This is a genomic window from Photobacterium sp. R1 (assembly GCF_054600795.1).
This window is the reverse complement of record NZ_BAAHZP010000021.1, coordinates 1-56,565: the sequence shown is the minus strand read 5'-3', so window position 1 is coordinate 56,565 and position 56,565 is coordinate 1. Positions and strand designations below refer to the sequence as shown.

Genomic DNA, 56,565 nt, shown 5'->3' with positions numbered 1-56,565 from the left:
AGTTGAGTGAAAATATTCATAACGCACCTCTTACACCATTAGAAATCGCAGAAACGTTGTTTTGTTTACAAACGGTATATAAGTTAGACCGGACTGAACTTCAGAAGGCTGTGAATAAGAGTTCTTCATACATTAGCCAACATTTGGGACTGATGAAATTGCCAGAGTGCGTTCGTCAGCTGTCAGAGCGAGCAGTTGTCAATGATGCAGATACACTAAACACATTACGAAAAGCCTATGAGGTTAATGCGGCAAAAACAACTGATTTCATTCAATCCATTTCAAAAGATGGTATTAGCCGGGGTGATGCTCGTTCTTTTCATGTCAGCTTGAAAGCACCCGTTAAGTCAAAACCACTGAATCAAGATCCAATGGTGGAAAACAAAAACGAGCCTGTAACTGAAAACGAGCCACGAACTTTAGAACAAGAGCAACATCAAGCGCCTACTCCTCAGCGGAAAGAGGTTGAGAGTAGAAGCAGTACTGAAATGATTCAGAACAAGCAAAATCAATATGAAGCGATTGAAACTCATAACGAGCATGAGCCTGGTGAAATAGAAAAAAAACTAGAGTTGCGCATTGAAGTCGCGATTGATGGGGATATTGGCTTCCTCTTAGCAGATAGAATTGACCCGAACGGCGAGACAGTATCAGTACAAATGACTTATGGAGTGCTTGAACTGCCAATTGAAGATTGTAAGGTCATGGGAGTTAAGTATGCGGGATCTTGAGTATTCTCAGACGGTTGCGTCATATCGCTCATTGATTGTAAAAAAATGGTCATTCTTATCTGAAATGAGCCCAGCAAATGCGGCTTATGAACTTACTCAATATGCAATACGAAAATCTATTGTGAAACCACGCTCTCCCGTTAAGGGGGAGCTTATGACAGGTTGGTGCAAAAATAACACGGCCCCTTTGTGGGCCTGTAAATCTGCATTATGTCTTTGTATTGAATCAGGATGGCTGCCCTCAAATCCTATTGAGTGGGCAGTTTTTTCGTATTTGTATATTCGGACTTTTCCGAATCTGAGTTTTGAAAAGTACATAGCATTATTACCGGCACAATTTGATGAGACAAGTGAAACAGAAATGTGGTTAAAAAAAGCTTTAAACGAGCAGGTGTCAAATAGGAAATAACTAAGCTAATGAAATTATTAGATTTATTCTCTCAACTTGAACAGTCACCTCGACCACAGTTAGCATTAAAAATAATCCTGGCCTTGGTGGATAATGCCGATCTGAAGCATGCAAATACGTGGTTGTTGAAAACAGAGATCTCTGAGCTTACTTTAGCTGAAGGATGTTCTTTAAAAGGTCACAACTCGAACGTTAGCAAAGTCGGCAAGGAACTAGAAAAGATGCGCTTAATCAAGGTTGGTTATCGAGATAAAAATGGAAATTGGAGTGAAGAATCAACATTGCGCAAAGGTTGGTTAGCATTTTATTTACTCGAAAGTCGTGTTTTGCAAGCCTTTGGCAGAACATGGCCGCAGCAAGAATCATAAATCATTCTAGGTAACTTTATGGCAATTCGTCAGGAGTGTTTTACTCGTGCAAGAGAATGGGTAAGACCAACTGTTTCAGAAGTAGCTGAAATTTTAGCTGACTTTGCACATCGACACAGCATCCACGACGATGACATTGGTAAGAAAATTGGTGTGAATCAGAGGTCTGTTAAACGCTGGCGAGAACACTACACAGTGACAACAGAAAAGCAATCGAACATTCCGTATGCTGTGTGGGCGTTTTTAGTATTACTGACATATGAAAAAATGATTGTCGGTCATATTATCAATGCTGACTTAAGTGATGTCCCTAAAAAATACATCTGCGAAGCAAAAGATTTTAGTGTTCCGCCCCCATGGTTACTGTGTTCATTCATCGGTAAACATTCACATACTGGGCTAACTAGAATTCAAATTGCGTCGATCTTTAAGCTAAATTCAGAGTCTTTTGGTAATACTATCATTGCTGGAAGTGTGAACTATGTTACCTGGTCCTGGCTGCTAATTTTATGCGGCCAGAAGCCAAGTTTTGTCCTGAACTCAAACTACCATTGTTAATCCCAATTGCTGACCTGGGCGATTACGGGCCTTTCGGTGCTTCGCCCCTCCTGCCGCTAACCTGAGCCACTTTAAGCGAGCAAGCTCGCTGTGGCTCTAGGTTCCAGGCAGCCAGTCCTTCCCTCACTACGTTCGGCTATCGCTTGCCTATTTCTCTAAATTACGATTTAGAGAGTATCTACTCAAGATTATGTGAATAGGAATGAGAAAGCGAAGTGAAGATTGAGCTGTACCTGGTAAATAACCAAATAATAGTCTTCAGTTAAAAAAAACATTATGCATACATATTCAGTATGGTGAATGATAAATCTTTATTCAAGTTCGCTGATTCTTCCTTTTGTCTTCGACAGTCATGTTACTGACAACACGCAGAGATTGCATGCCTGCGGCGCTGGCTTAACAGGATGGGGGGGGGACACCATCAAAATCATCTTGTATCGTTACTATATGCGACCAGTTGAATTTAATCGCACAGTCGCTGCGCTCCGCCTTCTATGGCTCGCACTGCTCGCCATAGAAGGCATTTGCATTTATATAAATCATACCGCTCGTTGCTCCTTGTTCAAACGATACGAACATTTACTTTTTAGTTGATGAAGAAAATAGAGGTTATGATTAACGTACTTCATTTGCATATTTTTCACTAAATATTTGAATTTTTTCAAATATAAGGTTAATTACTCATCGACAACAAATATTGAAAAACTAATTTTATTGAGATATTCATTGAATATATAAGTGTTAATGTTGTTTGTAAAAACTAGTACTAAAAAACCAAAAGGTGTATAATATACACCATCGGGAGTGCTTAAACGAAATCATAGGATTTTTATTTGTTTCAACAATCCTTCAGTTCAAATTTATGTTTATCAAACTATATCTGATTAACGGGCAAAAAAAATCATTTTTACATGGGTGATTTAACCTGTAGAGATTTAATGATGAATATAGTGACATAAATTCTTGTGCTCCCTGATATTGAATCAGGAAATAAAACCGTTGCTAATGCATTAGTTCGGTTAGATACAAGCTCAAAATTAAATAGAGACATTGGATTGTCTATTAAATACTTGAGCTAGATTTTTGATGCATTCTATCAATATCAAATTCAAACTATAAGCCCATCTGGGCATGACCCGAAAGGATGAAAAATGAACGTAACAGAAGCCATGAATGTCTTAAATTTATCAGGGACCGTAACTCAAGCGGAGATAAAAAAGGCTTATAAAATTGCATCTATCAAGTATCACCCAGATCGAAATCTTGCTGGAGCTGAGATGATGGTAGTAATAAATGCAGCTTATGATCATCTAAAATCATTAGGTGATACTGTTACAATGGCGAGTGATGCACATGCGTATGATTACGGAAATGAATTCCATCAGATCTTGAATGAATTAATCAAATTGGATGGTTTGAATATTGAAGTATGTGGAAACTGGATTTGGGTTACAGGTGAAACAAAAAGACATAAAGACAAATTAGGTAGAAATTCTGGAATCGGCCTTTTCTATTCAGGTAAAAAAAAGGCATGGTATTATCGACCTGAGGAATACAGATCAAGAAATCGATTGTCAATGGATATGACAGAAATAAGAGATAAACATGGTTCTCAAAAAATTAAAAGCCGACAAGTTTTTCGTGTGGAAGGTTTATAGCTTAATTTTATATAGGGACGGCCAAACCGTCCCTTTCGAGTTTTCTATACAAAGATGTGTAAGAATGTAAAACAAATTCCATACTTGAAAATCTATCAATTTTATGAGCACATATTATTTATTTGCCAAGCATAAAAAAGTTATGGGTAAAATGAAAATTTAAAATGTTACCTGAAAAAATTCTGTGTAGACAAAAAGGATCTGAAGTTAAAGATAGTGGTTTTTACTATGTAAAATGGTAAATGAACGAAGACTGAGCTCAAGGATAAAATTTGACTCGTGTATTCAGAACAAAAATAAAATTTCTCTTTCAGTACGGAATGAGAGTAAAGAGATATTCGAAGCTATGTCCAATTTATTCCCACAATCAAAAGGTTTAATTGGTTCATCAAAGAGAAATAGGTCTCGGTCTTAAGGGTAACTTAAATAATCAACAGTAAATAAAAAATGAATGAAAATTTATAATCTAAAAAGCCGCCTTATGTTAAGGCGGCTTTTTTTATTTTTTGTAAAACTTAAATCCTTTTTGATGCAGTTTTTATGTTAGAAAAATAGCCGTTCTATAACGGTCTGGTTCTGCCGTACAAACACCTTCAGAGCGTAATTCATAAATAACAATCAGAACGCCACAGCACTATGTAGAGTTCGATTTCATGCGGCAATCGAACTGCCTTCACATGAGTTACCGGTTCATGGCCATCATAGAGCCCAAAATTATTAACCCCTGGATCTGCGGCTGATTCTGCCACTACTTTTGATTACACCCCACGCTATCTCGGCAAGCCGAGATGGTTTATGTTTGTGCGTCTTAACCTATTGTTTTTTAAGGATTAGTTCATTTGTTCCTGTAGTGAAATTTCAATTTTCAAATTTTATAAATTTGTAACTCTGTTCATCTAAAAACGTACTACATGAGTACTAATTTTGTACTAAATAAGTACTATTTATATATTTTTCAATGGTTTAAAGTAATGTGGGTACATTCCCCGTGCTATGTACTACAAATTTAAATCATTGATTTTTAATAAATAATTTTTTATATGTAGTACGCGTGTACTTCTGTTTTGATAGGCTTCATGTATAATGTGTGTCTTTAGTTAGATCTTTTAAGAGAGAGAATGGCTATGGGCCGTCCAGATGTTTTGCAGATTAGCGGGATAGATTCAAAGCTATTGAAACGGATCGATAACTACAAAGAAGATGAGAATTTGAAGTCGAGATCAGAGGCTGGCAGAGCACTGATTGAGTTTGCCTTGCGTGTGATTGATCATGCTGAGGCTAATGAAGGTGTTACAACCAGGGAGCTCATGGAGGAAATTTTGAGGGTTAGCTCATTGAATTCAAAAATGCTAGATAATATATATTTTCAAACATTTGATGAGTTTAGTTATAAGCGTGTTGAGCCAGTAGCAATAGAAAGGAAAAAGATTGCGAAAGATCGAGCAGAACATGAAGTAGAGGATTTTTTATCAGGAAATAAAAGTGGGGCATAAAGCCCCAGTTATTTATCTTGTTTTTTCACCTCTATCATATGACGGTGTATTGTGTAAGGTGTCCTTTTCAATGCTCTTGTCATCAAAAGTAACTGAGGACATATCCTGAATCAATGTCTTGTCGTTATGAATAATGTCAGTGGCACTATCAATCAAACCTTTTCCTATGTTGTTTGTGCTGATTCCATGGGTTATTTGGATATCATCGTTCAATGCGTCATAGAATCGTGAATTAAATTCACCTTGATGTGCCATACTGTCTATTGTTGATTTTATGGCTTCACTGAGAGTACGTTGAGAATTATTTAAATCGCCACTATCAATAATGCTTAGAGTTTTACCATCCCTTTCAATGCGGCTTGTAATGTGATCAATCAGATTTTCGTTTATAGGTGTGTTCTCCTGGTTAAGTATAAGGATAACATTCTCACGTAATAATTCTGTATCAATGGTTCTACAGTCATTGTTAGTCGGTACAGAAATTATATCAACTTGATCTTTGTTGCCATCTTGCACCTGCAGGGCATTTTCAATGCCAACAGCAATTACTGAATAATCAGCATTTGTTCCTTCATAAATTGGTATATGATTGCTAGATTTTGTTCCAAGAACACGTTTTTGTATATCTAGTTCTGCCAGGCCACCTGTTTCTGAATTGAGATATGTTATCTCAATGCCTTTTATTTCATTGTTACTGTTTAGTAGAGGAGCCAGAACAGCAGGATAGGTTTTACGTGTTTCAGATGAATAGACGTGATTATGAAACCTTAGATTTGACTCATCTATTGTTTTAGCCGTGACAACATCTGATAAGTATGTTTCTGCTAAAGTTCCTTTGATACTACTTCCGGCATTAAAGTATTGAATAGCTTTTGCTTCTAGCTGGCCTTGTTTGTATGGAGTTACATTTTTTAGATCATCGTGGATTGGGTTCGCTTGTAAATTGAATAATTCTGGATCAGCAATGATTTTATCAGCCTTGAAAAGTGCTTCTTTGTAACTTAAGTTCTCTTTGTTCATCATCAAAGTAACGAGGCTTCCGTGCTCACCAGTTCCCCAGTCTCTGTATTGGCCTCTATATTGTCCTGTAAGATTTACCTGAACATTGCCTTTGTCACCTTGGAAAATGAGCATATCCCGGTTTGATTTTGTCTGATCATACTGTCCTAAAAGCTGTACAGAAAGTGATTCAGTATAAGCTGCAAGTTCATTGTTTATCACCTGTCCCATCTGACGTAGATTGAGGATACCATTGATGTCTTGGTATTTTGGGTTATCAGCAGCGGATGGCTTATCGTTGAAGAAAATTTGATGCTCAGGATAAATTTTATCTCTTGTTTCTATTGCTGATGGCTTGTTGGTTTCATTGTTTATCCATGATCGAATTAAGTTTTTGGGGTTATCTGTAAATATTTTTACGTGGTTACTTGCTCGTGATATATCAATCAAACCACGTCTAATATTTGTCAATATTGCTTTTCCTTTGATAGAAGTGATGACATTGTTATACGTCGCACCCTGAGACATGTCCGCTGTTCTGGTGTATGCGTAGTCCCAATGTGAATCCTTAATATTATTAGTTGACAAGCTCAGTCTCTTACCGTTGCTATCACTCAGTATTACTTTCTGAGTATCGATTGATTGAACCTGGTATTCTTTATTTCCTTCCCAACCTCTGTCCTTATCAGTCTGCCGGAGCATGATTTTGTCCTGGCTTGATAGAGGTTGTTCCGTGCGTGTCCATAGTTGAGTAAACCGATGGTCATGATTCAGAGGGTAGAACGGGCGTTCTTTACCTGTGCTGAGGTCAGCTATTGTTACAATTTTATTATCTTTATCAACATGCGATATTGATGCATAATTATTCTTATCAGTTCTCAGGATTAATCCAGGCTTATATGGCATCATGGTTGCCATTTTTGTCTTTTCAACCCCAATGCTTCGTAATCGAGGTACCATGATATTTTCTGTTCCTTGGCATCCTTGTTGCTGTAATCCTTGCCTAATTCTGTAAGAAATTTGATCACGTTCTTGGTTAGTATAAGCAATGATAAGTGTGTTTTCGCGTGAAGCTGGAGTCCTTGCCAGGTATTCCAGGGCTACAGCTTCAGATAGTGACTCAGCAGCATTCACTTTGTCTTGAGCGGGGTTTCCCGTTTCTTTGAGTGTTGAAACAATATTGAAAGTTTGGTCATGTTCTGCTTGCTTGAAAAGTTGCGCTTGTTGCTGATTTTTTGGTTCACCGAGAGATTGATACTCTCTAAACTCCGATTGATTGGTAATTTTTTCGATAGCACTTTCTGCTTGACGATCGATCACGTTATGAACAGCGCTTAGTAGGGTCGGTGCACTTTTTTGGCGAAGGATATCTTTCATTACAACACTATCAATGTGACCGTAACGGATTGCCAACTCGAACGGCTTACCAGCTTCTTGGGACAATAGCTGATAGATATCACCAATGTTGACGGCTCTCGCATCGGTTTTTTCCACCAATTCGGTAAATTGATCCATTTGCTTATTACTTGTCATAGAGCTTTCATCGAGCAAAAAAACTGTATTTTTGAATGCGCCGGCATCAAGGTTTCCGCTTTGATAATTGCTAAGTAAAGATTGTGCTGTCTGGCTTTCCACACCTTTTTCCCTCAACTCGTTTACAGCCGTGTGAGTTGGGGCTAAACCAATGAACTTGGTATTGAAATTGTTTGCTTGGCTGAACTCTGTAAGAGCGATAGCTGTTGAGAGCATGGTTGATTTACCGGTGCCAGGAAAACCTTGAATCCCTATAAATCTATCTTTAGTTGTAGTGATTAAGTGAATGGCATCCTTCTGGCCATCTGTTAATTGGGTTTGAGTATCAAGAAACTGTGTTGCATGTTCAGGGAGTGCAAGGGGGACTTGTGTGTTTTTTCCAGCCTTTAGTCTGTCAATGATCCTTTCTTCAGTTTCAATAGCAGTAGCAGTCGTCCAACGCGTGCCATCGTGATATTCAGCTGAAAGTGATTGACCATTATTCTCAGATAGTTTCAGCTGTTTAATGATTTCATCTTTAGTAATGGACTGGCCCTTTTCCTCAAAAGCAAATTCGATGGCAGATGTGATCAAATCCTTTTGAGTAAATCCAGCTTCTTTTTCAGAAACCTTACTGATTGCATATTGTACAGCGCTTGCTATAAGTCCCTTATCGTAAGAGTTATTTTTCAAAGTTGATAGAGTCACGTTGACATCATTCAGTAATGCATCATAGGTTTGATGATTGATGAATTTTTCTGTGTTCTGTGTAGCCTGCATAACGCGATGAATTGCGCTCGGTCGTATATCACTTTTTTCTAATTGTTTATCAAGTTTTTCACCGCTATCAGTGAAAATATCAATACGTTTGGAATCACTATGATTCAAATCATGTATTAACTCTTTTGAAGCAACGTAAGACTTCATTCCGATGATAGTGTGGTTTTTTGTGTTATCAGCCTTACTAAAAATTCTGGCATAATCGTAACTTAAGGGGGCATTTTCGAGATTTGATGGATTAATTATATACCTTTCCCCTTTAGTGTCTTTTAAGATAATCATCATAGAAGTAGCGCTGGATACACTTAATGATTGATTTTGTTGAAGTTTTGTTTTGAAGTGATTGCTGTTCATGCGAAGCTGATCACCTTTGGAAATTTCAATTGATCCTGGTTGATTGATTGAAAAATTACGTTGTTTTACAGCACGTTCATTAGGATTAATAAATTGTTCTTTTCCTTGGCTATCTGATATTGTCAGCAAGTTATCTTTGCGGTTGATATTAGTTACAATGAAGTCTCGTTTAACATTTCGACCACTTTCTATAATCCATTCACTCAGTACCATACCCTTCTTGTAGTGATTTACTGTTTCACGTTGAGCATCAGTAAGAAAAACTGGGTTGAGTGTTTTAATAGTGACACCTTGACGGCTAACATCGCCATTTCTCTGGAGTGTTTGACGTATAGTTGAATTGAGTTCAGAAACATCTTTATTAGTCGCGGCTAGAACTTGAGCAGTTGATTTGTCCGATAGGTTGCATAAGGTATCTGCTATCGCTTGGTTTCTATCAAGATCGCTTTTCTCATAGATATAAAGTTCCGCAGTTTTTTGCTTTGTATCAACCCAACTAATTTCGTTCACGTTACCTTTCTTCAGGGTTTCCATAACATTGCCAGCTTTCATTCCTTGTTTGCTATTGGCATGGTTTAGAAAAATTAGTTTACTTTTGCTGGATTGAGCTTTTTCGATAAGAGCTTGAGTGTCTTTCACACCAAGTTTATTGGCAGCTTCAATTACAAATAAATCACGTTGAGAGTAAGGCGTTGTGTCATCTCGTACCAGGTTGTTGATTGAGTGAGTATGCTCTGGACGAAAAATGTTTTTAAACCACTGTAATGGTGTAAAAGCCTGCCTGGTTACATTTGCTGCAGTCTGCTGTTTAGAGTAGTTATCAGGCGTAATGATATGAACACGTAGACCACTATCAGTACCAACGTGCAGCAGAGAACGAGCAATTTGCTGACTATTTCCAAATACATTAATGACATTCGTCTGCTTGCGGCTCTCAAAAACGCTGACAATTTTATCCTGGTTATCCTTACTAAGTTCCAACTGTTCCAAACTTTTGTCATTCACTATTGTCTTTAAATTACGAACCTGCCCCTGGGTACTAGCGATGAGGAGCTTTTCGTTGTCAATCATGGTTTGAGTCGTGAACATTGAACGGCTTTCATTAACCGGGAGCAATTGTCCATCTTTGATTGCCTGGTCAGCAGCCAACTTGATATCGATGAGATCAAGTTTTTCACCGCGTGTAAATTCTGATGTTGCAGACTCAATGAGCTTTTCATAACTTAGTTGGTTTTTGGTTTCGCTATGGTGCTCAATGGCACGCTGTAATGATTCGATTGCTGCAGCTTTGAGTTCAGGTTTATCTGATAGAGATCGAGCATTCTTATAGCTTGAAGCAACAAACGCCTGGATATCAAAATTGTGTGCGTGTGCATCAGATTGCCATTTTTGGATTAGTACATTTTCACTGGTATATGTCTTGCTTTTACGAGTACCTTTTGCTGCAATATCACGCGCTGCTTGAGAGTTAATACCCAACTCGTGAGTGTGTTCATTGATTTGTTTACTGCGTGTTGATTGGCTTTCCAGATAGTCCTTAGGAACACCTTCTATTTCGAACTGATTATGACCGATCGACTCAATTGAATATCCTAAATTAACTGATTTTCGAGAAAGGGAGCTTTGATAAAGCGCAGTGTAGTACTTTTGGTGATTATATATTCTTTCACTTGTACCGTTGATGACACCACCTTTTTGTTTGATACAGGAAGCTAAAGCTCTGAGTGTTCCATTTTCGTCTTCGGTCATGTTTGCCATCAAAGAGTGGGTATGAACTTGTGGGTCATCATTCCTACTAGTTTTATGACCAATAAGAGCGAACAACAATTTTTCACTATTAACAAATTCAGTTTGGCCGTCTTTTCCGGTGCTCTTAAGTTGAGCAACATCTTTTTCTAGTTGTGAAAGCGTTTCTTTGACAGCATCAATGTGAGCATCCATCAAGCGTTTATCACCACCTACTAGGATGAGAGTACTGACGGATTTAGGTGCAGAGAAAGTAAGATCAAAGCCACTACGATGATTTTCACGTTTTCCGTGGACAGTACGTTGATTTAAGATACCAGAAAGAACTTCCTCTAATTGTTTCTCCTCAACGGGTTTACCTAACAACCCTTCGCGTTCTGCAATTTTCCCAAACCATTGTGAATTTGGCTGACTACTCTGTTCCTTTAAATAATAGTTATTGCTCTTATTTGGTTCTACTTGTAAAGATACGTCAGGCAGGTTATGTTGCTTTTCTTCGTTCAAATAGTATGCAGCTGCATCACCTGCACTTTGCGATATAGGACTAAGAGATAGCATAATATATTTTCCATTTATATTCTAAAGTTTAGAAAGCCCTCAATTTGAACATTGAGGGCTTTGTATTAATTGTATATGTCAAAATCAATTAAATTTTCTTCTTCTCTAAGAACACTTTCAGATAAATTGTGACTTGTATTATTTTTGTTTTCATTTTGATTGCTTGATTGCTTAGCTGAATCACTATTTTGAGATGAAATATCCATCGAAGTAGACGTATCCTCATCAGATTTTATAAGCTGAGAATTGATCTTATCATTAAGGTCTGTGATTGATCCTTTCATTCTTGATTCTTCTGCATCCCGTTCTTCATCAGATTCAAACATTGCTTGATGTAAGCCAAGTAATTTCTTCTGTTCTGATTCATCTAATTGATTTATAGCGCTAATTTGAAAATATGTAAGCATTTGTTCAATTGCCTTCATACGTTCAGAATTCGAAAACTCACGCTTTATGAAAGGAGCACACAAAGATGTCATTTTATCAAATTGAAGATTGAGTTTTGTAATAGGGTAGTTCCCTGGTGTTCTAAGCCAGCATTCCAAATCATCTAGTTGCATAATTTCGGAAGCTGTTACAGCAGGACGTGTTTTAGTTTCATGTCCTAGGGATATACCATCACGCATAGAGTGAGCACCGTAGCTGTAGTTTTCGCGTGAAACATCAATTTCTTGTTCACCAAGATCTTGTGATGAAATTTTAGCCATTTCATTCGAAGGAGAGCGAAAGAAAAACCGTGTATTTAATAAATCAAAAATTTCTTGTGCTGCATTTATTCCATAGACTTTCTTTAACTGAGCATATGATTGAATTCCAATTACATAGCAACCTCCAAACTTTCGTACTTCAGCAATCGTTTCTGCTAACTCTGGAAGCTTATGTAAACTAGGTGCTTCATCCATAATGACCCAAATTCGTCTATCGGGGTCTTCAGATTGTTCTAGAATGGCTGTTGAAGCAATAGAAAGCCACATTGAAATCAGGGGTCTTAGCGACGCATGCTGTTGAGCATTGCTTGAAAGAAATAGAAAGCCTTTCTCTTCATCATCTCTAACCCAGTCCCGAATAGAAAATCTTTTACGTACAAGATTATTACATTCATCTTTTTGGTCGAGCCCTTCCAAAAAGCGTAAAGATTTAACGTATGCAGCAAGAACAGATTTTATTGAAATTGCCGTTTTTTGGATTTTATCCGAAACCAGAGACGCAGATTCAGTTCCTTTAAGAAACTCACTTAGAGACTCAAGTTCAGAAGTAAGCATAAGCTCTAATAACCGTTCTGTTGTACGATTTGGCTCGCTAACCATTTTATAGGCTGTACTGGTGAAAATCGTTCGTGCCGATTGAACCCAAAATGGATCGCCATCACCATGCATAGGAATTAATGCCGAAGCCATATTTTCGAAATCTGAAGGTTCTAGGGCATCACACCATGTATCCCAATAAGCGCAGCGTTCATCAAATGGATTTAATATAACATCGGTATCAGAATTGTAGAATTTACTAACAAAAGTGCATCCTTTATCATAGATGATAGCCTTATCTCCACGTTTACGAATCCACCTAACAAGCTTTCTTAATGCAACTGATTTCCCTGCGCCGGTAGTCCCCTCTAACAAAACATGTTGAACTTCAAAATTTAATTTAAGTATATGCAAATTATCTAAGGCAAAGTCAGATTGTTTTTTTGATTTCTTTAGTATTTTTTCAAGTTCCTGAGGTGTGGTTATCTGAATGCCTCGAATAAATTGTTCTTCAGTATGTTCATCACCTTTTCGTTGAAAATATCTCATCGCAAAATGAAATAATATAATACCTATAATTAGGCTGATGGCAAAATTAAATTGAATAGAGAACACTAATTTAGAAAATGCCTCACTAAATACTGGGTTTTGCAACTGTACGCCAAGTGTGCTTTGATATGTCACACCATCCCAAACAGTATAAACAATATGGTCGCTGGTTTGTATTGTTGAAATGAACTTGTATTTCAAAAAGTAAATACTTCCTATAACAGTAGATTGATCTAGAGAAAAATATGTGATTCCTATAGTGAGGGCAGCTATCAAAAACATCATCCATTTGATGAGGCGGCTGTTAATTTGAAAGAACATGGTTAAGTTGTGAAAGGTAATTTGTCCTCCACGTGTATAACTATTACCTTGTCTTCTTTTTTTCATTTTTTATACTCTCCATCACAAGGGTAATTTTTGATTAATCCAATAACTGCTATCATAGCTGTGTTCATATGAGGTGATTTTTCATCAAACTTTATATCATTTTTATAGGTTTCTTTTATTAATTTTCCCAATGTTCTTGCGTTTAACTTTTGATTATCAGGCATACAGAAGAGATTTATATTATATTGATTTTTTAATGCTGCATTAAAATAGATGCTAGTGTCTACTAAACCATTTAAATATGCACTCGCTGATTGCCGTATATCAGGGTCATCATTATTAATAGAATTGAAATGTGTATTGATGCTGACTGCATTAGTAATAGTTGAGACTGTTAGGAAAAACAGAGAAATAGATGTTGTAAGGATTTTTTTCATGATTTGCATTTCCTTAGAAATAAGTGAGTAAAAATGGGTCATGTAGTACTTGTGTACTACCTACATATGCTATACTATTCATAGAGGATAAACAATAAGGAAGAGTTTCAGATGGATAATTCATCTAACAATAATGCGATAATGGCTATGGTTATGGCCATGAAAAAGATAAATTTGCAAAATGAAAATTTATCTCTTTCACAAACCATACAACAGCTAAAAAATTCAGGTTTCTCTGACGAAGAAGTTGTTAAGATTTTAGGTGCATGCAGTCCTGAACAGCCTCAGTCTAGTGTTGGTAGTGAAGATTACAATGAGCAAGTTGATCATGTTATATCATTTGCAAAAAAAGATGTGTTTTACAAAGTTATTTCATTGGTGATATTTTTTTGCATCATTTTATTGCCAGCAAGGCCGGATAATATAATTCCATTTGCTATGTCATGGGCAGTTTTTTGCGTGGTCACACTTGCGATTAGGAGCTACTTCTTCTCCTTTAAAAATGCAAACTATTTTCTAAAAAAATAAGTAAGCCCCAATAGGGGCTTGAGTAAATTGAATTGATGTTTTAGAAGATTTTAACTATATCGTCCGTGCGGCAAGTATTTTCCAATCTCATCTAAATGGTTTTTTGTGTTTCCTTGAGTATCGTCATCTTGATGCCGACTATCTTTTGATAAATCAGGTACTTCATTTGTAGATAGAGATGCATCTATAACTTTTTGTTTAGTTTCTTTCATGGCGTCATCATGATCATTTCTAAGTTGGTCAAAATCTTCTTGTTTGAAATAATCACTTGATCCTACTTCTTGATTAAGAATTAATGAATTACCCCAATGTTGTCTGTCAAATTCATCTTTTGCTAAGTCAACTGCGTCATTTTGAGATGACGTTAAACCCATATTAGGAACATTTCTTTCATATTCAGAAAGAATTTCATTCTTACTTTGAGGTAGTGAAGGATCTGAGTATTTTTCAAGCTTAGCTAATACTTCTGGGTCTTCCAAAAACTGTGAAATATAACCTGCTCTCTGCTCTCTGAACTCTTCAGTTGAACCATACATTATACCCTGATAATGGTCTGGATTTTGCTCCATAACATATTTTTGAAAATCAGGCATTAGATTGAAATTAACGCTGTTACTGGCATCCTGAACATTATCTGCTGCACGGTCAAAAGTACGTGCTTGATTTAAGTCACTTGATACTGAAGCTGACAAAGATCTAGTATTTCTGAAATTATCACTGATTGACATCAAAGCAGAATCGTTTTTAGAGCTAGTGTCGGAACTTGAATCAGTAGTATCATAATTTTCTATAATGCTAGCGGATTTGTTGAATTGATTTTGGAGTTGAATAGATTGTTTTTCTTGTTCAGATGAACTTTCACTTTCAGATGTCTTTAAATCATGAGATTGTTTTATACCGCCTTCTAAGCCAATTTTGCCTGAAGCACCAAAAAGGCCAAAATTTACTCCTACACCTCCCGATGCACCATAGTAAACAGAACTTAACTTACTGTAAGCTTCTTCTTCAGAAATACTATGCAATTTCGCATAATCCTTTACTGTACTATTCATGGTACTTGCAGCTTGAGACGCTTGTGCACTTTCTCTATTAGATGTTGTATCACCGTAACTGAGGTTTTTACTTTCGTTGTTACTAAACTGAGTGAGTTGGTCAAAACCATTATCAAGACTTTGATTGAAGGCAGTTCTATGATTTTCAGCTTGAGAAACACTATCTCTAGCTGCTGTCCTGAGACTTTTTGTTATCCCTTCTTTACTATTTAAATCAAATCCAAGACCCCTTGATATAGCTGCACTACCATCCATAACTTGATGTCCATTATTGAACGTAGTTGTCAGGCCGCCGGTTTCATTTTGAATTGAGACACCCTTATCTCTCATTAATGCAGATGTGTCCATTTTATTCCCATTCATATTATTGAATGAGAAGTTATCAACTTGTCCATTTCCTAAATTTACATCACCACTGGCGACAGATGCGGAAGTACGACTGTTTACACTATTCATCATACCAGCAAATTGATGATAAGCACTGCCCATAAGAGTTGAAACACCTTTAACAAATATTCCAACAATTACAGGTACACTCATCATCAAAAATCCGGTCATAGTCGCAGTGCGTGAATGCATTTCAGCTACGGGATCAATATTACTAAGCGTAATTCCTCCATAAATGTCTGTTAGACCATTAGTGCTTAAAGATAAGCGGGTTGTCATAATGAAATTTATTAAAGAGAATAAAATTGGCCATGTGCCTAAATAAATGAATCCTTTAAAAAAGTTTGCTAAGACGATTTTCGTCATACTCGGTATCATAGCAAGTGGTATAACTAAAACGGACATACACAAAAGTAAGAGAAATAAAATAGATTGCATCATAGGCAGGAATTCACGTGCCTGTAACGCCATTCCTGCCCACATCGATGTTGTCTGCATTTTGTTTTGAGTATAAGCGTAATTGATTGCAGCTGCCGTATTGTTATTTAATGCAGCACCATCAGATAATCCATTTCTTAAGGCATTTATTGCCATATTTTGTGAAGTTATATCTGATGCGGATTTACTGATTCCATAATAAGTTTTATAACTATCATGCAAGCCTGATTGAATCTTAGTACTATCATCAGGAGAAACATTTGAAAATGTCATTCGTGCAATTAATCTAATCGCATTACTAGCTTTTTTGGTAAATTCACTTTCTATCTTTGGAAGGGCATCCTTGCAGGTAACAAAATTTTCTGGCCCCATTTCAATGCTTCGTAGTGGGGAAGGGCTATGATCCTTTAAAAATTGGAATATGTTTGGTGAATCAGATAGTTGTTGCCAAGTATATTTACCATTTAACTGTATATCATCAATTATGCAACTTTGCATATAATGTAGCCATTGACCTCTTAATGAGGAATCATCGATCTGACTTTGACGTGAAAGTTGATATAGTTTTGAACCAAACAACATCCCTGATTTTCCATATGCTTGGTCATTTGGTGAATGAAAAATATCTTCGATAGTTTTAGTAACACCATACATATACGTTGTTCCAATATGAGCTGGTACTGCTAACACTGCAGGAACATTTGCAACCTGGTAATTACCGGATGGATCTGTTAAATCAATGATTTGTACACCGACTTTTGTACTAACACAAAAAAGAGGAACTCCAACATATACAGCGGCCCATTTTGGTATCGAATTAACATCTTTTTTGATATAGAAATGACAGCATGTAGCCAAAACACCAAACATTGCACTGATTTGAATCAAGCTTGAGAAACTTTCAGTATAAAAGAATGTTGCAATTGCATTTAAAATAACTTGAGCAACATCACCATTAGTATAATTATAAATATCCAAAGTCATTATTAACCTCCAAACTGTAAGTTTGAACGTGCTTGAGTTGAGAACATGCCTTCCAATTGACGTCGTAATTCAATATGCCTTTTAACTAACTCTTGTTGAGAAATTATTGCGTCAACGGCCTTTTTCTCTAAACCGTCAATATATCTAAACGAATCAATGATACCAGTTTCTATTTTGTGAATATCTTTAGGATCGTTTGTTGTGTTAGACAATGCAGTTTGGACAACTTTTAACATACCTCGAAGATAAGTCGATATATGTTCTACACTAATAGCAGCTGCATATGCTGAAATATTAGGTGATTGCCCAGCCTTCAGTGTATCTCGTATATAAGCCAAAATTGGCATTTGTGTATATTCAAGGAACGATTTTTCTTCATCATTCAATTCTTGATCATTTATTAATTTTTCAGCAATAGATTGAATCAGTTTATATACTCTGTTTTGTAATGCTTTTTCTGGTTGGATAACAATTTCTTTAACAAAAACTTTTATACATTGTTCAGGAGAATCGTTGGAACAATTGTATACATTTGCTTTGCCACCAACTAATAAAGATTGTACAAGGTTATTATTATGGGCTAACAATGAAGAATAATATTGAGGGTTCCCAGATGCGTCATAGACAATAGTTCCTGATATTGCCATTAAGAACTTTGCCAGGTCTTTATCTGTAGATAAATAACTATCTTTCATTATGTTAGACCAAACAATATTGAGATTATTCTTAACCATAGGTTTTAACGTACTGTTAGATTTAGCTTTTTTTAATTGAGATGCGCCTTGACCCCCGGCTCCGCATTCATGTTGTCCCGCGACCCAATCAGCAAAGGCATTGTTTTGTGTCCCCATAGTCGAACAAATGTACTTTTGGCTGCCGACATCGGCAAAACCGGCAAGTCCGGAAACACTGGCCTGAGCAACTTCACACGAACTGATTGATTGATTAAGGTATTTATCAGCAATCGATTGTAAATGGTCTCGAATTTGCTTAATACTTGGAGCCCAAGTTTGAAGGGCTAGATCCACTGCAAATGGTAAAGCATTAGAAACAACGGACTTACCAAATTGAACCAATTGGTCAGAATTAATATGTGAAAATGCACCTAAAAAAAGGTCAATACCACCACATCCCACCCCCATACTCGGAAGTTCTACGCTTAATGGCTGAATAGTCATACTCTTTGTTCTTAAGAACAAATTACCGGCTGTATAGTAGTTTGCTGACTGACCTTTATATGCTGAAGGATAGGTAACATTTGAATATCCCATACCATCCCAGAAACTACCTAATGACCCATTTACATCAGCTTTTACGGATATTGATGTAACAAGTAATGTAATTGCTATGAATTGTTTTTTCATGGTAGCAATGCCCTTATGACTTCAGGATCGTTTCTAATATGATCATATGTTTGCTGTAAGCCACTCGCTGTAACATTACCAACTGTCATCTTGGCAGACTTACGGCTATTAACATTGATGAAAAACGTTGCAGGTAAGACTGCTTTACGTGGATTGTCAAAAAAACTACTAGCAATTTCTGGAGTAATAGGAATTGGAACCTCAAAGCCAGGTATCCCTTCACCTGTGTAAGAAAATGCATAGACGGTTAAACCATTTTTTTGTGCAAACGATTTAAGTGTTGGTGCAAATAGATGACAATATGAACAAGAAGGTGTAAAGAAAAAAACAACTGCATATTCACTAGGATTATAAATGGGATAGGAGTTTGTTGTAGAACCTTGTACTGTGTTACTAACTAACATAATGTACAAAATCAAAATTTTAATTAATTTGTGCATTTATAATTGCCTCAAAAGTTTGGTTTAAAGTCAGTTGCTACATATAAGAATCTTGTTAATAGATCCTCTTGAGCGATAAAGCCATAAGCGAGTGGTTTCATTTCGTTTGTACTTGGCTTAACCAAGAATAGAGCAGGAGTAAATGGTACTGTAAATCTATTGTCATTAATTCGATTTTGACGAATACTTGGTAATTCAATACCATCACCTGTAATTCCTAAAAGCTCTATACCGTGTGTGTCAGAAAACATTTGTAATGAAGGCGCAAGTTTGTTTGCCATTTCGGATTTACCATCATAAAAGAACATGATCCCCCAACCGGTATCAGCCAACTCTCTGACTACTCTAATTTTCTTTTCTCGTTCAATATCATGGTAAGTTGACCGTGCTGCATGTTCTGTTGGTCTATCCTTGATATAAGACAAAGATGGATTTTGTAAAAGTGTTTTTTGAAATGTCATCCCAAATTCGGATGACTTATTGTAAGAAAACTGATTAAGCAACATAAGTTTTTCAACTTTTTCAACATCCTTACTGTTAATAAAAGCATCGTTTGAAACATCTTTATAGTAGCTGTGAAACCATTCCATTTGCTCACTAGGTGACATTGTTCTCGTCACAGTAACTGAAGATTGAGACTGAGATTGTGTAGTAGGAGACATTCTTTCAATTTTCTTGATAGGTTCATTATACCATCGCCATCCTGGTGGGCGTTCAGCTTGAGCTTGAGATAAAAAAATAAGAATGGTCATTGCACTAAGTAACCGCATGAATAATTTTGGCTGCATCATTTCTTCTCCTGCATTGATTCTTTTAATCTCTTTTGAATCTGATTAGGATCTGGAATAGCTGTGTTACTGTTTAAATCCTTGTAAAATTCTCCAAAGTCAATTTTACTAAAATTCATTTTTTGCATTTGTTCCGGTGTTATAGCACCACAATCTGGATGCTTTGCAGAGCCAAAATCAAGGCCAATTTGAGGTCTACCTTGTTCTTGTATAATCCTGGCTAGTTTATTTTCAAAAACACAATATGATTTTTTTTTGCGAATACATACGCCAAGTACTTTTTCTGCGCAATATTCACCTAAATCGATAGTGAGCTTTTTCTCTTTCGCTTTTGCCAGCCCTTTTTCTTCATCAGAGCATTGAGCTAAACCAGTATCAGTTCCCCACCCACCATCTTTACAACAATCACTAAAACCAACTGGCTTTTTAGAACATCGTTGAACCTGTCCTGTGAAAATTAATGGTGGGTCTCCTAGACCTTTACCAGCTTCACTGACCGCCGCTAAATTTGATGCTGCCTGATTGAATTCTGTATTTTGTGTCGCATCAGGTAAATAGCAGTCACCATCTAGACAAAATGATGTTTCACCACAAACAAGACTACTATCTACACATGTTTTAATCTCACAACTCTTTTTTATTTTATTTTTTACACATACCCCATATTGAGACATCTCACATGCAGTAGATATTTCAGTACACTCGTTTAATACATTACATGTATCTTCAAATTCACACAAATATTTATCCGAATACTTCCAGCATGGTAAATAAACTTTTTCTCCACTGATCCATTTTGTACCACCTGGTTCAGTACAAGTTTGATTTATTTTTTTGCACTCAGGTAAATGATTTGTACAGCTACTTTGCCATGCCATTGTATGTTTCGTTACTGACCAATATACCTTTACTCCACCTTTTATTTCACGTGGACCAAATGCGTCATAATTGCCTTTGTTTTTGAAAATTATCTTAATGTTTAAGGTTTTAGCTCTAATTCTTAAATTAAGTGTTTTTGGATATGTTTTAGTTTCGCAATATTTGATACTTCCAGATACACATCCAGTTCCTAACTTTTTCGACCTTAGGTTGCTGATATGCTTACCATTAACGTTAGCAGTTGGGTCTACCCACCATTTATCTGTCAGTGTTTGAGGTAGATCAATTCTTGTTACGATACCTTCATCCGGTAATGTAATTGAGAATCCTGTACCTGTTGGTGAAGGATAAAATGTTTTCGAATGTGAAGTGGTTTTAGAGCTTGATACATAAGGAGTTAAATCACAATCGTAAGGTGTGTCGGTAGGTCTGCTGCATTGTTTTTCAGCTAATTTATAGTCACAGCTTTGGCCTGTTTTACAATCATGATACTTTGAAACACCACCATGAGTTATAGTATATGCATCATCAATATAACCTATGGCCCGACTATATATTGGATCATTGGGGTCAATACTTGGACGGCCTTTGTTAAAATTATCTGTTATTATTTTCCCTTGGTCATCAATTGCTAATTTGGAAACACTATCAAGTTCCATCTGCTTAGAATCATTTCTATAACGAGTTTGTTCAGGGTTTTTGATTTGATTTATACAAGCCTTATCTGAACATAACTGACTTACCTCAAAATTCTTATATCTATCATTGTTTTGTACATTGGACACAGTCCCTTTTGCCCAATTCACATTATCATTATATCGTTGTTCGGTACTGGCCATGATGTTTGAACTTATGGCTAGAAGCACCGCAGACATTATCATGACCTGACGGCTCATATCATTTCCTTCTGGCTAATACATTTTTTGCTACATCAGGAACCTCACCATCACGAGCGAGTATGTTCAACGCTTCATATAGTGAAAGGTTTCCATATACAATATCAAAATCATGTTCTGCACATGGTTTACCAGGTATACATTTACCTGGACGAATTACAGCAAAGGCTGGAACATGTTTAATACCAAGTTGTTTAAACCAAAGAGGATTAATAGCCATCCCACTATTTATTGCTTCGTTTTTGTTAGGCTGTACAAGCCGATGTATTTCACCGACGGTTGCTGCAAAACCTGTTGGTAAAACACCTCGAATAACTATAGGAACATCAAGCTCAGCACTTTGAATCAACAGTTGTTTGAGTGCATGATTTGGCATTCCGAGTGATGCAAATATCAAGACACCCTTTGCTTTACTGTTAGGGTTTTGTTCGATTTTTGCTTGTTGTAAAATTGGCGAAAATGCTTCTTCTTGCATGTTCATTATTTGTTGTTCAAATGATTTTGCTTTATCCCAAAGTTCATCCATATTCAAAACGGGTTTGTTTTTTTCCAGCTGTGATTCTAGTTGTATCCTATCTAATTCATTCAGTTCTGATTTGCTGTATCCGCTTATTTGACTTTTATCAAATGTGGCAATTTGTTCCCTCTGCTTAAGTCCGACTAGTTCTTCCTCACTGTATCCAATGACTTCGGCGTTCAGTGTTTGACTTAAAAGACTTAAAGAAATTATAAAGTAGAAGTAAAGTTTATGTCTCGAAGTTTTTTCTAACTTATTAGCGTAATTATTCATTCTATCCTCTATATATCTAAACGGATACAGTCATGAAATTTATTCAAATTTTATTTAATGCTGTTTTTTAAAAGCACCCTCCGCTACGCTCGGGGGGTCTGTATCTATCACGCTTCGTTCACTCGCAAGGCGAGTTCCTTGAACCGTAACAAACACAGACCTTATATTTTTATGCCTACAACTATTTAGCATGCTAAATTTACTCTTTATTGTCCCTATCTCCACTATAGGAAGACGCAATTTCTCTTTCTGAAGTTTATGTAACCAAAATTATCTCCAGTCACCGGGTTATCTCGCCCCATTTCCCAGATTGCAGTTGTTGTGGTGTATGGATGGCACCAAGCAGCGTCAGGAATACTATTGGTCATCTGATACCGGTATCGAGACTTTGGTAAAATTGGTTCAGGCCATTGATAACAAATTGCACCATCTGAGCCACGTGTTTCCCATACAATACCTTGACGATGTAACTTGAAATTCAAACGTTGCAAAATAAGTGTTCCGGCTTGAACGGGTGTGTCTCTGTAGTTTGTATTACCAGTTAATGGATATACAGAACCTTGTGAACCTAAGCACCAAAACAATGCGTCAAATGGTAAAACGACGTTGGTAGAAGTCGCCATTGCCTCAGGTATACAAGCAAGTTGTGCAATTGGATTACCAAACAAGATAGCTTCAGGATTTAAAATGAAAGCAAGTTCATCATCATCCCAAAGAGGATCAATCTCTGTCAGATATGCGATATCAAAATTATCTGTGGCCATGCAGGCTGCGCTCTGCATTATTTGTAACCAATAGATAACTGGATACTTATACCAATGAGCGTGATAAAACCCTCCGTCAGAAGAATCATTGTCACGTGCCGTTGATCTTCCGCCTACTTTATGGCCAGACCCTAGCTGCATTCCCATGTTGACCATACAGTAGGGGGTACGTGTCACATCAACCAAGGAATAAGGTTCCCAGTAACCAATATTCAAACCTATTTGCATAAAAATAGGAGGTGGTTTTGGACAAAAGGAAACGGGGCTACTAGGATTCATCGTATCAGGATATTGAGATGGAAAAATGGGTACTTTTCCAATTGTCATTGGAAATATACATGACCAACAGATATCTGATATAGGATTCACAAATCGACCAGTACATGCAGGCCCACCCGCTACAGAAGGGAATGCAGAAATTATAATAAAAAGTAACAAGAAATTTTTAAATATATTAATCATTTCTATTCTTCCTTAAAAATGGACACATCAACCTCTTTGACTTTCCACCGTGTACCTTCTTGGCTAATCACAACCGGAATGTGTTTCAGCTCAAAGTAACGACTGATGTTGCCGCCTTGGTCAAAATAGACCTTATTATCAAGCAAGTGAGCCATTTTTCCTGGCTCTCCTTGTGTAAGTATCCATTTGACAGATTTTTCGGTGCGATATGACATTGCCCAAAGACGTTGTTTCGTGTCATCTGCATCAAATAGGATCAATTCTTTTGAGAAATGAAACTGTGGTATATGTTTTTTTTCTAGTTGGGGCCAGGTTCGGCTATCCATAGCATTAATCGCCGTACCGGCTTTATAGAGAACTCTTCCCTGATTATCTTTGATATCTTTCGCTAACGTTAACGTTGGATCGATAAAGAATGTTTTCGGGTTATTGGTCGGGGTTAAACCCTGAACCGGAGGCGGTCGCTCAACGCTTTCTTTAACCTGAATCTGCATCTGATTCTTCATGACATCCAGTTCACCATTCTGCTCAAAGGTACGTAACCGGTTGTCGATCCAATCCAGCATATCGATCTCACTTATCGGGAACACATGCCCCATGACACCGAGGTTCTTTGCTTGCAGAATTGGAGGGCAAATAGAAAGTATGATCCCTACAACAATAGGTCTAATCATTCAGTTTCTCCGTATTGGATGGCTCCGACTTGTTAGGGCAGAGGGCCGAATCAATTATTTCGTTGAACTTTGTAAATCCCATAGGCAAACCAAGCGACACAGGCACAGTAACGGCTTTACTTCCTAACTCTGTAAATCCTATAGGTAAACCCAACATGTCGGGAGGTGGGACTGCATCTATTAACTTGTTGAACTCTGCAAATCCTATAGGTAAGTAGTCGGATTTGTCAGAATTAACCATATCACTCCCGAGTTATCGACTACTTTTGTTTTTCATTAATTCAAAAGTCTGCCGCTGGATTTCGTATGTTATATCTGGAGCTCCAGAGACAATTGCTGGACTTACGACGATTACAACGTCATGTTTCTCGCTATATTCTTTTAGTGCAGTTTCTAACGAAGAAGTAAATCGTTTAACTTGCAATTTTAATTTTTCCGGTTCCAGGTTATGGCTGGCGATATCATTTTTAAATGAATCAACAGCGGATTTCATATCCATTTGAACTACATTTTTTTGAGGAGAAGAGAAGATATAACTTGTTATGATGAACAGTAGAACTGTTAAGCATAAAGAATAAATAATTATCCGAAAATGAGTCATGCAGCTTTCTCCTGATGTTGTTCCACCAAGCTTGCAAATTCTTGCATAGCCTTGCCGTTAAATTTCATTGCTGTTTGATGAATAGCTGTATCAATAGCCATACCACTATTGATCAACTGTTCACAATATTCATATTCACGTGGTTCGGTTGATAGCATCGATCTAGACCAAGGGTCTGCAAAAATTCGGTGAAATGAAGTATACGAACCGGCCTTTATCATTGCGCAGGAATATCCTGCTTGACTGGCGCGGGGGAAGCTTTTGATCATGGTTTGCTCAAACGGTGTGAAGTGTTTTGGATTATCTTTCAGGAACCGCTCAAAACCTTCACCCTGTCTCAACGTTATATGAATATCAGAGTTATTGAACGCGGCTAGCGCTTCTTCATTTTGGAAGAAGTCCTCTATACCTTGCGTCACAGTACAAAAACTACCGCCAAATTTACGAACAGTTCGATAGCCGGTGTTAATAAAATCTCGGGTTTGCGCATTTGCACCACTCATAAGTGACCAAGCTTCTTCAATGATGCACATTTTTGGAGTTGATCGGCTACCAGAAAGGTACATTTGCTGATTTATGGATACTAACAGTGCAAAGATAACCGGCCTTAGTACTACATCTGGAAAACCGTCTAATTCAAGAGTAGTCATATGAATATCAGGGTTCAGTTGTGATGGTTTGTTAAACACATCACCGTATATTCCGTTGCTGCAATATTTATTCAGCTGAGCTGCTATATCACTTATACGCTGGTCATCATTTCTCTTTTTAGCTAACTCATATAAAGCCTCTTGTACATCATCAATTAATGCCTTGGTCCTTTTTTTCTCCCATGCGTTAAGAATTGCATCACCTAACAATGAATATTGGTATGGAGTTAATTCCTCCTTAGGTGAAGCCATGGAGGCTATCAGTCCAGTAATATTGTCTATCACAAGTTTCATCGGATCGACTTTTTTACCATCATCACCAAAGACATCAAATTGACCGCTGTCTCTGACAGTTTCCAACTTATCAAGGTGTGTGAACGGATTTAGGAAGATGTTTTCATGGGTCATATAAACTCCACCAAGCATCATTGTAAGTTTTTTGTAACTTGAACCTTTATCCAGTATCCAAACTTTGCCAGATCGAGCAAATATTGATTGTGCTAACTGTTGCGTAAAGAAGCTTTTTCCGGCCCCTGAGCCGCCTGTAATTGCTATGTTGTAGTTATCACTACCACAGTTAAAGGGGTCAAAATAACTGATTTGGTGGCGCATCGTAGGCATCATGACACCACCAGTGAATGACTTAAAATCAGCTACAATCGGAAAAAAATTCACTACGTTTGAAGTTTTCATAACCCTGGCCCAGCCAGCTTTTTTGCAATCCTCAAAATAACCTTCGCACATCATGAACGGTAAAGTACTTAGTAAGCTTTGGGCTTGTAGGGTGTTTGATCTTATAATTGATAAGCCTGCTTCACGAAATGTCGAGGTTGCAACCGCACAGTGAGAACGCTCTTGTTCTTGTGTGCTATACAAACTAAGCGTAAACACCATAGATGCAATTTTATACTCATGGCTTAAAAGATCCTTTTGAATCTCTTCTCGTTCTTTGAGCTCTGCTTCAGCAGTCGGAATAAGCAATCGCATAGGCGAAGTGATGATCTGAGTCAAAGACTGAATACGAGCGTCGTTTTTGGTAGTTTCTTCCCCCGTTGGATTAACTCTAAAGTTGACACTTATACGATGAGGACATTGCAGACTGTTCGCAGCACGGCGCAATGATGCCAGGCAATTTGAAAAACCATATAAACGAAAATCACTCGGGGATTTTGACAAACCAAAGTTTATAATCCGTGTTCTTACAGGTGAACCACTATCTTCCGGTGTATGCCGGGTATCTACATAACTCCGGTTGACAAGAAATTCACTATCCAAACTAAGAATTTGGCTGTTAAGAAACTCATATTCGTTATAGGAAGATGGAATTGGTCTATCTTGATAGCGATTGAAGTTTAAATGTTCCCTAACATGGGTCATCAAATCAATAGGATTAACCGGGGTATGCACTAATCCACATTGAGTTAACTCGACTTCAAGTGTTTCCCTAATTTCGATTAGGGTTTCGGCACTTTCTTGAGTAGAAACAAAAAAACAAGCGTTATAGTCTTTCAGATCATAATGATATGTTTTGTTCTGCAATGTACTAAAACCTTGCCTTGCACTGTGTTTAGCATAAATGGATTGGTTGTCTGCAAATTGTTTACAAACGCCACCACGTTTACCCATCAACTCTTGATTTTTTTCGATTACATCAGCGATTTGGTTATTGCCTACCAGGACAAACTGATAATCCCATTTTGCCCCTTCAGGCAAGTTACAGACAATAGCATTTAGTGATGCTACCAGGTCATCATTTGCCCCACCTAAGACTGATAGCGATAGACCGAAACCTCTAGTATTCAGATTATGAAAAATTCCAGTAGTTTCATCATAAAGTCTATAAGGAAGTTCTTGATGCATATGGTTCTGCTTCTTACGACTTGACTCCACTAAAGCCGAAAAATCTTTAAATTTCTGTTTCATAGTTAATCCTGACGAATACTTTGTACTGGTCTACCTGTCCATGAACTGTCGTATAAGACAATGTAAACATCTGTGGTATCTACGTAGAAATTTTCAGGAGTGACGTATGGAAAAATAGTCACTTTTTGCAAACGTTCTGATGTACGTTGTGGACTGCCGTAACGGTCACGACGAGGAAGTGGAATAAAGTCTGAATCAGGTGCTGAGACAGATTCAGCTTTAACCATAGTTTGGCCGGTGTCAGAAAATTGCCCATTCATCATCCCTTGACGAATTTCGCCCATTGTGTGGCAGCCTTCTAAACCACCAATTTTGTCACAAGTAAAATCGCCTTTAAGCCCTGCCGTACAACCTGACAGCAGCATGGGAACTAACAAAAATGATACTAAACGCATGTGTCTATCCTATTTTGGAATACCAAAAGCACTTGGTGAATTTAACGGCTGCTGTGAGGGTGAATCTGACTTCATTCCAGGACGAGCACCAGAAGGTAATTGATTAATTAATGGATTTGTTATGTTTTCGATTATTTGAGCTGTTGGTGTTGGTAAGTTACTTTGCTGTTGAGCCAGTTGCTGTTCATATTCAGCGATTCCTACAGCATCAAGAGGAAACCCCTTCAAAAAGATTATGTTGACCACATTGCCTGGATTCAGCTCGATAAATGGATGGTATTGATCAGCAAGTTTAACGTAGTAATCTGATAGAGTTTTACCCACACTGTCTGCTGATTGTCCAAGAATATTTAATAGTGCATCTTCACCTTTAACAGTGCTCGTGGAACCAAGAGCAGATGTAGACGTAGTAGTAGTAAATAAATTTGCAGCCTCACCTGTTCCTTTCAAAATACTGGCAAGACCTGCCATTTGAACAATGTCGCCATTTCTTATAACTGTATTCCCACGTATACCGTTACGGCCAAAGTTAAAAACTGTACCTTCGACTGGTATATCAATAATTTCATCATCCTTGAAAATACAGCTCAACCGGTGTGTTCTGACTATACCACGGCTTGATGAAACTTCACCATATACAGCTCCAGTGACAGTACAATTGTTTAACTTAGATGCTTTACCATTTGGCAATAAGCCATCATTCATTGTTTGAAATATGATTGGAGAAGTATCACTTTGCCCGTTAACACCAGCATTCGCATCTGCACCTCCCGTGATTATTGCTGTAACCATTGTGCCAGCTGGAACATAGTTTTCAATATTACGTTTTCGTTCTTCATCTGGACTGTCCCACGTCAAAGCAATATGATCAATGCCACTTTTTTGGCCTGGTATACCCATTGGCCTCTCATGAACATATAGGTCATCATTTTTTGATGATCCATATAATGGATCTCGATAACCAGTTTGATTTTCCCCAAAATACCTACCTGATTTTGTTTGACTGTAGGCTCCGGTTTGAGATTCATCTAACTCAACTTGTTCAGCCTTCATTGAATCAATTTTTTCTCGCCAAGTTTCCTCTAAACCAATTATTTGTTGACGATACTGACTTTCAAGTTGATCCATTTGTTCCTTAAATGACTCCTTTTGTTCTTCATTATTTTTGAGTTGGGATTGTACTGTTTTATTCAAATCTGAAACGATTTTTTCTAAATTTGAAATTGTAAGTTGCTGGGCTGATAATGCCGATTGATTATCTTTAGCTGTAAAATCAGGTTCAATCACTGCACCGAAATCAATCGGAGACTGGCCTATATTTTGTTCTTCAGAGGCAACAGACGGCTGTTTAATGTAGAAAATTACAGCAGCAATAATAATAAAAACTACGCATAAAGCAGTAGTAAAGACAGTTGCATTTCTCTTCGTATTTTCATCATTTAATAAATCACCATTCTCGAAGTCACCTACTGGATCAGAACGTAGATTTTGAAGTTTTTTTTCAAACCATTCCTTCATTAAGGACGTCCTCCGGTAACAATATATAACCAGCAACTTTCACCTGGTTGCAATACTTCTTGAGAGAGTGCTGCACTGCGTGATGAGGCTGAGTAGAACTGTGCCGTTTTCAGTTCTTTGGTGAAATTGGTGTTATTAATGAGCTTATAGCGTATGCCTGAGAAATCTTTCCCAACAAAAATCGTATCAGGTACAATTGCCAATGGGTCATTCAAAGTATCTTTTACAGTTTTAGGATCTACAGGATGAAGGCGAAAACCACTCATCATTGATTTAGTTTCAGTCCATCGAATCATTTGTGCAGTAAATTCGGCTAATTGAGCCTGGTATGGAGCATCATTATCAAAAACAGATGGTTGAGAAATTGTATTTTGAACACCAATAAATTCAGATGTTACAGCCGGTATCGGCCTTGGATTGATTAAAATCCCAAATTGACGCCCGTTTACAGTTGAAACATACGCTACAAAACGCGCTTGAATATTAAGCTTTAATTTCGCTGAACCGCTTTTGTCTGATTTAGTTCCAGTAACCACACAGAATCCAGCAGGGCAGTCTATACTTGAGATTTTATCATCTTTAACAATAAGTCTATTAACATCTACACTTGATAATGTGACTGCCAATGTTTCGTTGTCATTAAATGTATATGTGGTTGCTGGCACATTTTTAACCTGTGATAAAGCAGGAAAGCTAATAAATGCTAAAGCCAACAGAGTTTTTACGTTCATTATTTCTCCTTCACTTTTCGTATTGACAATAATGACAACGCACCATGATTATATGCGAGATCGACAATATAACTTAATTCTTCTGGTTCAAGTTGGCGGCTCCCAACAGACTTTTTCAGTGTGCCATTAACTTTTACTTTCATCGAGTCTAACGAAACTTGAATACTCCTTACATCAAAAGTACTACTTACATTTTCTTTGATTACTTGTAACGCATCATTAGCCAATAATTCTTGCATAACAGCCCATGATCCCTCATCAATATAGTCCATCAAAGTGCTGTATTTTCTTTCAACTGAATGTGGTGTTACATTGAGCTTTAGATACATAAAGTAATCAGCCATCTGACTTAAATAGGACTCATCAACATTTGAGTCAGAAACTGTAAATGATTTACTTATAGTGGGTGGGATTAGTGTCCTCGATATATTGTTTATTGTCTTGTTTAGTGTAATGCCTAAACTAATGCAAAGAACTAATAGCCCCATAGAGGCTATTAGTAAAAATGCATTTAGACCCTTAACAATCGTAATTAAATTTAGGTTGTTCTCTGTTTTCATCTGTTTGCCACTAATGTATCCAGTATCGCTTGACTGGGCTTGGAGTTTTATTAAACAAATTTTTACTGAGTTTAGAGGGCGCATACCAAAATAACGTTAATCGAACAACGTTATCACCGTGTTTTTTTTTCATGCTATGCAAGCCCAAATACCATGATGCGGCCAGGAAAAACCCAACCGCTTCATGACGCCCAGCAAAGAAAACCAAGAATATAATTAACGGAGGTACTACTTCATCCATTGGGAATCCAAGAAATGTTTTTCCTCTCGATAACTGTTTAGGTATTCTATAAAATCGGGCGGGATCTTCCATTTTACAAACCGACAATCGTCATCGCAATATTAGTGAACACAATGCCAGTAAGGAAGCCACCTATAGCACCAACCCAGTTTTTTGTCATATATCCACCTATAGCTGACACTGATAATCCGGCAACTGTCATTGCCATATAAGATGCTGAATTACTATCTGTATTGTCTTTGATAGTTGCTTTAGCACCAGCAAAAATGTCAGCTGCAAAAGCTGGTTCCAAGGCTAATAAAGTGCCAACCAGAACCAGCAGAAAAGCAGAGTATTTAGACATTGTTTTTTTCCTTAGTTAAGTTTTAATGTTATCTCTATATCACTTTAAGGCTTACTAGAGAGTTACAGCCACCTTAGCCTCAGATTAACTGATAAGGCGTGTTTAACGAGTATTTTCAGGCACTCGTTCAGCCATGGCCATATTTTTAAAGAACGGTGAAAGTAAAAATGCAAAACTGTTTAACGTTTAAAAAAACTGTTACGAAACGTATTCATTCAAAGTGATTAGCGTGTCCAACTTCAGAAATTGTTTTATATCGTTTCAAACTATCCCGAAGCCTGAGTTCAACTTCCTTTTTCTTGCTTCTTCCAGACAATGCACAAGCTGCATCTAAAAGATCGTTAAATTCATTATTAAGACTACATGTAACATATGCTCCATGTGCTGCTGAATCAGTATCCGATTTTGATTTACTCACGGTTATTAAAATCCTTCATTTCCACATACAAGATAATATTAACAGTCATTTTTATGTCGCTATATCCTCCTAAAAGGAGAGTATTTAAATGCTGAGTAAAATGTGATAAGCGAATGAATTGTTTTATATGTCCAAAAATCAATGATTTACAAAATAATGATTGATCTTGGCCAGAGGTTGAGGTCCAAAATAAATGGAAGCAAGGTCACAGAAAAGGCGAATATTTGTGAAGTGAGTCGCATATGTTTCGTGTATATTTATATGCAAAAAAATGATGTTCGATTGGTTTTGTTAGCGTGAGGATATAGCTTCAGTGCTGGGTTTTATGGAACCAGCACTGAAAGGATAATATTAATGTTTGTTAATCATAAGGCTGAGTGAAAAATTCATCATGCGACAGTGATATACTGCTCGCAATGCATTGGATGTACTTATATTTAGCTTTTTTTTGCAGTTGTTAGTGTATGTTTTAACCGATGTGGTTGTAATTTTCATCATGTCAGCTATTTCTGCTTGTTGTAGTCCAATTGAGTTCCAGTACATAAGTTCTGCTTCCCTGGGTGCTAGTTCGGTAAAACATTTCATTACGACGTCGAACATCGTCAATGAAGGTGAAATATGATTGAATTCATTGGATTTTTCATTAGGATCACTTGTAGCCATTACATCCTCCGTATAGGGTGTTTGGTTAGCTAGTTGTGGGAGGGCCGAATCTTCCACAACTAGCGCTGATAACAAATATGTCAACAATATGACGCTATCCAATCAGGTAAAAGTAGTTTAATTGGTTTCGGGTCAGGTCGATTCAATTTCCCATTTTCTAGATAAACACCTAAATTTAGCCATCGATTTACTTGTTGCGAGCTAACACCTTGGTCACGTGCAAAATCAGACTTAGCACCCCATTCTTTGCCGTACCAAAAGCTTATATATTCAACAAGTGGAACCCGCTCATGTTGCATCCTTCGAGCAAATTCAATCTGTTCAGCTATTGTTCGTTCAACATCCTTCTTAGACTGTTTCATAAGCTCCCTGGCTCTATAATACTGATTTACTATACACCTGTTGCGTATAAAAAAAAGTGGTTTTTTAATCCCTTAGGGTTTAAAAATCTAAAACGAATCTAATTTGGATTTAAAAGGAGAATTTTCTTGCAGTATGAACAGGATTGGTTAAAATGCTTATAGGTTTTGAGAGCATACAACCTAGTTTCGAGTAGTGAACTAAGTCATATGCTCACTGAACACAGAATGTGTCAGACCTCTCAATCTGATGATAAAGCATTCGCATAAGAAGCTAAGTCTCCGCAAGGGCTTAGCTTTTTTTGTATCTGCAGAACAAGCATTTGATCTTTTTCAAAAATGAAACTATTCTAGTGCGTATTGTTTGGATTGAGACCCCAAACGTTTTCATCAACTTGCGGAAATCAATATGATCTTTATACTTTTTGAATCGGGCTTTCCAGGCCCAGAACAACCTCACGAACTGCGTCCAAGCTCAGATGAATCTGTGACGAGATGGCAGACGGGGTTGTATCATGAATATCAATGATCACTCATCCCTATCAAACAATTCGATTTTAGAATCACTTTTCGATGATCTTGATGTGTCTACCCACTATGGGTGCACAACTAAATCTGAACGTGAAGCAAGTTTTCGAGCAAAAAGGAAATTGCGCAAACAGGCATTGATCAAAATGCATCATGAGATCTGCCTGTTGGAAAACGAGCGAGAAAGAAAAACTAAATTTGAGTTTGGCTTCAAAGCTCGTCGGTTACTGCAAAATGGTGAATGGGTAACATTACCACAAGAATTTGGCCGGATTCTCGCAGCATGTCAGGAATTTATAGAGCATCCCAATCGTTTTCCATCACTTTATGCTTGGGGTGGTGAGGCCATAAACAATGTCCAGTGCCGAATTTTAGTGGCACGTGTACTTGCGTGCATTTTACCTCATACTGATTTGATCGGTGGCCGGGTTGGATTTCCGACTGAAGCCGGTATGAAAACAATCAGTTATGATAAGCTTCAAGAAGAATATGCTTTGAGATTTGGTGAGTTCATAGCACCCAAATCGTTTGACAAAGCAATTAAATACTTAAAAAGAGCTGGTTATTTTCATTCTGAGCGCATTAATGTGAGCGTTGATGATGTCGAAGGGACAGTTAGAAGTGCACCGGCCTATAAACAATTTACTGAGAAATTTTTTTCTGACCTAAAAGTTGTCCGGTATTCCAATATTTGTCAGCTAATTCTAGAAACACGCAATAGACAACTCAAACAAGGCAAACGTTTTGAATGGGTAAATTTCCGCACCATTGCTGCCGGAATTCAATCAATTTTCAATGCTCAAAAATTGAACGGTTTTTCACAAACCATCACGGACGTTTTCAACGCATATAGCCTGCCGAACATGAATCCACATTAACCTACCAGGTCTAATCCGCGAGAGCGGAGGTTTTCGCACATCTGCAACAAACTATCGCTTGTTTTTTAATCAAATTTCATCTTCCCGATTAGAGTTATCTCCCTGGAACAGAGGTCAGAAGTTCATTTTTTAGATATTCTTAAGTTATTCACACAAAAAGTAGTGCAACAAAATATCACAACAAAATGATGCATTCATGCCATGTAAAACTATGCGGTGCTTATTAGATAAATAGTTAGATAAATAGTTAGATAAATAGTTAAATAAATAAAAAATAAATAATTAAAAAACAGTCGCTTCGCTCCAAAGTACCTCCCATTGCATTGAACAAATCCAACGATCAACGTTACATCACAGAACAATGCAACGGGCCCCAGTTCTCTGAACCTAAAATACCTGCACCTTATTCAATAAATCTTTCATTAATACTTCCTGTACACGCTGAAAGGTTCTTTTGTCATCCGACAGGAACCTCAATACCAACACGATAATTTTGCATGCCTGCGGCGCTGGCTTGACAGGAAGGGGGGGGAAGGCCCCTTTAATTATCTTCTTAGATGCAGCTAAATCGGCCTATTTTAGCTTCATCGTTCTCTCGCTACGCTCGGGCCATATATGGCTCGCACGGCTCACCATGTTGCTGAAGGAAGTCACACCATAACTAAAACAAATGCATATCAAACTTGATCAATAGGCCATATTGGCCTATTGTTATTGGTAATAGGTTTCTCTAGAAATTGATTAGTATTGGATATTGTGATGAAAACTGAGCGGGTTACGGCCCAGCAACATTGGATTGCACAACAAACACAAGCAGCAATAGAACAGATATCCAAAAATGGAGAAGCACCGGTCATTCCGCCTCAAACAGAAATTGATGAAACCAAATACAGCGGCACTCATTTACTTGAACAACCACATTATGAGCCCCCACATCCGGAACTGGTGACTGCGTATTTCAAGCATTTTCAGGCCCATTTCCTGGCATACAATACAGATGCCAAATTAGCCTCGTTATTGGGTGAATCTAGTAACCGACGTATCAGGGGATTTAAAAAAGGAGACATTAAAGTGCCTTTCCAAGTATGGCGACGGTTTTTGATCATGACCGGACGAGTGCCGCAGAACATTATTTCTGTGCTCGCTTATATGGGGTAACTTTCGGAACTGCTGACGATGCAACAAAATGAGTTGAAAATTAAAGGATTCGTTTTTACGAGGAACAATAACGGTTCAATTTCAATCCTCACCGGGGATGTGGTCTTGAATTGCCAAGTCCATGAACTGATTCTGACCCACGTTGACGAAACGATGTTGACTCTGGGTCATATTAAAGGGGTGTTTGTACTGAATTTGGCCGCTTGGCATCAGGAGCAATTGTGTGATTTTTTAAAGCCGGTCTTGCACTAAGGCCAGAGGAATAACCTGCGCGACAGCCGTCAAACTAGACGCGCAGGGCTGGCAGCGAACATGTTTCTGCCAGCGTTTTAAGCCTACCACAAAAAAGGAACATGCGTGATATGTCAAATAAACCGCTTCAGATGAGTGAAGAGGAAATGGCGCGCGTTGGCGCTATCTTCTTCAAAGCTCAGGGATGGGAATTATTCCCGGAAGTCGATATTCCAATTTTTCCCGGTCGCCCGGACCATGTTGGGTTACGGGGTGAAATGGTTTCCGTCATCGAATATAAAAAATCTCTTACCTATGAGGTTTTAGAGCAGTTAACTCGCTGGCATCATCATTTTGAAGATGCCAGTGAGCGGCATGAAAATCAGCGTGGCGTGCCCCATCTGTTGATCGCCGTGTCACAGCGTCTCCTGCGGCCTCGACCGTTTTCCCGTCTGAAACGGGATCTGATGACACGATACCGGTTGGGTTACTACGAAATCGAAAAGCGCCTGGATATTCGCCACGGCAGGCGGGCCGAATTCCCAGAGGGAGTGGTCTACAAAGATCATGGCCACAACTACGTTTTTTTCAATGAGCACCGTTATGAGCTCTTTGAAAACATTCCCCCGCGATTGCAGCAACATTCCCGCGCTACGGCCAACCGAATCAAACAGCATCTGAACCAGGACATGAAAATGGGCACGCCAGGTGTTACCGGCCAAAAAAATGCCTATATGTCAGAGTTCAAACGGACGATGGAAAAAGTCCGGACTGTACTGGAACGCGGCGGTGACTGGCACATTGACACCATCATCGATGTCATTAACAGTGAGCTGGACGGCCATCATTACTGCTCATACAGTTCGGCCAAGAGCGGTATCACTGCTTTTATCACGAAAATGAATATCGGCGTGAAGCTGTATGACAACCGTCCTGTATACCGGCTGTGGACAGATGAACAGGAGGCTGTCCATGAATAGCACATTGTCACCGGCGGCCATGCCGCTTTCTGTCCGTTTACTGGAATGCGTCCGCCGTCTTTCCTCGATGCCGAATACCGATCCGGAAGTCCTGGCGGGGATGATGATCCGTGAAATGGATTTGGCTTCAGCCCTGGCTGCTGCAGATACGCTGTTGGGTCTCCTGAAATCACAATACCGGGTACAGCAGCAGCCAACGGAATGTGACAGCGGCATCGAGCCGCTGCAGGGACAGGAATGTGCCCGTTGCTCACTGCCTATTGAAACCGGGGAAAGCTATATCAGTTTTGCTCGCCTGCAGATGGTGGGGGGAATGGCTGAGCTGCCCGTACAGACCGAGCACGATGATTTGCTGTTGTTCTGCGAACATTGCGCCGGTGCGATAGATAAAGATTCGGTATCGCTCCGTGTAACGGACAAATGTGGCGAAAATTATTTTGGCGGCTGATGCCAGTACCGGGGCTGTGCTGGCCCCGGTGGCATGACCGACTGACGTAACACTGCGAAAGGAAATAAACTGAATGGAAAACGTTGATATTTTTATTGACCTCGATAACCCGCTCTTTGTGCCCAGCGCCGATATGACCCTGTGCGAGATGATCCGAAAAGGGGGGTTTCACTGGCCGGGCGGGGCTACATGCGCGACCCAGGAGTGTGATGGTGAAATTCTCTGGTGGGATGCTCCCGTGGCTGAAGTTCGGGCGGCCCGCAAGCAGGCCAGCCGCTCAGCCGGTTTGCTGCCAATTGTAGGCTTTGGACATCAGATCACCGCCAATTATTATGCCGAATCAGAAATTGAGAAAGTTGCCCGTGACTGGGAAACTGCAGTTGTTACCATTGATGACTTCTTGGGAGCAACAACAAAATGACACAAGCCATAACTGCTCAGCAGCAAAAAGAGTCGTTCAGTGCAGAACAGCAGGCCGAATTTTTGCAATTTGCTGATGCCCTGGAGGCGTTGTGTGATCAGCTGAATATCAACTGGGGAAACTCAGACCATGCTTTCCTGAAACGGTGCCAAATCTCCCTGACGTTTAGCTATGATGAAGAACATCTGGCCGATACGTTGATCCGCCAGGTGCGGCAAACGCTCCTGGACGGCGGTCCGGACTTTTTTAGCGCCAGAGATTTCAATGGTGATTCTGAATTGATGGCCCCGGATCACAATCGTTTCCCTGTTCGGGCCTATAAGTCGTACATCATCAGCCACAACTACTGGTGTTTGGAATTCTATTTCACGAATGAGCGCGGGGTTCCGTTTTTAAGCGAGGATTGGGAAGGGTAGTCAATCGACGGGGGCGCTGGCCCCCGGTTTTCGGGTATACTGTTTAAATAAACAGTGTTGATGATTTCACTTATGCGCAAACGCCCACTCTATCGCCTGGATAACCACCAATATCCCTACAACAAACCCGGTATCGATGATGCCCGGCAGCAACGCAAAACTCGGGATGATTTAATCGCTCAGCTGATGTCCGAGCGGGCTGATCTGCTGGCCATCTGCGGTAGCTGTTGTCACCATGGCATCATCCGGTTTAATCCGGACACAGATGATTATCACTGCCTGCAGTGCAACCGGCCCTGGCTCGACCCCACTGCAGATCTACCCAGTTACTATCTGAAGTCATGAGTGAATCGCTCACTGTGGAAAAACGGGGACGCAAGCTGTCCCCTGTTTTACGCACAGCCGCTGTGTGACCGCTGGCGCTGACGTTTCCATTGCGCTCCGCGCCCAATAGGTATTTTTTGCTTTTTAACGAAGATTCTTTATCTGCCGAATTCCGGCCCGGCGACCCGCGCCGGTGCCAGCACCGGGCTGCCACTCACGGCCATCGAGAAACTGATCTCCGGCACGGCCAGCCCGCTGTCAAACCCGAGCAATTTCGTATAAACCATCGTGCTTTTCAAACTGCGGTGGCCCATCCACAAACTGATCTGACGAATATCGACACGGTTGAGCAGCAAATTAATCGCAAATGAGTGCCGCAATACTTTGGGTGTCAGCCGCACCGGCACGCGAATGCCGGTTTGCTGCAGTGCCTGGTCAATGTGCTTCAGCCGGTTGCGGGCGGTCTCGTCCGAGAATCCGAACACCCGTGATCGCTTATTCGGGCAACAGGTGACAAGGTAACTGTTAAAAAAGTCCGCAATGCCTTTATCCAACACCGGCACATGTCGAATTGCCAGCCCGGCATCCCTGGTCGCGATCTTCCCTGCCCCCCGGCGCTGCTGTTTCAGTGTCCGGAGTTTGAGATGCATCCGCCCGCCGACGGTGATCACATCCTCCGGCACGATGGCCAAGAGTTCATTGATCCGTGCGCCCGTCGCAAACAGCAGCTGCAGTAACAGTTTGTCCGTCAGGCTCACCGCCTGGCCCATCAATGCATCGATTTCCGGCAGTAACAGATAGCGGGGGCATTCGTCCAGCAGTTGCAGGGCATACTCCCGATGCTGCATATGATGCTGCCAGTTCGGCAGCGTCGGCCCCTGCGCCGGTGCCGGAAACATGGCCGTGATGCCCGGAACGTTGATCATGGTTAAAGCTTCCCTTGGTGCAGCCTGTTCGCAATTAAGTTACCCGGTTATGCACATATCCACGGACTGACGGAGACAGCCAACGCGATCGGAGGCGGTCGGTGGGGATGTGTGTAACCGGCTTGTGGTTTCGATTATGCCAGCGTCCACAAAAATTTCACCTCGGCTAATTCTCCCCCCGAACCGGCCCGGTGTGGGAATACTGCCCGGACGGGCAGAATAACCAAGCCCGCCCGAGGCGGGGGCCGTCAAGGCCTGCGTCCGGACTCAATCCAAGCCCCTGAATCCAAACGAGAAGTGACCCCGTGACGGCCCCTTGGTCGTCTGACGGTTTGCCCCGGTCGCCGGGCAATAAGACCGCCCCCGGCCGCCCAAACGCCCGCTTTAGATTATGCTGCGAACCCCGCGCCGTCGACGGGGTCTGGCAGCAGGAAATATCGGCCGGCAGCGGTCCGGAAGGGCTGTTTTGCGACATCCGTCCGCCACAACACAGGAGATTGTGCGGTTTGTCAGTTTGAATATGTATTTGTTTGTACCCCACTACAAATAAATACAAACAAATACAAACAAATTGTGCTATGCTGGTTTTATCAACATCAGGGAGAGTCCAACATGAGCCAAACACCATCCGTTGCCGGTCGTCCGCGCAAGATTTCCACCGAGCGCGTGATCGAGGCGGCCCAGCAGCTGCTGGCCGACGGTCGGGACGTGACCAAGACCGCGCTGCGGAAAATCATCGATGCCGGTCGCGCTGAAACCCTCTATGCCCAGTATCTGGAATATGTCGATGAACACGGCCCCCTGACCGTGCCGGTCGCCCCTGCCAGCGCGCCGGAGGTGGCCGAGCTGGCGGAGCTGCCCGCTGAATTAGCCGATCACCTCAGCGTTGCCGGGGCGGATTTGATTCATCAGTTTGAGCAGCTGGTTCACCAGGCTAACCGGATGGCAAACAGCATTCACAGTAAGCGGGTCAACGCGGAAATCGCGGCGGCGCGGGAGCGGGTACTGAAGGCGGAAACGGAAGTGAACGAGCTGACCGGCGATTTAGGCCGGGCCTTTGACGAGATTGAAGATCTCAAAGACGAAGTGGAGCAACTGCGGGAGAAGGACGCCGAACAGCGACGCCGGATCGCCGCCCTCGATGAGCAGCTGAAAGCGGCCCTGGCCCGTGCCGATCAGGCGGAGTCCGAGCTGAAATTATCTGCAGCGGCCGTGCAGAAACAGGCCCAGAAAATCAGTGAGTTAGACCATCAGAATGCGATGGCCACGGACAAGATCAGCAGGCTTGAATCCGACCTGGCCAGCAGCCAGGCCGGGTGCCAGGCGCTTGAGGAGAAAAACGGGCAGCTGGCCGCCCAGCTGGCGGAGCAGGACAAAACCTTGCACAGCCAGGGCGTGCTGATGACTGAGAAAGAAAAGCAGCTGGTCGCCCTGGATGCGCGGGCAGCAGCGCTGGCCGCTGAGCTGAAACAGCAGCAGGCGGATCACAAAGCCGAGCTGAAGGCGCAGCAGCTGGAGCACAAAGGGGCCCTGGCGGATCAGGAAAAACAACTGACCGCCCAGCTGGCCGAGCTGAAACAGAACAGTCAGGCGGCAGAAAAAGCCCTGCAAAAAACAATGACTGAACAGACAAAGCAGCTGAAAGACAAGGAGAAACTGATTGTTGATCTGCAGCGTGGCCATGCCGGTGAACTCGATGCGCTGAAGGATGAACTGAAGGCGGCACAGGGCCGGAATGATACGCTGTACGGGCAATTCATGGCGCTGACGGATAGGTTGAAATAAGCCGTAACCGGTTGTAATAAGCAGTTTTCTATGCAACACGATGTTGCAATACTGACACCCCCGTCATATACTGTTTAGGCAAAGTCATGTACAACATTTGAGCTGGATACCTACCACTGTCCAGTTGCGAATACAAAAAAGCCGCCTGCTGGGCGGTTTTTTTGTGTCTGTAGTGCTGTACACGCCCGTCTGTTAACCCATATAATCAAATTTGCATAGTCAGTCACCCTATGACTACACAGACGCCCTATCAATGCCAGAGGTCGGCATCAGTAGGGCGGGACGATGTCTTGCCCTTTATGGCCCGCTCGGCGGTGTGGTAGCCGGTTCTAACCCTGGGAGCGGAACGTAAATCTGGTAGTCGAATGTTGTACATGACTTTGTACTTCTTTGTGGTACTCAGTCCGGTTAGACATTGATGCCGCACGACTCCTTTCACGAGGAGTATGCTGATATGATGGAATCTATTGTCCTGATCGGCTTGTTTGTTGTGATACTGGCGGTTGGTGTGAAGGTGCAAATCGGAAACATCAACATAAGTATCAATAGCAACAACAAAAACAAGAAGAACTAAAACAAAAAATATTTTGTACCCGCTCTTACACTCAGAGCGGGTTTTTTATGTCCGGAATCTCTTGAACTCACTCATTTTCAATAGCTAACATTGCACATGCGATGCAACGTGAGTCGCCATTTTTCATATTTACCGCTATTAATCCTGTTATCTGTTAGTTAACCGAGCTTCCGCTGCTAATAACATTGCGAATATCATCGCAATCATCAAACTGACTCGTATTAACAAATTTTACATTTTCCAGAAATTCGAATACCAACGCTTGAATTTCTGAAGCGAAGTGTTTTTCGAGTTCATCATCATAAAAACCGAGCAGTCTTATAATGAGAGATCTCGCATTTTGCTCTATATTCTTTTTTTCATTAAAGTGAACAAAGCGAAATCCAGCAGGGCGCGCACACCTTGAAAGCTCTCCTGCGCTTCTGATTACTACCGCCACATGTTCAATTGCCTGTTTGGTTTCCTGGTACTTTGTATCCTCTAGCATGGCCTTTTTTCCCCGTAGTCCTTTCACATGTGAAATTGATTACTCATTTTTCATTGCATGGGTTCGCTACGCTCAGCAATACGACGAAAAATCGAGCTTCGAAATTGAAGTACTGCAAAAAACAATTTTCCCTCGTTATCAGAATTTAGGTGCGTTCGTGAATAGTTCACAAATGCGGTCAAGGTTACTGTTCAATTCGCACTCTAAGAAATCGAAACTCTCAAGAGTAGGATCACCACCTGAATGACCACGTTCATTGAGCCAAATATTTACCATTCCATCATCGTGTTCGATGCCGATATAGAACCCTGATAAATAGTCCTTATCTCGGACTGCTACGAACAAGTTATCTTGATTACCGTCAATCTCTACAAGTGGAACGTCTACACCACGTTTAAGAAGTTCGGCAACAACTTCACTTGTCGTTTCCATAATTACGATTCTTGAACTGGAAGCATCAGCAAGGACTACATTCATGTTCAATTCCCCTTAGTGTCTGGCTGAGCCGCTTCATCACCAATGCGGCATAACTCGGCAATATCTTCGCCCCACGTTTCTTTCAATGACGGAACGCTGCGGTCGTAATTGTCTTTGACGTGGTTAACGGCACATTGGTACACATCAGCCAGGTTACTTTCATGGTCTTCAATCAAACCTGACTCAAACGCGCCGACCATGTTGTTTACGAATGTCATCACCGCCATGCCTTGCGCCGCTTTGATGATGTGGGCCACGTCGCTGACTTCTAAGCCAACATCTTCAATCATGCCTACTAACTTCTGATCCATTGAAATTTTCCCAATTAGCCGTAGAAAGCCCAAACCAGGCATTTTCTGCCATCACCGAAAGGAACTGCTAGTTCACCGTGATAACTATCAAATTGGTCATTGTTCTGCCAAATATATTCAAACTCTACACCGTCAATTTCTGACTCTTGTTTCTTGAATTTTTCATCAAGGCTCTCAGTAAGCTGAATACTTGGAAACTCGTTCACTCCATCTTCAAAAGAGTCAACAATGTTTGCCATTAACTGTTCTAAATCCATGACACAGTTTCCCTTAATTCTGAGCCTGTAGGCTTTTGAGTAGTTCAGATAGCGAATGAGGTTTTGAATTTTCGCTTACCTTATCCAGAGTTTCTTGCTCAAACGAATGCGAATGGCGTACCAGCTCGTTAGCAATCTCCTTCGCGCTGGCTTCATCAATTCCGTTTGCCTGACTAAGCGATTTGGCTATCTCATTTATACAATCGTCAGTTTGAAGTTCCTCAGAAGAATACACCCATGATGCTACGCCAAAACCGCACATTCTCAGGTAGGCGATAAAGCTAGATACATCAATTTCCATTTTTATCAATTTCCCCTCAACATTCAAAATAGAACCGATCGATATCTAGATAAGGACGGAAGCAATCAACTTGAAAGTTATTCAATGTTAGTCGGGTAATTCCACCCTCTAAATTTTCAACCGTTCCATTATTAGATTTTGTAAATTGAATTGCTTGTTGCAACCCTAATTCATATCCTACTTTCTGATCGCGTAAGCAGGTTACAAGTCCCTCAAGTCCATGCATCTTAGATGCTTGGATTTTTAAAGCTGATAAATCCACATTCAGACGCATTACTTTCCCCTTATTTCTCGTGTCGGCTTTGCCAACCAATTAGACTAAGCAACAAAGATACGGTAAAAAGCACAATAGGGAACCAAACTGAATAGTTAAAACTGCCGACATTTTGATATGTAAACCACCCTGTAACCAGTACACAAATTAAGCCGAGTAAATTAAAAGGCAAAGCGATCTTCCTAGCCCAAATTACCGTTTTTGATACAGTCATATTTTCCCTTTACGCTTCGTCATCTTGCTTCAACTGGATTTTGTGAGAAACATTGCCAGCTATTGCTTTAACTTGTTCTCCTGACAAGTTTCCAATGTCGGATGTATCGACATTAACTGTCTGTTTAACACCGCTGAGGTTAGCCTGAACATCTTCTGAATTACTAAATGGTTCTGCAAACCAGGCTACGGGACCATCTTCTGTATCGTGAATTGACAATAAAAACGCGTTCTGGCTTGGTGCTGTTGGTTCCCACGGCGAGCAATCATCCAAGTCTTCATCAAACCATCGTTCAACAAATTCTGGATTGGCGTCACCTTCCATATCAACAATTAACACTTTGAACTTGTTTGCTGCTTCAAATTGCTCAAATTCACCGTCAGAAATCGTTTCACCCCTCTGAGCCACAAGTAAACCTGGGTGTGTCCAAAATCCTTTTTTTCGCGTAACTTTAGTTGCCTGAATTGTCATCTGATTCTCCTTTACTTGTTAAACCGAACCTCGATACTGTCAAAGCCCAACTCTTTAACTAATATTCCCAGATTGTCTAAACGCCACTCTCTCAGCTCATCTACCCGGCCATGCCTGACGGCATAAACCAGCTCACCGCCTTCAGCTATACCAAACAGACTGAACTTGCCGGGGTTAATGTTTGACTCAACCGCAAACAAATCTTTGATTGTTGGGGTTTCAGCCAAGCGCTTAAACTCTCCTTCCTTAACTCGACGAGTTTTCAAAAAAAACACCTACTTTAAACATTGTGACATTTTGTAGATGACATATCGTCATTATGTCACATGACTGGTTAAAACTAAATCGTTTATGTGCTATTTGTATCACATAATTAGAATGCTATTTCCGCCAAGGCACCCATATTAACTGGGTCACTATCAATTAACCTATAAGTGGTCTTTAAATCTCTGTTACCTAACATTAAATGTATGGTCGGAACATCAACGCCTTTACGTTTGAGCCTTACAGCAAACGTTCGTCGTCCAATTAAAATGCTCGGCTGATCAATACCGGCATCACCAAGCAGCCGCTTAATGTGATTGTTCAGAGCGTTACAGTGGTAGCTGTCGTTCCCGGACGGCGTCGTCCTGCGTTTGATATTGAATTGATCACCGTTTGACCTGGTAAACATCGGCGCATCCGGGTCATGCCCAAGGAACTGATCGGGGTGGTTACCATCTTGTTTGCGCTTGCCGATGTAGTCTTTAATGAGATTCTGCAACTTGATGTTGCTGATATAAAAATCGCGCTCAACATCACCACGGACAGCAAAACACTTTGTCATCTTCCCGTTCTTCCGGAACACATCACTAACCTGGACCCGGCATATCTCCAAAGTAGTCATGCCCGAACCAAGAAAGAAACCAAGAAGGCACTTATTCAGCTCCGGTTCCCGGCTCTGGCCTATCACTTTAAAGAGCCAGTTTTTGTCTTTGTCTTCAATCAAAGTGGGTAAAGCCATTGTGTATATCTCCGCTTTTACTGGAATTACACACACGGTATCAGTGAAATGGTTGATTTTCTGAGAACTGGAATTGATAGGCAGTAGGTTTAGGGGAAAACGGCTTTGCTATACTGGCATAGAGTCCCGGAGTGAAGATGATGGATAGATACAAGTACGCACCTGTTTGGACAGATCACACAGGTTACATAGACGTGTCTACTTACAGGGCTTTTTGCGCTTGCAGGATGCTCGATTTCAACAAAAACGTTAGTCACTTTTCACGCAATCATAAAACGCTACCCTATGTTATGAACGGTAAAAAGAGACAACTAACTCCCGACTTCACCGTGCGTTACAAGCAAGATGATTTCTATCTGCATTGCTATTCGTCACTTACGAAAGAACAGATCGAGTGCTTACGCCAACAGCATACTCTCTACTTTTGGTCTGAGAGATTCATGCTTGAGCACCCGATGGTCAAAAATATTGATTTGATGAGGCGTTATCATAAAGGATCGCTTTGGCCTGACTTTGCACAAACCTTGGTCGTACCAACTCTATTAGATAAGCCATTAACGCCCAAAGGTCTCTGCGAACAACTCAATTACGATATAGGCGAAGCGAATAAGCAATTATTGCAATTAGCAGCTTATGACAAATTAACTTTTGACATCCATCAACCCTATTCTGAAAACACCGTATTTTATATAGTCGAAAATTAGAGGGAAAACGGGGCCGGACAGCCAGGGCCGGATTTTAGCATGCTAAATTTCAACAGGTAGATATGGCGGGTCACACCGAGCGGTGAGCCCCGGAACGGGATCAGGAAACCTTGTCGGCTTCAAACTGCGGGAGGTGGTGTTGGACTTCGGCCAGAAACAGAGGCTGTTCCAGCTTACCGGCGAAGCGGATCCCCTGGCAGACATAGGCTGGTACACAGCCGGTCTTGTTCTTGAATTTGCCGTTATACATATCCTGGTGTGCCTTGCGCTTGAGGCCGAGAAAGGTTTTCCAGAAGGTGACCGGGACCGGCTTGCCATCCGACAGGGTGATCCCCGCTTCCGTGACCGCCAGGGTCCAGCTATCAATTAAGTGTTTGTATTCGTCAAAGGTCATTTGCTACACTTCCGGCATCAGCCTTTTACACCTCGTTTGAGGCTGGTCATCAGGCCGGTGTGTCGCAGCACCGGCCTGATTTCGTTAAATGGTTATGGTTTGCTCGTCTAGATAATTAAACCCGTAACGCAAGCGGTGGTTGATAATATTTCGCCTGACATTCGTTACCACAAAGATTCTGTTAAGAGATTGATTTTTCTGTAGTTTGTCAGCGGTGACGTTCATAGCTTGCAGCTGGTTATAGACCTGGTACCGCGCCTCTATAAGCTGTGCCATGCCCATATCTTTGACCGCAAGCCTGATAATATCAGCGCAGGAAAAGACCACCATTTGCCCCGTTGTCGATTCATGCTTGGCAATAATGAACTGGTGCCCCTTATTCTCATGAATATCGCGGTGGTATTGCGCCACAATGCGATCCCCGTAACCATCATCCCAACCATTCGCGGCGGTGCGGCCATACAGGCGCGAATGCTTATAGTTTGCTTCGATAAAACGCTTTACTTCCTGCAGAGTGATAATTTCCATACTTACCTCGTTTGATTGTATAAGCCCTAAGTCGCAGTGGGCTTGTTGAACTTACCCAATTATCATGATGGCATATTATGCCAATTGCAATGAATTTGTGATCATATTTGTATAAAGCCCAGTAATTTAGCATGCTAAATTTAGCTAATACGCGATGGCAGGAGTGAGAGAGTGACAAGAAAAAAGAAGGCCCGAACTGTGCCGAGCCTAGTTGAAGTTGATCAGGATATTAGTTCTTTCTCCTTGAGCAGCGCCAGGACAATATCACTAATGTCATAAGGCAGGCTGCTGTCTTGCTCGCCAAAGAGAGCGAGCAAGGATGCATTCAGTTGTTCGATGGCATCTTCAACCTGGGCAAAATATGCCAAACATCAAGCGCTTTGCTACAAAAATGAAAATAGAGGGAAAACGATTCTTGAAGCCCTTCAGCCGGACTTTATTCTGCATCAGTGTGGTATAAGTTCACAAAACGATGTCTATCTACAGCTGCCAGCCGATATTATCTGCTGAGAAACCGGATACCTGGCGCGGTCGCAGCAGCACAGTCAAAACCGAGTGCAAAGCCTGGCAGATGAGACAGTTAAAGCCTATCTTCACTGACTTTTTCAAACTTCAGCCCTTCGAGATCACACCATTTTTTCTGGGGCTACACCCCAGACCCCGTGGCACGTTCACGACTGAGAATATGAAATTCACAGCCGTGAACGTGCTTATAAAACTGATTTAAACGCCATCCCTTTTTAAGATTTTATCTGCTTGTCTGATGATTTTTTCTGCTAACGCTTTACGTGATTTATTGTCGGTTCTGCCAGTTAAATGTTCAATTATTTCTAAAGCAATTTTTTTTGCATTTTTTGGATTCGTTCTCAGTTCATGATTTAATGAAATTTCAGCATCAGAAACGCTCGTGTTTAATAAACTTGTCGTGTCCATGGTTATTCTCCAGTATTTATTCTTGATGTTTACGAATTGTAATTGAAAATTGATTCCAGTTATTGACCCTGCATATTTTGCTTCTGACGCTCAAGCAGGGCGATTTGCTCGCGGTACAGCGCAATCTTAGTTTCAAAAACTTCATTCAGATCCAGTGATTGAATGGGATGAGCGGCTGTATAGTGACAAAGCATTTCGAGGCCGGGGTCACGCCGGGCCTTGAAGACGCTCCGGCATACCGTTTCGTCTTCGTCCTGCTCCAGCGGCAGATGACACAATGGGCAGTACTGGCCGTTCGGTGATGGTAGAACCGGGTGACAAAGCGGCGCTAGCCGCGCTAAATAACGAATGCGAACATTTTCTTTATATGTGCCGGTGTGCTGACAATGATCATGATCTTCACAATGCAGCACCCGTTCACCATCCGGTGCAATCATGATATTGGTGATCTGACAGTTACATTGATTACAGGGTGTGTCTTCCCAATCTTGTTGTTCCATTGCAGCCTCCAGGTCGGTTTTAAAAGATTGATGTGATTGAAATATTTACAACGCTGAAAAAGAATCGATTGCTTTATAGCAAAATAATACCTCAGCTTTGTAAATGGCTATTTTTCTTTGAATTGCCAACCATTCTAAATTCGAAATGGCATTACATTTTAGTGGGTCATTTAAAAATAATAGCTCCAATTTGTTTATTTCTTTATTTAAAATTTTTATCAGTTTTTCATAATATTTGGTATTGCCAGAGTTAAGCATGACAGTATATGCACAATGCAAATTGTTTATTCCAGGTTTAAATTCACTCGTAAACTGATGGATCTTTTCTTCACCAAGCTGAGTAATCGTGTAAATTTTTTTATCCGGTTTTCCTATTTGGGGCAGGTTTTGAATTTTTACAAACCCATACTTCGCCAGTTTATTGAGATTACGGTAAATTTGCTGATGAGATGCTTTCCAGATGTGACTAGATTCTAGTACTTTTTGAATGTCATATCCTGTTGATGGTTTTTCTTTGATTTTAATGAATAACTGAAAATCAAGTGGTGATAAATTCATGTTTTCCTCACGCTTGCATATCATATTTGATATGCGGACTATATATCAAATATGATTTTTTTGCAATGTGTGGCATATGGGTGGTGCCTACTTTTGATATGTTCTTGTGGCTGTCATATCATTACATATCAAGTAGTTCTGAGAGAGGTATAATCGCGGAAATGGCAAAGGAGAATGATGGACAGCGTTATATTGTGTCAGCAACAAACGCAATCAAAGCTCAAGGTCCTATAAAAGAACTGTATCGAGCAATTTATAAAGTTGAAGGTTCGAAAACAGAAGTTCAACGGCTAACAAACAGACTGAACCCAGAAAGAAGCAATCCAGGAGCTGATTTTTTAGGTTTAGTTATTGCACATTTACCCGAGTTACATGAGATGAGTGTGGCAGAGTTTTTTGGTCTTGATCAAGTCGAGTGAAGTAATTTTTGAAATTTTGATTATTATCTAACTACAAAATTTATCCTTTATTTTACAACTGGTCTGTGTTTCAATTCGGTCATCGGAATACCAACCGATATAGTCAATTAGTGTGAAAGTTTGGGCCGCCTCCGGGCGGCTTTTTCAGAACATTGTGAAATTGCCATACGCTCATACTCTAACCGCCTAGATTTCTCTCGGCTCCAGACCCACTTCATCCTGAACAGTGAAATCCATCCTGACTCTTATCTATAACACCACCGACCAGTAAGGACAGATTTTTCAACTGTAAATTTAGCATGCTAAATTTGCCCCAAAATTTGTTGAATCAACTCTTTTCCTTTATGACCTGAAATTCAGTTATTTTTTCCCAATACCTATCAAGCATCCAGTCATATCTCGTCCAATTTGTAGAACAGGTTAGCATGATTAGGTATGACCATGCATCAATGCAATCGTCCAGATCTGTTTTCAATAAAACTTGATATGGTTCAAAAGCTTTGATTTTTTCTAAGGTTTCCTTTAAAGATAATTTGGTTTTTCGCAAATCTCTTGCAAAGTCATAAACAGCCAATAAAAGTTGCAAATTAGAATTCAAGTGTGGGTTCATATGTTGAATCTGCATAAGAATTACTTTCAGCTAAAACAGATAGAAATAATAACTTCTCCATGATATTTCCTATATGTTGTGTGCAGGAAAATCAACCATACATTGTTTTGGTACTTCTTAAGACTATCAGAAAATCAATGCGCGACACTTTTGACGTATTCACTGATTGTTATTGAATAATGGATCGATATCGTATCCCATTAACTTAGCTTGTGATTGAAGGTGTCCTATGAAACGATCAATATCTACGCTATCGCCGTATGTTGGTGCTTCGCTAGCTGCAAAAAAGGCACAAGCCGCTTGATAGATTAATTCACGGACTTCCGTATCGCTGCACCCCTGATATACAGCAAGCTTGATTCGGGCAGATGGAAACAAACTGAGAATATTTGCCACATCACCTTGACTGACAATGACGCCAGTTGTCTCAGCAATATGTAATGCAGCCTCTTGATATTGTTCAGAGGTCGGTTGAGCATTTCTATTGTCTAAGTAGAACTGCATTGCATCACGGTGGATTTTGAAAATAAACTCTACCTGTTGTGAATCTGTTACACCGTTTTGATAGTTGTTTAAAGTTAAGTCTGTACTTTTAGCTGTTTTAATGAACATACGAATATTTTCCCCGTTAATGTTGTTCGTTCTGTACCCATACTGAATAACCGAGTTCAGTTGCGTACCAGTCATGGCCGTACTCGCTGGGAGCGACCAGTTTTATACTAATTAGGTTCTTAAAAGAACGCATGTCAAAATGATCAATAGGCATCGTGCTTTTACGCTCCCCAGCGTTCTGACCGCGAGTGATGAGCGTTTGACGAACAACATCATCAAGCTGTGCTATTTGAGTGCTTGTTAAACGTATGGTCACGATGATTCCTCATTACTTAACTTTACTGGCACTAACTTCATGTCCTTTTCAGGTGTGATTACTGCCCCATGAACGCAAAAACTTTAATAACGTCCTGCGGCTTCCGCCCAGTCATGACCAGGAACCGATCCCAAATTTCATAAGGTACTTTGTATTTGCCCTGCTTCCATTCCCGGATCCGGCGGCCTGATGATACACCCAGCAATTTAGCTAGACTTTCATCAGCCTTGTACTCCGGGAAATGGGCCTGAAAATGTCTGAAATACGCCCCGATAATGTCCGGATGCGGTGATTGATACCGCCGATTATCCAGCAAATGAGCACGACTGTAGTCGCTCTCATTAACTTCTTTTTGCGGGGGAAGAACCGGCGCAAACAAATTTTCATTTAATTTTTTGATCGCTTCTTGTGTTCCCTTTTCAACGATTACACGCTGTTGTTCAGCTAGGGATGGAACAATAAATTTCATGAGCTCTCTCCGATATTCAGGGGGCTTTCGCCCCCCGTTTTATCTCGGGCACAGTTCGATGGAACGAATGTCTGAAACCCTGATGTTGACTAGACTCAATGTTCCGGTGGTCAGCGGCTCCCATTTACGCTCCAGGTGTATCGCCTCAAAGCAGTAGTAGAGGTATCGGGGTAAGAGTAAATCTGTTCGATCTACTCTGACACCGATATGTTCAGGATTGAATTCCTGAACTGGCTGACCAACGGATTTTAAAGAGCCTCGACGAACAATCCAAAAATCTGCATCAGGAAAGTTTGTCTTTATAGTCGCAACATCTGAAAGTTTCATCGTTACCTCAAGCGGTGGCAGCAACCAGCCCCCTCGGTACGAGTGGCTTTCTGTGTGCCCCCGTTGATTATTATATTAGGCGGATTCCGCCTAACATGCAACAATAATTAGGCGGATTCCGCCTAATGCGCAACAAAGTCGGGCATACCTGGAGGGAAGCTGCAGACCGGCTGCCGGGTCAAATCATCTGCAGACCTCCCGACAGTGGTTTATTGTGGCCATGTTGTGAAGTACCTGTTTCACCGCTATGGCCAACATCGGCCAGCTGACCGAATGCCTGGCGCTTGATGCGCTAGCGCTCAAACTACTGAAATCCGAATTAACCCAGTGCAGTGTTGCACCCGGACTATATTCTGCGTCAGTCCGGTTTGAGTTCACAAACAGGGGCTCGGCTGCAGCTGCCGGCTAACATTTTCTGCTACGAAAACCCATACCTGATTGACTACTCGCAGCACAATCTAAAACTGGGTAGTAAGACTGCCCGCTGCGACATTAGCATTGTTAGATAGTGACAGATTGACGAGATTCACTAGCTAAGTGTGACAAAATGACGGAATAATACGTAAAGCCATTATTGTGACATTATGAATAGAAAGGATTGAAGCCTGTGACAGATTGACGTAAATAGGAACATTAAATACAGGGCAGCGAGAACTGAGGGTTATCTAGCAGAGAAGATAGAGAATCTTCATATGCAACAGAAATATTTAATGACAAAATGACGTTTGAATCAGCTTTAAGTGTGACAGAGTTATTCCTGTCTCACCTTGTTTGATGTTTACCTTCATTCTGTCACAAATCTATACGTCTGAGACGTCCGGGCCTTCAATTGCCTGGCTCTCTTGCTGAATCTGCTCAAATTTAGCCATGAACTCCTTATCAACAGCAAAACCTTCAATGATCATATCCATTAAATGCAGTTTGAAGTTGTCAAGTTCTTCCATGCTTGGCACACGGCTTAAACTATTGATATCACTATATGTGATCACTGCTGCTTTTAATGATTTAGGGTCAACATCATCAAGTTTGTTTAACTTCTGTTTGCGATTCGATTTCGATTGAATCGTAAATGCAATCGACTTTGGTTTGCGCTTATTCTTCGGGTCTGGGATTTCTCTGTATGTGATGTTCAGTTCAGTCTGACGGTTGATTTCTTCAACAGAAGGAATCAGGAAACGACGTCGAAAATCAGGCATACGAGACTGATAACTGGCAGGTAAATTATACCTCTCACACAGCCAGCTGATATGGAAAACGACCGATCCTTTTGCGCTCCATTGCATAAGGGATTCATAAAGTCGCATGGCATACGGTGAGTTTAATTTACCAGCTTGCATCAAGATGATTTTGGTAAATTCACGCTGATTTTGAGTGATGATATCCATCAGGCGTGGGTTAAAAAAGAGCGTTGTCATGCCTCGTTTAGGGCGGTAACTGCGCATCGTTAGCCATGATATCCCATCCAGGGCCTTCTCACCTTCTTCACCATCCTCATCCGGGACAAAAAACACAACCTCTTTTTTCATCAGTGATTGAGTGATGTTTCTAATATCACGAGACGTATTATTATTTTCCTCATCAAACAGTGATTCATAGTCACTGTGGTTAATGTCAACTTCAACCTCATTATACGTACCACGACGGGTAGACCCCTGATTAAGCGCCATAATCGCCATATAAATCAATCGCTTTTCATTGCGAGTCAAGCTATATGCCGCACTGGTCAAAGCGTTTGATTGCCGGATAAACAGATCTCGGTCTTTTCTTTCTTGAGGATAATCTTGTGACATATTGACGATAAACTGTGACAACTGGAAATTTGTCACAGTTTAGCACTTAAAGAAGGGGTAGAAAAATGTTGTCCACAAAAAAATACAATTAACCGTCATTTTGTCACTGCAGAACCATCATTGCGTCACATAAAATGTGATGTTAGCCGTCTTGACGTCACACAAAATCGTCATGATGTCACAACAGACACCCTTGGAACCCCCGTCATATCTGGGCTGAACATGTTTGCTAAAAGATCTTTAAAAGATCTTTATAAAAGATCTTGTTAAAAGAGTCTGTAGCTGTGGATAAATCTTTTGGCTCTATACTTCACTTCAGTAATAAATCAACGTAATACTCGTGCAAAAAGACAGCTGTGCATTTATGGATAACTATTTCATAGTTACCCACAACTACACAGCCAAAGCGCAATCATTTTTTTGTTTATTGAAGAATTGAAAGAAGCTAAGTAATACATCAAGCCGACGCTGAAGGATTCTATTGTCATCCGACAGGTACCTGTATGCCAACACGACAATTCTGTATGCCTGCGGCGCTGGCCAAACAGGAAGGGGTTGTCTTCAATTTTTGAGGGTTTTGTCTGTGTGAATCTTGTAACAAAAGTCGTGAGTAAAAACCATTGCGAAAATATGTGTAAAATATACACTACACTTTTTATGAAAGAAACGAATCCTTTAGGAAATCATATGACTCCTGATGAATATAAATGTGCTCGTAAGCAATTGGGCATGAATGTATCTGAATGGATAGAAAAATTGGGTATATCGATTGACACGCATAAAAATTTTAGTAGTGGTCGAAATGGTCGAGATACAATATCAGCAACAGTAGCTAATCATATTCAAACCCTGCTTGAGCTCCAGGCACTTCAAAAACAGGTTGGGGAAGATTAATGGTATTCACTGGCCCTGTTCGTGTTTAGACCTGATATTTTTTGGATATTGGAAGAACCTGTATAAGCTAACTCATCCTGTTTATCTCCTGTGCACTGTTCCTGGCATAACAAGGTCAGGTTTGTTGCTGCGGAACATTGACCCTATCATTAAAACCTAACTCAGGGCTAATCATCCGCACGGATGTTTATTAAATGAACACCATAGATAAGGTGTACATTATACACTAAAATATTGATTTGGTGTATAATGTACACTATATTAAGGGCTCATCAGCACGATAATAGGAGTGAAAGATGATCCCTCGTAACCGATCCCTTGTCCCATATTGCCCTATGATGCGGGCCGCAAGAGAAGCAGCTTTCACGAATGGCCGTGGACAGTATTCGTATGCAAAGGCTTTTTTTCGGTCATTAGTTGGTTATTCTCAACCCAAGGCGAGCGATTTATCGAGTTACTTTGACCGACCGAGTAAAGTCGAGGGGCGTATGGGGTATTCTATCCAGAACTACTTGTATGCTATCAATACGTTATTAATTTCCGATGGCTACACAGTCATTAGCCCACTTTCTTTGTATCACCGTGATAAGCTATTTCCTGGGTTTCGCATAGCCGAAAAATCTCGATTTAAAAATCGTTTCAGTCTGGATTGGCAAAGAAAACAAAAACTGGCAGCCAAACATAAGCACCAGGAAGAAAGCCACAGACAGGAGCAGTTTCAAGAGCATTGGCATGAGCTCAAGCAATGCCAAAGGCACGAAGAAGCAGGAACTTTACTTGGCCAATGGTCTGATGATGATTTTGATGAATCGATCTTACGGGCTTTATGTGAGCGTTGGTATAAAGAAAATCCGATTACATCCTGGTCATTCCATGAGTTATACGCTGATACCGCAACCAGCTTGATTATTCTGGATTTCACGTTGACTGACTAGAAATACAACACAAGGGTGTATTAATTACACCTTTATGTTGATTTGGTGTATTAAATACACCATAATGGTCATCAACTAGTGGGGATACTCAATGAATGCATACGCAGCACGAAACATTCTTAACACAAACATAAGGCTCATAGATTTAGATGATTGGCAAGAGTCATTGCCAGAAGCACAGACGGACTTAGAACGCAGTTACAAACTGTTTTCTGCACTATCAATGACAGGCTTTCGGGCGATTGATAAATCAGTTCTGGCTGATATAGAGGCTGGCATTCAAGCCAATAATTGGGATGCGTACAAGCACTATTTAATTACTGCACGCGATAAGTTAAGCCGATTCCTAAAAGAGCACACGGAATTGAGGGATCGCAGTCAACGGAAAGGGCGTTCTGCAGAGCTGAATAATGATGAAATCGAATCTCTGACATTCAGTGTGATCGGCAATAATTCAGACAAACCAGATAAGGATTGATAAGGGATGAAGCATTCAGCTGAGGTTATAATCAAGGCGATTGAAACAATGCAGCTAAACCCTTTAGCCTGGTCGCATCAGCAAAAGCCAATGTTAGCAAAAGCGTTGGGTGTTAAGCCACTAATGGCTGGCCGGTATATATCACGTTTTACCACAGGCGCTGATCGTCACCTGGAGTTGAAAGCAGATCACACCGGTTATCGCTTGTTGACGCCTGAAGAGCGGCAGTACAATGCGGATCAGTATCAGCAGTACTTAGCCGAAGAAATAGAGCGACAAAGCATTAAGCAGGCTATCGCGGCGAGTGGCAATGTAGAGTGTTTTATCACGTTCAAAACTCAAACGTTCAGAAAAAAGACCAGGAACGAGTAACACCTTTAGTAGTCAATATTGACTAACAAAAATGGGTGTATTATACTCTATGCATCAATTGATAACGGGGCTAAAGATATGGATTTTAATAAACAGTGCGAAAATCAGGCAAATAAAGAGTTTATTATTTATGGTCTGTTAGGTGCAGTTTGTTCGCTTATCTTTGCGTTTCTGTTTTTGTTTTAATAAAACAACTGTCTCTATAGACACGGGGTTAGTGACCGGCCATCTGGCAAACAACTAGGCTTTATGCCATTCTCAAAGGAGAACACTAGTATGCGTCATGCATTATTCAATTCTATTTCTATTCGCGCTGCATCAAAACAGCAGGCTGTTTGTGCCTTGATCGACTTCGGTACTGAGTCGGCTATGCACAGCGATGTTTCCTGGAACGGTTTACTAAATGGTACGCCAGATTGGTCAGAATTCTTGGCAGCAGTCGTCTGCCCTGTCTGCGAGTTTGAAGGTAAGCCTGGTGTTTTTACCCCTCTTTCCCGAAAAGATGTTCGCAATAACCCGCATATGGTCAGTCAATGGTCTGTGTACGGCGTGACCTCGGCGCGTCAATTCGTTTCATTGCATCATTGTGATACCCGCGCCGAAGCGGAGTATCGTGTGATGTTAGCAATGGCAAAAATTCACCCGCGTTAACTGCACAATGGCTGATGCACACCGGCCAAATTTAGCATGCTAAATTAATAGGCTTTATCGCAACCTCCGTCAAACCCACCATATGTAGTCAATATTGACC

General features: G+C 40.4%; 65 protein-coding genes (1 of these 65 only partly in view). 22 read left to right on the top strand and 43 right to left on the bottom strand.

The window, feature by feature from the left end:
* From ACYP03_RS22650 to ACYP03_RS22625, 6 genes are all read left to right on the top strand, one after another.
* Positions 1–731 carry the 3' portion of a ParB/RepB/Spo0J family partition protein gene (locus ACYP03_RS22650; RefSeq protein ID WP_459782216.1) on the top strand. Its footprint begins 358 nt before the window's first position, so the window shows 731 of its 1,089 coding nt (coding positions 359–1,089); its start codon lies off the left edge, out of view; the stop codon is at positions 729–731.
* Complete coding sequence (locus ACYP03_RS22645) at positions 718–1,140, top strand: hypothetical protein (protein ID WP_459782215.1); 423 nt, start codon at positions 718–720, stop codon at positions 1,138–1,140. Before ACYP03_RS22650 ends, ACYP03_RS22645 begins: the two co-directional genes overlap by 14 nt.
* Before the next feature lie 8 nt (positions 1,141–1,148).
* The gene (locus tag ACYP03_RS22640; RefSeq protein ID WP_459782214.1) at positions 1,149–1,508 is read left to right on the top strand and encodes a hypothetical protein; all 360 of its coding nucleotides are present in this window, start codon (positions 1,149–1,151) and stop codon (positions 1,506–1,508) included.
* A gap of 18 nt (positions 1,509–1,526) precedes the next feature.
* Entirely contained in the window at positions 1,527–2,066 is a 540-nt protein-coding gene (locus ACYP03_RS22635; RefSeq protein WP_459782213.1) for a hypothetical protein, read from the top strand.
* Positions 2,067–3,217: 1,151 nt separating this feature from the next.
* Positions 3,218–3,724: a J domain-containing protein gene (locus ACYP03_RS22630; protein WP_459782212.1), complete on the top strand. Its 507-nt coding sequence runs from the start codon at positions 3,218–3,220 to the stop codon at positions 3,722–3,724.
* Positions 3,725–4,842: 1,118 nt separating this feature from the next.
* Positions 4,843–5,217: a hypothetical protein gene (locus tag ACYP03_RS22625; protein WP_459782211.1), complete on the top strand. Its 375-nt coding sequence runs from the start codon at positions 4,843–4,845 to the stop codon at positions 5,215–5,217.
* Positions 5,218–5,229: 12 nt separating this feature from the next.
* Here ACYP03_RS22625 and traI read toward each other — a convergent pair whose 3' ends face one another.
* The 3 genes from traI to ACYP03_RS22610 form a co-directional block, all read right to left on the bottom strand.
* On the bottom strand, positions 5,230–11,166 hold the full coding sequence (gene traI / locus ACYP03_RS22620) for a conjugative transfer relaxase/helicase TraI (protein WP_459782210.1): 5,937 nt from the start codon (positions 11,164–11,166) through the stop codon (positions 5,230–5,232).
* Between the two features lie 65 nt (positions 11,167–11,231).
* The gene (traD, locus tag ACYP03_RS22615; RefSeq protein WP_459782209.1) at positions 11,232–13,346 is read right to left on the bottom strand and encodes a type IV conjugative transfer system coupling protein TraD; all 2,115 of its coding nucleotides are present in this window, start codon (positions 13,344–13,346) and stop codon (positions 11,232–11,234) included.
* The gene (locus ACYP03_RS22610; protein ID WP_459782208.1) at positions 13,343–13,723 is read right to left on the bottom strand and encodes a Rap1a family protein; all 381 of its coding nucleotides are present in this window, start codon (positions 13,721–13,723) and stop codon (positions 13,343–13,345) included. The genes traD and ACYP03_RS22610 overlap by 4 nt, the downstream gene beginning before the upstream one ends.
* A 111-nt stretch (positions 13,724–13,834) precedes the next feature.
* Between ACYP03_RS22610 and ACYP03_RS22605 the strand changes: the two genes are divergently transcribed.
* Positions 13,835–14,251 carry a hypothetical protein gene (locus ACYP03_RS22605; RefSeq protein ID WP_459782207.1) on the top strand — a complete coding sequence of 139 codons (417 nt, stop codon included), beginning with the start codon at positions 13,835–13,837 and terminating at the stop codon, positions 14,249–14,251.
* Between the two features lie 50 nt (positions 14,252–14,301).
* Here the strand turns inward: ACYP03_RS22605 and traG are convergent, their stop codons facing one another.
* The 19 genes from traG to ACYP03_RS22510 form a co-directional block, all read right to left on the bottom strand.
* On the bottom strand, positions 14,302–17,112 hold the full coding sequence (gene traG, locus ACYP03_RS22600) for a conjugal transfer mating-pair stabilization protein TraG (protein ID WP_459782206.1): 2,811 nt from the start codon (positions 17,110–17,112) through the stop codon (positions 14,302–14,304).
* Positions 17,113–17,114: 2 nt separating this feature from the next.
* On the bottom strand, positions 17,115–18,476 hold the full coding sequence (locus ACYP03_RS22595; protein ID WP_459782205.1) for a conjugal transfer protein TraH: 1,362 nt from the start codon (positions 18,474–18,476) through the stop codon (positions 17,115–17,117).
* A complete protein-coding gene (gene trbB, locus ACYP03_RS22590; protein ID WP_459782204.1) occupies positions 18,473–18,916 on the bottom strand; it encodes a type-F conjugative transfer system pilin assembly thiol-disulfide isomerase TrbB in 444 nt (147 codons plus the stop codon). The genes ACYP03_RS22595 and trbB overlap by 4 nt, the downstream gene beginning before the upstream one ends.
* A gap of 11 nt (positions 18,917–18,927) precedes the next feature.
* Entirely contained in the window at positions 18,928–19,707 is a 780-nt protein-coding gene (traF, locus tag ACYP03_RS22585) for a type-F conjugative transfer system pilin assembly protein TraF (RefSeq protein ID WP_459782203.1), read from the bottom strand.
* A complete protein-coding gene (traN, locus tag ACYP03_RS22580) occupies positions 19,704–21,479 on the bottom strand; it encodes a type-F conjugative transfer system mating-pair stabilization protein TraN (RefSeq protein WP_459782202.1) in 1,776 nt (591 codons plus the stop codon). The genes traF and traN overlap by 4 nt, the downstream gene beginning before the upstream one ends.
* Before the next feature lies 1 nt (position 21,480).
* Complete coding sequence (trbC, locus tag ACYP03_RS22575) at positions 21,481–22,269, bottom strand: type-F conjugative transfer system pilin assembly protein TrbC (protein WP_459782201.1); 789 nt, start codon at positions 22,267–22,269, stop codon at positions 21,481–21,483.
* Positions 22,270–22,493: 224 nt separating this feature from the next.
* Entirely contained in the window at positions 22,494–23,495 is a 1,002-nt protein-coding gene (gene traU / locus ACYP03_RS22570; protein ID WP_459782200.1) for a conjugal transfer pilus assembly protein TraU, read from the bottom strand.
* A 2-nt stretch (positions 23,496–23,497) separates the two neighbouring features.
* The gene (traW, locus tag ACYP03_RS22565) at positions 23,498–24,169 is read right to left on the bottom strand and encodes a type-F conjugative transfer system protein TraW (RefSeq protein WP_459782199.1); all 672 of its coding nucleotides are present in this window, start codon (positions 24,167–24,169) and stop codon (positions 23,498–23,500) included.
* Between the two features lie 253 nt (positions 24,170–24,422).
* Positions 24,423–24,770 (bottom strand): TrbI F-type domain-containing protein, encoded by a 348-nt coding sequence (locus tag ACYP03_RS22560; RefSeq protein ID WP_459782198.1) that lies wholly within the window; start codon positions 24,768–24,770, stop codon positions 24,423–24,425.
* The gene (gene traC, locus ACYP03_RS22555) at positions 24,767–27,343 is read right to left on the bottom strand and encodes a type IV secretion system protein TraC (RefSeq protein ID WP_459782197.1); all 2,577 of its coding nucleotides are present in this window, start codon (positions 27,341–27,343) and stop codon (positions 24,767–24,769) included. The genes ACYP03_RS22560 and traC overlap by 4 nt, the downstream gene beginning before the upstream one ends.
* A gap of 2 nt (positions 27,344–27,345) precedes the next feature.
* Entirely contained in the window at positions 27,346–27,738 is a 393-nt protein-coding gene (traV, locus tag ACYP03_RS22550; protein ID WP_459782196.1) for a type IV conjugative transfer system lipoprotein TraV, read from the bottom strand.
* A 9-nt stretch (positions 27,739–27,747) separates the two neighbouring features.
* Positions 27,748–29,256 (bottom strand): TraB/TrbI/VirB10 family type IV secretion system protein, encoded by a 1,509-nt coding sequence (locus ACYP03_RS22545; RefSeq protein ID WP_459782195.1) that lies wholly within the window; start codon positions 29,254–29,256, stop codon positions 27,748–27,750.
* Complete coding sequence (gene traK, locus ACYP03_RS22540; protein ID WP_459782194.1) at positions 29,256–29,987, bottom strand: type-F conjugative transfer system secretin TraK; 732 nt, start codon at positions 29,985–29,987, stop codon at positions 29,256–29,258. The genes ACYP03_RS22545 and traK overlap by 1 nt, the downstream gene beginning before the upstream one ends.
* Positions 29,987–30,631 (bottom strand): type IV conjugative transfer system protein TraE, encoded by a 645-nt coding sequence (traE, locus tag ACYP03_RS22535; protein ID WP_459782193.1) that lies wholly within the window; start codon positions 30,629–30,631, stop codon positions 29,987–29,989. The genes traK and traE overlap by 1 nt, the downstream gene beginning before the upstream one ends.
* Positions 30,558–30,788 (bottom strand): type IV conjugative transfer system protein TraL, encoded by a 231-nt coding sequence (gene traL / locus ACYP03_RS22530; RefSeq protein WP_459782192.1) that lies wholly within the window; start codon positions 30,786–30,788, stop codon positions 30,558–30,560. The genes traE and traL overlap by 74 nt, the downstream gene beginning before the upstream one ends.
* 73 nt (positions 30,789–30,861) lie before the next feature.
* Positions 30,862–31,131 carry a type IV conjugative transfer system pilin TraA gene (gene traA, locus ACYP03_RS22525; RefSeq protein WP_459782191.1) on the bottom strand — a complete coding sequence of 90 codons (270 nt, stop codon included), beginning with the start codon at positions 31,129–31,131 and terminating at the stop codon, positions 30,862–30,864.
* 211 nt (positions 31,132–31,342) lie between these two features.
* Positions 31,343–31,549, bottom strand: coding sequence for a TraY domain-containing protein (locus ACYP03_RS22520; RefSeq protein WP_459782190.1), 207 nt, complete (start codon positions 31,547–31,549; stop codon positions 31,343–31,345).
* Positions 31,550–31,900: 351 nt separating this feature from the next.
* The gene (locus tag ACYP03_RS22515; RefSeq protein WP_459782189.1) at positions 31,901–32,212 is read right to left on the bottom strand and encodes a helix-turn-helix transcriptional regulator; all 312 of its coding nucleotides are present in this window, start codon (positions 32,210–32,212) and stop codon (positions 31,901–31,903) included.
* 80 nt (positions 32,213–32,292) lie between these two features.
* A complete protein-coding gene (locus tag ACYP03_RS22510; protein ID WP_459782188.1) occupies positions 32,293–32,574 on the bottom strand; it encodes a hypothetical protein in 282 nt (93 codons plus the stop codon).
* 512 nt (positions 32,575–33,086) lie between these two features.
* Here ACYP03_RS22510 and ACYP03_RS22505 point away from each other — a divergent pair.
* The 7 genes from ACYP03_RS22505 (at position 33,087) to ACYP03_RS22475 (ending at position 37,976) form a co-directional block, all read left to right on the top strand.
* Positions 33,087–33,977, top strand: coding sequence for a hypothetical protein (locus ACYP03_RS22505; protein ID WP_459782187.1), 891 nt, complete (start codon positions 33,087–33,089; stop codon positions 33,975–33,977).
* Positions 33,978–34,736: 759 nt separating this feature from the next.
* Positions 34,737–35,135 carry a hypothetical protein gene (locus tag ACYP03_RS22500; RefSeq protein ID WP_459782186.1) on the top strand — a complete coding sequence of 133 codons (399 nt, stop codon included), beginning with the start codon at positions 34,737–34,739 and terminating at the stop codon, positions 35,133–35,135.
* Positions 35,136–35,497: 362 nt separating this feature from the next.
* Positions 35,498–36,346: a hypothetical protein gene (locus tag ACYP03_RS22495; protein ID WP_459782185.1), complete on the top strand. Its 849-nt coding sequence runs from the start codon at positions 35,498–35,500 to the stop codon at positions 36,344–36,346.
* Positions 36,339–36,794, top strand: coding sequence for a hypothetical protein (locus ACYP03_RS22490; protein ID WP_459782184.1), 456 nt, complete (start codon positions 36,339–36,341; stop codon positions 36,792–36,794). Before ACYP03_RS22495 ends, ACYP03_RS22490 begins: the two co-directional genes overlap by 8 nt.
* Positions 36,795–36,867: 73 nt before the next feature.
* Positions 36,868–37,215 carry a hypothetical protein gene (locus ACYP03_RS22485; RefSeq protein ID WP_459782183.1) on the top strand — a complete coding sequence of 116 codons (348 nt, stop codon included), beginning with the start codon at positions 36,868–36,870 and terminating at the stop codon, positions 37,213–37,215.
* The gene (locus tag ACYP03_RS22480) at positions 37,212–37,631 is read left to right on the top strand and encodes a hypothetical protein (RefSeq protein ID WP_459782182.1); all 420 of its coding nucleotides are present in this window, start codon (positions 37,212–37,214) and stop codon (positions 37,629–37,631) included. The genes ACYP03_RS22485 and ACYP03_RS22480 overlap by 4 nt, the downstream gene beginning before the upstream one ends.
* Before the next feature lie 72 nt (positions 37,632–37,703).
* Positions 37,704–37,976: a hypothetical protein gene (locus ACYP03_RS22475; protein WP_459782181.1), complete on the top strand. Its 273-nt coding sequence runs from the start codon at positions 37,704–37,706 to the stop codon at positions 37,974–37,976.
* 137 nt (positions 37,977–38,113) lie between these two features.
* Here ACYP03_RS22475 and ACYP03_RS22470 read toward each other — a convergent pair whose 3' ends face one another.
* Positions 38,114–38,881 (bottom strand): tyrosine-type recombinase/integrase, encoded by a 768-nt coding sequence (locus tag ACYP03_RS22470; protein WP_459782180.1) that lies wholly within the window; start codon positions 38,879–38,881, stop codon positions 38,114–38,116.
* A 612-nt stretch (positions 38,882–39,493) separates the two neighbouring features.
* Here ACYP03_RS22470 and ACYP03_RS22465 point away from each other — a divergent pair.
* Complete coding sequence (locus ACYP03_RS22465) at positions 39,494–40,666, top strand: hypothetical protein (RefSeq protein WP_459782179.1); 1,173 nt, start codon at positions 39,494–39,496, stop codon at positions 40,664–40,666.
* Positions 40,667–41,394: 728 nt separating this feature from the next.
* On the opposite strand, the gene ACYP03_RS22460 is transcribed toward ACYP03_RS22465, so the two are convergent.
* The 9 genes from ACYP03_RS22460 to ACYP03_RS22420 form a co-directional block, all read right to left on the bottom strand.
* A complete protein-coding gene (locus ACYP03_RS22460) occupies positions 41,395–41,727 on the bottom strand; it encodes a hypothetical protein (RefSeq protein WP_459782178.1) in 333 nt (110 codons plus the stop codon).
* Between the two features lie 138 nt (positions 41,728–41,865).
* On the bottom strand, positions 41,866–42,204 hold the full coding sequence (locus tag ACYP03_RS22455; protein WP_459782177.1) for a hypothetical protein: 339 nt from the start codon (positions 42,202–42,204) through the stop codon (positions 41,866–41,868).
* A 2-nt stretch (positions 42,205–42,206) separates the two neighbouring features.
* The gene (locus ACYP03_RS22450) at positions 42,207–42,515 is read right to left on the bottom strand and encodes a hypothetical protein (protein ID WP_459782176.1); all 309 of its coding nucleotides are present in this window, start codon (positions 42,513–42,515) and stop codon (positions 42,207–42,209) included.
* A gap of 14 nt (positions 42,516–42,529) precedes the next feature.
* Positions 42,530–42,772, bottom strand: a complete 243-nt coding sequence (locus ACYP03_RS22445; protein ID WP_459782175.1) for a hypothetical protein — start codon at positions 42,770–42,772, stop codon at positions 42,530–42,532.
* A gap of 13 nt (positions 42,773–42,785) precedes the next feature.
* Complete coding sequence (locus ACYP03_RS22440; protein ID WP_459782174.1) at positions 42,786–43,073, bottom strand: hypothetical protein; 288 nt, start codon at positions 43,071–43,073, stop codon at positions 42,786–42,788.
* 16 nt (positions 43,074–43,089) lie between these two features.
* Positions 43,090–43,347: a hypothetical protein gene (locus ACYP03_RS22435; RefSeq protein WP_459782173.1), complete on the bottom strand. Its 258-nt coding sequence runs from the start codon at positions 43,345–43,347 to the stop codon at positions 43,090–43,092.
* Positions 43,348–43,570: 223 nt separating this feature from the next.
* Complete coding sequence (locus ACYP03_RS22430) at positions 43,571–44,032, bottom strand: hypothetical protein (RefSeq protein ID WP_459782172.1); 462 nt, start codon at positions 44,030–44,032, stop codon at positions 43,571–43,573.
* An 11-nt stretch (positions 44,033–44,043) separates the two neighbouring features.
* A complete protein-coding gene (locus tag ACYP03_RS22425) occupies positions 44,044–44,307 on the bottom strand; it encodes a hypothetical protein (protein WP_459782171.1) in 264 nt (87 codons plus the stop codon).
* Positions 44,308–44,405: 98 nt separating this feature from the next.
* Positions 44,406–45,035 (bottom strand): tyrosine-type recombinase/integrase, encoded by a 630-nt coding sequence (locus ACYP03_RS22420; RefSeq protein ID WP_459782170.1) that lies wholly within the window; start codon positions 45,033–45,035, stop codon positions 44,406–44,408.
* 137 nt (positions 45,036–45,172) lie between these two features.
* On the opposite strand from ACYP03_RS22420, the gene ACYP03_RS22415 reads away from it, so the two are divergent.
* Complete coding sequence (locus tag ACYP03_RS22415; RefSeq protein ID WP_459782169.1) at positions 45,173–45,739, top strand: hypothetical protein; 567 nt, start codon at positions 45,173–45,175, stop codon at positions 45,737–45,739.
* A 100-nt stretch (positions 45,740–45,839) separates the two neighbouring features.
* On the opposite strand, the gene ACYP03_RS22410 is transcribed toward ACYP03_RS22415, so the two are convergent.
* The 6 genes from ACYP03_RS22410 to ACYP03_RS22385 all read right to left on the bottom strand — a co-directional run bounded on the left by ACYP03_RS22410 (position 45,840) and on the right by ACYP03_RS22385 (position 48,652).
* Positions 45,840–46,133, bottom strand: a complete 294-nt coding sequence (locus ACYP03_RS22410) for a hypothetical protein (RefSeq protein WP_459782168.1) — start codon at positions 46,131–46,133, stop codon at positions 45,840–45,842.
* Between the two features lie 84 nt (positions 46,134–46,217).
* The gene (locus ACYP03_RS22405; protein ID WP_459782167.1) at positions 46,218–46,661 is read right to left on the bottom strand and encodes a hypothetical protein; all 444 of its coding nucleotides are present in this window, start codon (positions 46,659–46,661) and stop codon (positions 46,218–46,220) included.
* A gap of 221 nt (positions 46,662–46,882) precedes the next feature.
* Entirely contained in the window at positions 46,883–47,029 is a 147-nt protein-coding gene (locus ACYP03_RS22400) for a hypothetical protein (RefSeq protein ID WP_459782166.1), read from the bottom strand.
* 355 nt (positions 47,030–47,384) lie between these two features.
* A complete protein-coding gene (locus ACYP03_RS22395; RefSeq protein ID WP_459782165.1) occupies positions 47,385–47,594 on the bottom strand; it encodes a hypothetical protein in 210 nt (69 codons plus the stop codon).
* A gap of 59 nt (positions 47,595–47,653) precedes the next feature.
* Entirely contained in the window at positions 47,654–48,094 is a 441-nt protein-coding gene (locus ACYP03_RS22390; RefSeq protein WP_459782164.1) for a hypothetical protein, read from the bottom strand.
* A 45-nt stretch (positions 48,095–48,139) separates the two neighbouring features.
* Positions 48,140–48,652: a PadR family transcriptional regulator gene (locus ACYP03_RS22385; RefSeq protein WP_459782163.1), complete on the bottom strand. Its 513-nt coding sequence runs from the start codon at positions 48,650–48,652 to the stop codon at positions 48,140–48,142.
* Between the two features lie 161 nt (positions 48,653–48,813).
* On the opposite strand from ACYP03_RS22385, the gene ACYP03_RS22380 reads away from it, so the two are divergent.
* Positions 48,814–49,071 carry a hypothetical protein gene (locus ACYP03_RS22380; protein WP_459782162.1) on the top strand — a complete coding sequence of 86 codons (258 nt, stop codon included), beginning with the start codon at positions 48,814–48,816 and terminating at the stop codon, positions 49,069–49,071.
* A gap of 328 nt (positions 49,072–49,399) precedes the next feature.
* Here the strand turns inward: ACYP03_RS22380 and ACYP03_RS22375 are convergent, their stop codons facing one another.
* From ACYP03_RS22375 to ACYP03_RS22355, 5 genes are all read right to left on the bottom strand, one after another.
* Entirely contained in the window at positions 49,400–49,696 is a 297-nt protein-coding gene (locus tag ACYP03_RS22375) for a hypothetical protein (RefSeq protein ID WP_459782161.1), read from the bottom strand.
* Between the two features lie 144 nt (positions 49,697–49,840).
* On the bottom strand, positions 49,841–50,293 hold the full coding sequence (locus ACYP03_RS22370; protein WP_459782160.1) for a hypothetical protein: 453 nt from the start codon (positions 50,291–50,293) through the stop codon (positions 49,841–49,843).
* Between the two features lie 16 nt (positions 50,294–50,309).
* Positions 50,310–50,549 (bottom strand): hypothetical protein, encoded by a 240-nt coding sequence (locus ACYP03_RS22365; RefSeq protein ID WP_459782159.1) that lies wholly within the window; start codon positions 50,547–50,549, stop codon positions 50,310–50,312.
* A 58-nt stretch (positions 50,550–50,607) separates the two neighbouring features.
* On the bottom strand, positions 50,608–51,018 hold the full coding sequence (locus tag ACYP03_RS22360; protein ID WP_459782158.1) for a hypothetical protein: 411 nt from the start codon (positions 51,016–51,018) through the stop codon (positions 50,608–50,610).
* Positions 51,019–52,145: 1,127 nt separating this feature from the next.
* Positions 52,146–53,171: a RepB family plasmid replication initiator protein gene (locus ACYP03_RS22355; protein ID WP_459782157.1), complete on the bottom strand. Its 1,026-nt coding sequence runs from the start codon at positions 53,169–53,171 to the stop codon at positions 52,146–52,148.
* 519 nt (positions 53,172–53,690) lie between these two features.
* Between ACYP03_RS22355 and ACYP03_RS22350 the strand changes: the two genes are divergently transcribed.
* The 5 genes from ACYP03_RS22350 to ACYP03_RS22330 all read left to right on the top strand — a co-directional run bounded on the left by ACYP03_RS22350 (position 53,691) and on the right by ACYP03_RS22330 (position 56,465).
* Positions 53,691–54,029, top strand: a complete 339-nt coding sequence (locus ACYP03_RS22350) for a hypothetical protein (protein WP_459782156.1) — start codon at positions 53,691–53,693, stop codon at positions 54,027–54,029.
* A gap of 296 nt (positions 54,030–54,325) precedes the next feature.
* Entirely contained in the window at positions 54,326–54,964 is a 639-nt protein-coding gene (locus ACYP03_RS22345; protein ID WP_459782155.1) for a hypothetical protein, read from the top strand.
* Between the two features lie 91 nt (positions 54,965–55,055).
* Entirely contained in the window at positions 55,056–55,442 is a 387-nt protein-coding gene (locus ACYP03_RS22340) for a hypothetical protein (protein WP_459782154.1), read from the top strand.
* Positions 55,443–55,448: 6 nt separating this feature from the next.
* Positions 55,449–55,814, top strand: a complete 366-nt coding sequence (locus ACYP03_RS22335) for a hypothetical protein (RefSeq protein ID WP_459782153.1) — start codon at positions 55,449–55,451, stop codon at positions 55,812–55,814.
* 276 nt (positions 55,815–56,090) lie between these two features.
* Entirely contained in the window at positions 56,091–56,465 is a 375-nt protein-coding gene (locus tag ACYP03_RS22330) for a hypothetical protein (RefSeq protein WP_459782152.1), read from the top strand.
* The last annotated feature ends 100 nt before the right edge of the window (positions 56,466–56,565 follow it).

What these genes read in the sequence shown, in the direction of transcription:
- ACYP03_RS22645 (WP_459782215.1), top strand. Translation starts at nt 718, where the DNA reads ATGCGGGATCTTGAGTATTCTCAGACGGTTGCGTCATATCGCTCATTG.
- ACYP03_RS22640 (WP_459782214.1), top strand. Translation starts at nt 1,149, where the DNA reads ATGAAATTATTAGATTTATTCTCTCAACTTGAACAGTCACCTCGACCA.
- ACYP03_RS22635 (WP_459782213.1), top strand. Translation starts at nt 1,527, where the DNA reads ATGGCAATTCGTCAGGAGTGTTTTACTCGTGCAAGAGAATGGGTAAGA.
- ACYP03_RS22630 (WP_459782212.1), top strand. Translation starts at nt 3,218, where the DNA reads ATGAACGTAACAGAAGCCATGAATGTCTTAAATTTATCAGGGACCGTA.
- ACYP03_RS22625 (WP_459782211.1), top strand. Translation starts at nt 4,843, where the DNA reads ATGGCTATGGGCCGTCCAGATGTTTTGCAGATTAGCGGGATAGATTCA.
- traI (WP_459782210.1), bottom strand. Translation starts at nt 11,166, where the DNA reads ATGCTATCTCTTAGTCCTATATCGCAAAGTGCAGGTGATGCAGCTGCA.
- traD (WP_459782209.1), bottom strand. Translation starts at nt 13,346, where the DNA reads ATGAAAAAAAGAAGACAAGGTAATAGTTATACACGTGGAGGACAAATT.
- ACYP03_RS22610 (WP_459782208.1), bottom strand. Translation starts at nt 13,723, where the DNA reads ATGAAAAAAATCCTTACAACATCTATTTCTCTGTTTTTCCTAACAGTC.
- ACYP03_RS22605 (WP_459782207.1), top strand. Translation starts at nt 13,835, where the DNA reads ATGGATAATTCATCTAACAATAATGCGATAATGGCTATGGTTATGGCC.
- traG (WP_459782206.1), bottom strand. Translation starts at nt 17,112, where the DNA reads ATGACTTTGGATATTTATAATTATACTAATGGTGATGTTGCTCAAGTT.
- ACYP03_RS22595 (WP_459782205.1), bottom strand. Translation starts at nt 18,476, where the DNA reads ATGAAAAAACAATTCATAGCAATTACATTACTTGTTACATCAATATCC.
- trbB (WP_459782204.1), bottom strand. Translation starts at nt 18,916, where the DNA reads ATGCACAAATTAATTAAAATTTTGATTTTGTACATTATGTTAGTTAGT.
- traF (WP_459782203.1), bottom strand. Translation starts at nt 19,707, where the DNA reads ATGATGCAGCCAAAATTATTCATGCGGTTACTTAGTGCAATGACCATT.
- traN (WP_459782202.1), bottom strand. Translation starts at nt 21,479, where the DNA reads ATGAGCCGTCAGGTCATGATAATGTCTGCGGTGCTTCTAGCCATAAGT.
- trbC (WP_459782201.1), bottom strand. Translation starts at nt 22,269, where the DNA reads ATGAATAATTACGCTAATAAGTTAGAAAAAACTTCGAGACATAAACTT.
- traU (WP_459782200.1), bottom strand. Translation starts at nt 23,495, where the DNA reads ATGATTAATATATTTAAAAATTTCTTGTTACTTTTTATTATAATTTCT.
- traW (WP_459782199.1), bottom strand. Translation starts at nt 24,169, where the DNA reads ATGATTAGACCTATTGTTGTAGGGATCATACTTTCTATTTGCCCTCCA.
- ACYP03_RS22560 (WP_459782198.1), bottom strand. Translation starts at nt 24,770, where the DNA reads ATGACTCATTTTCGGATAATTATTTATTCTTTATGCTTAACAGTTCTA.
- traC (WP_459782197.1), bottom strand. Translation starts at nt 27,343, where the DNA reads ATGAAACAGAAATTTAAAGATTTTTCGGCTTTAGTGGAGTCAAGTCGT.
- traV (WP_459782196.1), bottom strand. Translation starts at nt 27,738, where the DNA reads ATGCGTTTAGTATCATTTTTGTTAGTTCCCATGCTGCTGTCAGGTTGT.
- ACYP03_RS22545 (WP_459782195.1), bottom strand. Translation starts at nt 29,256, where the DNA reads ATGAAGGAATGGTTTGAAAAAAAACTTCAAAATCTACGTTCTGATCCA.
- traK (WP_459782194.1), bottom strand. Translation starts at nt 29,987, where the DNA reads ATGAACGTAAAAACTCTGTTGGCTTTAGCATTTATTAGCTTTCCTGCT.
- traE (WP_459782193.1), bottom strand. Translation starts at nt 30,631, where the DNA reads ATGCGCCCTCTAAACTCAGTAAAAATTTGTTTAATAAAACTCCAAGCC.
- traL (WP_459782192.1), bottom strand. Translation starts at nt 30,788, where the DNA reads ATGGATGAAGTAGTACCTCCGTTAATTATATTCTTGGTTTTCTTTGCT.
- traA (WP_459782191.1), bottom strand. Translation starts at nt 31,131, where the DNA reads ATGTCTAAATACTCTGCTTTTCTGCTGGTTCTGGTTGGCACTTTATTA.
- ACYP03_RS22515 (WP_459782189.1), bottom strand. Translation starts at nt 32,212, where the DNA reads ATGGCTACAAGTGATCCTAATGAAAAATCCAATGAATTCAATCATATT.
- ACYP03_RS22510 (WP_459782188.1), bottom strand. Translation starts at nt 32,574, where the DNA reads ATGAAACAGTCTAAGAAGGATGTTGAACGAACAATAGCTGAACAGATT.
- ACYP03_RS22505 (WP_459782187.1), top strand. Translation starts at nt 33,087, where the DNA reads ATGAATATCAATGATCACTCATCCCTATCAAACAATTCGATTTTAGAA.
- ACYP03_RS22500 (WP_459782186.1), top strand. Translation starts at nt 34,737, where the DNA reads ATGAAAACTGAGCGGGTTACGGCCCAGCAACATTGGATTGCACAACAA.
- ACYP03_RS22495 (WP_459782185.1), top strand. Translation starts at nt 35,498, where the DNA reads ATGTCAAATAAACCGCTTCAGATGAGTGAAGAGGAAATGGCGCGCGTT.
- ACYP03_RS22490 (WP_459782184.1), top strand. Translation starts at nt 36,339, where the DNA reads ATGAATAGCACATTGTCACCGGCGGCCATGCCGCTTTCTGTCCGTTTA.
- ACYP03_RS22485 (WP_459782183.1), top strand. Translation starts at nt 36,868, where the DNA reads ATGGAAAACGTTGATATTTTTATTGACCTCGATAACCCGCTCTTTGTG.
- ACYP03_RS22480 (WP_459782182.1), top strand. Translation starts at nt 37,212, where the DNA reads ATGACACAAGCCATAACTGCTCAGCAGCAAAAAGAGTCGTTCAGTGCA.
- ACYP03_RS22475 (WP_459782181.1), top strand. Translation starts at nt 37,704, where the DNA reads ATGCGCAAACGCCCACTCTATCGCCTGGATAACCACCAATATCCCTAC.
- ACYP03_RS22470 (WP_459782180.1), bottom strand. Translation starts at nt 38,881, where the DNA reads ATGATCAACGTTCCGGGCATCACGGCCATGTTTCCGGCACCGGCGCAG.
- ACYP03_RS22465 (WP_459782179.1), top strand. Translation starts at nt 39,494, where the DNA reads ATGAGCCAAACACCATCCGTTGCCGGTCGTCCGCGCAAGATTTCCACC.
- ACYP03_RS22460 (WP_459782178.1), bottom strand. Translation starts at nt 41,727, where the DNA reads ATGCTAGAGGATACAAAGTACCAGGAAACCAAACAGGCAATTGAACAT.
- ACYP03_RS22455 (WP_459782177.1), bottom strand. Translation starts at nt 42,204, where the DNA reads ATGAATGTAGTCCTTGCTGATGCTTCCAGTTCAAGAATCGTAATTATG.
- ACYP03_RS22450 (WP_459782176.1), bottom strand. Translation starts at nt 42,515, where the DNA reads ATGGATCAGAAGTTAGTAGGCATGATTGAAGATGTTGGCTTAGAAGTC.
- ACYP03_RS22445 (WP_459782175.1), bottom strand. Translation starts at nt 42,772, where the DNA reads ATGGATTTAGAACAGTTAATGGCAAACATTGTTGACTCTTTTGAAGAT.
- ACYP03_RS22440 (WP_459782174.1), bottom strand. Translation starts at nt 43,073, where the DNA reads ATGGAAATTGATGTATCTAGCTTTATCGCCTACCTGAGAATGTGCGGT.
- ACYP03_RS22435 (WP_459782173.1), bottom strand. Translation starts at nt 43,347, where the DNA reads ATGCGTCTGAATGTGGATTTATCAGCTTTAAAAATCCAAGCATCTAAG.
- ACYP03_RS22430 (WP_459782172.1), bottom strand. Translation starts at nt 44,032, where the DNA reads ATGACAATTCAGGCAACTAAAGTTACGCGAAAAAAAGGATTTTGGACA.
- ACYP03_RS22420 (WP_459782170.1), bottom strand. Translation starts at nt 45,035, where the DNA reads ATGGCTTTACCCACTTTGATTGAAGACAAAGACAAAAACTGGCTCTTT.
- ACYP03_RS22415 (WP_459782169.1), top strand. Translation starts at nt 45,173, where the DNA reads ATGATGGATAGATACAAGTACGCACCTGTTTGGACAGATCACACAGGT.
- ACYP03_RS22410 (WP_459782168.1), bottom strand. Translation starts at nt 46,133, where the DNA reads ATGACCTTTGACGAATACAAACACTTAATTGATAGCTGGACCCTGGCG.
- ACYP03_RS22405 (WP_459782167.1), bottom strand. Translation starts at nt 46,661, where the DNA reads ATGGAAATTATCACTCTGCAGGAAGTAAAGCGTTTTATCGAAGCAAAC.
- ACYP03_RS22395 (WP_459782165.1), bottom strand. Translation starts at nt 47,594, where the DNA reads ATGGACACGACAAGTTTATTAAACACGAGCGTTTCTGATGCTGAAATT.
- ACYP03_RS22390 (WP_459782164.1), bottom strand. Translation starts at nt 48,094, where the DNA reads ATGGAACAACAAGATTGGGAAGACACACCCTGTAATCAATGTAACTGT.
- ACYP03_RS22385 (WP_459782163.1), bottom strand. Translation starts at nt 48,652, where the DNA reads ATGAATTTATCACCACTTGATTTTCAGTTATTCATTAAAATCAAAGAA.
- ACYP03_RS22380 (WP_459782162.1), top strand. Translation starts at nt 48,814, where the DNA reads ATGGCAAAGGAGAATGATGGACAGCGTTATATTGTGTCAGCAACAAAC.
- ACYP03_RS22375 (WP_459782161.1), bottom strand. Translation starts at nt 49,696, where the DNA reads ATGCAGATTCAACATATGAACCCACACTTGAATTCTAATTTGCAACTT.
- ACYP03_RS22370 (WP_459782160.1), bottom strand. Translation starts at nt 50,293, where the DNA reads ATGTTCATTAAAACAGCTAAAAGTACAGACTTAACTTTAAACAACTAT.
- ACYP03_RS22360 (WP_459782158.1), bottom strand. Translation starts at nt 51,018, where the DNA reads ATGAAATTTATTGTTCCATCCCTAGCTGAACAACAGCGTGTAATCGTT.
- ACYP03_RS22345 (WP_459782155.1), top strand. Translation starts at nt 54,326, where the DNA reads ATGATCCCTCGTAACCGATCCCTTGTCCCATATTGCCCTATGATGCGG.
- ACYP03_RS22340 (WP_459782154.1), top strand. Translation starts at nt 55,056, where the DNA reads ATGAATGCATACGCAGCACGAAACATTCTTAACACAAACATAAGGCTC.
- ACYP03_RS22335 (WP_459782153.1), top strand. Translation starts at nt 55,449, where the DNA reads ATGAAGCATTCAGCTGAGGTTATAATCAAGGCGATTGAAACAATGCAG.
- ACYP03_RS22330 (WP_459782152.1), top strand. Translation starts at nt 56,091, where the DNA reads ATGCGTCATGCATTATTCAATTCTATTTCTATTCGCGCTGCATCAAAA.